General features: G+C 55.2%; 51 protein-coding genes (1 of these 51 only partly in view). 9 read left to right on the top strand and 42 right to left on the bottom strand.

All coding sequences use genetic code 11. The features are described 5' to 3' along the window. From ON16_RS03615 to ON16_RS03600, 4 genes are all read left to right on the top strand, one after another. A protein-coding gene (locus ON16_RS03615) for a coiled-coil domain-containing protein (RefSeq protein WP_040659452.1) crosses the window boundary here: on the top strand, window positions 1-1,125 show its end. 2,445 nt of this gene lie to the left of the window's left edge; 1,125 of the gene's 3,570 nt are visible here — the last part of the coding sequence; its start codon lies off the left edge, out of view; its stop codon occupies window positions 1,123-1,125. Between the two features lie 8 nt (window positions 1,126-1,133). Further along, window positions 1,134-2,972, top strand: coding sequence for an NAD(P)-binding protein (locus tag ON16_RS03610; RefSeq protein ID WP_040659450.1), 1,839 nt, complete (start codon window positions 1,134-1,136; stop codon window positions 2,970-2,972). Beyond that, window positions 2,966-4,711 carry a [FeFe] hydrogenase, group A gene (locus tag ON16_RS03605; RefSeq protein ID WP_040659449.1) on the top strand — a complete coding sequence of 582 codons (1,746 nt, stop codon included), beginning with the start codon at window positions 2,966-2,968 and terminating at the stop codon, window positions 4,709-4,711. Before ON16_RS03610 ends, ON16_RS03605 begins: the two co-directional genes overlap by 7 nt. A 67-nt stretch (window positions 4,712-4,778) precedes the next feature. Continuing rightward, window positions 4,779-5,147, top strand: a complete 369-nt coding sequence (locus tag ON16_RS03600) for a RidA family protein (protein ID WP_040659447.1) — start codon at window positions 4,779-4,781, stop codon at window positions 5,145-5,147. 77 nt (window positions 5,148-5,224) lie between these two features. On the opposite strand, the gene arcC is transcribed toward ON16_RS03600, so the two are convergent. From arcC to ON16_RS03525, 15 genes are all read right to left on the bottom strand, one after another. Then, window positions 5,225-6,175, bottom strand: coding sequence for a carbamate kinase (arcC, locus tag ON16_RS03595; RefSeq protein WP_040659445.1), 951 nt, complete (start codon window positions 6,173-6,175; stop codon window positions 5,225-5,227). 147 nt (window positions 6,176-6,322) lie between these two features. Next, window positions 6,323-10,114 carry a DNA-directed RNA polymerase subunit beta' gene (gene rpoC / locus ON16_RS03590; protein ID WP_040659443.1) on the bottom strand — a complete coding sequence of 1,264 codons (3,792 nt, stop codon included), beginning with the start codon at window positions 10,112-10,114 and terminating at the stop codon, window positions 6,323-6,325. Between the two features lie 66 nt (window positions 10,115-10,180). Beyond that, window positions 10,181-13,876 carry a DNA-directed RNA polymerase subunit beta gene (rpoB, locus tag ON16_RS03585; RefSeq protein ID WP_040659441.1) on the bottom strand — a complete coding sequence of 1,232 codons (3,696 nt, stop codon included), beginning with the start codon at window positions 13,874-13,876 and terminating at the stop codon, window positions 10,181-10,183. Window positions 13,877-14,413: 537 nt separating this feature from the next. Beyond that, the gene (locus ON16_RS03580; RefSeq protein ID WP_040659440.1) at window positions 14,414-14,983 is read right to left on the bottom strand and encodes a rubrerythrin family protein; all 570 of its coding nucleotides are present in this window, start codon (window positions 14,981-14,983) and stop codon (window positions 14,414-14,416) included. A gap of 302 nt (window positions 14,984-15,285) precedes the next feature. Further along, window positions 15,286-15,471: a hypothetical protein gene (locus tag ON16_RS03575; RefSeq protein WP_040659438.1), complete on the bottom strand. Its 186-nt coding sequence runs from the start codon at window positions 15,469-15,471 to the stop codon at window positions 15,286-15,288. Window positions 15,472-15,583: 112 nt separating this feature from the next. Beyond that, window positions 15,584-16,894 carry a D-serine ammonia-lyase gene (gene dsdA, locus ON16_RS03570; protein ID WP_040659436.1) on the bottom strand — a complete coding sequence of 437 codons (1,311 nt, stop codon included), beginning with the start codon at window positions 16,892-16,894 and terminating at the stop codon, window positions 15,584-15,586. A gap of 60 nt (window positions 16,895-16,954) precedes the next feature. Next, complete coding sequence (locus ON16_RS03565; protein WP_040659431.1) at window positions 16,955-17,185, bottom strand: hypothetical protein; 231 nt, start codon at window positions 17,183-17,185, stop codon at window positions 16,955-16,957. 330 nt (window positions 17,186-17,515) lie between these two features. After that, a complete protein-coding gene (locus ON16_RS03560; RefSeq protein ID WP_243441755.1) occupies window positions 17,516-19,639 on the bottom strand; it encodes a methyl-accepting chemotaxis protein in 2,124 nt (707 codons plus the stop codon). Between the two features lie 254 nt (window positions 19,640-19,893). After that, window positions 19,894-21,003, bottom strand: a complete 1,110-nt coding sequence (gene ychF, locus ON16_RS03555; protein WP_040659430.1) for a redox-regulated ATPase YchF — start codon at window positions 21,001-21,003, stop codon at window positions 19,894-19,896. A gap of 93 nt (window positions 21,004-21,096) precedes the next feature. Beyond that, window positions 21,097-22,284, bottom strand: a complete 1,188-nt coding sequence (locus ON16_RS03550) for a tyrosine-type recombinase/integrase (RefSeq protein ID WP_008726779.1) — start codon at window positions 22,282-22,284, stop codon at window positions 21,097-21,099. A 128-nt stretch (window positions 22,285-22,412) separates the two neighbouring features. Continuing rightward, the gene (locus tag ON16_RS03545) at window positions 22,413-22,628 is read right to left on the bottom strand and encodes an excisionase (RefSeq protein ID WP_107434922.1); all 216 of its coding nucleotides are present in this window, start codon (window positions 22,626-22,628) and stop codon (window positions 22,413-22,415) included. A gap of 20 nt (window positions 22,629-22,648) precedes the next feature. Then, window positions 22,649-23,938, bottom strand: a complete 1,290-nt coding sequence (locus tag ON16_RS03540) for a plasmid recombination protein (RefSeq protein ID WP_008726782.1) — start codon at window positions 23,936-23,938, stop codon at window positions 22,649-22,651. Window positions 23,939-24,304: 366 nt separating this feature from the next. Beyond that, window positions 24,305-24,523: a hypothetical protein gene (locus tag ON16_RS03535; RefSeq protein ID WP_008726786.1), complete on the bottom strand. Its 219-nt coding sequence runs from the start codon at window positions 24,521-24,523 to the stop codon at window positions 24,305-24,307. A gap of 438 nt (window positions 24,524-24,961) precedes the next feature. Further along, window positions 24,962-26,281 carry a DNA primase family protein gene (locus ON16_RS03530; protein ID WP_044955957.1) on the bottom strand — a complete coding sequence of 440 codons (1,320 nt, stop codon included), beginning with the start codon at window positions 26,279-26,281 and terminating at the stop codon, window positions 24,962-24,964. Continuing rightward, complete coding sequence (locus ON16_RS03525; protein WP_008726792.1) at window positions 26,247-26,879, bottom strand: CHC2 zinc finger domain-containing protein; 633 nt, start codon at window positions 26,877-26,879, stop codon at window positions 26,247-26,249. Before ON16_RS03525 ends, ON16_RS03530 begins: the two co-directional genes overlap by 35 nt. 207 nt (window positions 26,880-27,086) lie before the next feature. Here ON16_RS03525 and ON16_RS03520 point away from each other — a divergent pair, with 207 nt between their 5' ends. The 3 genes from ON16_RS03520 to ON16_RS03510 all read left to right on the top strand — a co-directional run bounded on the left by ON16_RS03520 (window position 27,087) and on the right by ON16_RS03510 (window position 30,116). Continuing rightward, a complete protein-coding gene (locus ON16_RS03520) occupies window positions 27,087-28,190 on the top strand; it encodes a DUF6076 domain-containing protein (RefSeq protein WP_008726793.1) in 1,104 nt (367 codons plus the stop codon). Window positions 28,191-28,210: 20 nt separating this feature from the next. Beyond that, window positions 28,211-28,858 (top strand): hypothetical protein, encoded by a 648-nt coding sequence (locus ON16_RS03515; RefSeq protein WP_026648249.1) that lies wholly within the window; start codon window positions 28,211-28,213, stop codon window positions 28,856-28,858. A gap of 70 nt (window positions 28,859-28,928) precedes the next feature. After that, window positions 28,929-30,116 carry a sigma-70 family RNA polymerase sigma factor gene (locus ON16_RS03510; RefSeq protein WP_008726794.1) on the top strand — a complete coding sequence of 396 codons (1,188 nt, stop codon included), beginning with the start codon at window positions 28,929-28,931 and terminating at the stop codon, window positions 30,114-30,116. Window positions 30,117-30,224: 108 nt separating this feature from the next. Here ON16_RS03510 and ON16_RS03505 read toward each other — a convergent pair whose 3' ends face one another. The 27 genes from ON16_RS03505 to rarD form a co-directional block, all read right to left on the bottom strand. Next, window positions 30,225-30,587: a nuclear transport factor 2 family protein gene (locus ON16_RS03505; RefSeq protein WP_200895800.1), complete on the bottom strand. Its 363-nt coding sequence runs from the start codon at window positions 30,585-30,587 to the stop codon at window positions 30,225-30,227. A gap of 133 nt (window positions 30,588-30,720) precedes the next feature. After that, complete coding sequence (locus ON16_RS03500; RefSeq protein ID WP_008726796.1) at window positions 30,721-31,506, bottom strand: ABC transporter permease subunit; 786 nt, start codon at window positions 31,504-31,506, stop codon at window positions 30,721-30,723. A 12-nt stretch (window positions 31,507-31,518) separates the two neighbouring features. Further along, the gene (locus ON16_RS03495) at window positions 31,519-32,313 is read right to left on the bottom strand and encodes a DUF2705 family protein (protein WP_026648251.1); all 795 of its coding nucleotides are present in this window, start codon (window positions 32,311-32,313) and stop codon (window positions 31,519-31,521) included. A 13-nt stretch (window positions 32,314-32,326) separates the two neighbouring features. Further along, window positions 32,327-33,214 carry an ABC transporter ATP-binding protein gene (locus ON16_RS03490; RefSeq protein WP_008726798.1) on the bottom strand — a complete coding sequence of 296 codons (888 nt, stop codon included), beginning with the start codon at window positions 33,212-33,214 and terminating at the stop codon, window positions 32,327-32,329. Beyond that, window positions 33,211-33,828, bottom strand: coding sequence for a TetR/AcrR family transcriptional regulator (locus ON16_RS03485; RefSeq protein ID WP_008726799.1), 618 nt, complete (start codon window positions 33,826-33,828; stop codon window positions 33,211-33,213). The genes ON16_RS03490 and ON16_RS03485 overlap by 4 nt, the downstream gene beginning before the upstream one ends. A 166-nt stretch (window positions 33,829-33,994) precedes the next feature. Next, a complete protein-coding gene (locus ON16_RS03480) occupies window positions 33,995-34,240 on the bottom strand; it encodes a DUF6061 family protein (RefSeq protein ID WP_008726801.1) in 246 nt (81 codons plus the stop codon). A 269-nt stretch (window positions 34,241-34,509) separates the two neighbouring features. Beyond that, a complete protein-coding gene (locus ON16_RS15515; protein ID WP_144032039.1) occupies window positions 34,510-34,905 on the bottom strand; it encodes a hypothetical protein in 396 nt (131 codons plus the stop codon). A gap of 15 nt (window positions 34,906-34,920) precedes the next feature. Further along, complete coding sequence (locus ON16_RS03470) at window positions 34,921-36,054, bottom strand: glycosyltransferase (protein ID WP_040659422.1); 1,134 nt, start codon at window positions 36,052-36,054, stop codon at window positions 34,921-34,923. A 205-nt stretch (window positions 36,055-36,259) separates the two neighbouring features. After that, window positions 36,260-36,532, bottom strand: coding sequence for a TIGR03905 family TSCPD domain-containing protein (locus tag ON16_RS03465; protein ID WP_040659420.1), 273 nt, complete (start codon window positions 36,530-36,532; stop codon window positions 36,260-36,262). 81 nt (window positions 36,533-36,613) lie between these two features. Next, a complete protein-coding gene (gene spo0A / locus ON16_RS03460) occupies window positions 36,614-37,372 on the bottom strand; it encodes a sporulation transcription factor Spo0A (protein ID WP_040659418.1) in 759 nt (252 codons plus the stop codon). 182 nt (window positions 37,373-37,554) lie between these two features. Further along, window positions 37,555-38,598, bottom strand: coding sequence for a SpoIVB peptidase (gene spoIVB / locus ON16_RS03455; protein WP_040659416.1), 1,044 nt, complete (start codon window positions 38,596-38,598; stop codon window positions 37,555-37,557). Window positions 38,599-38,985: 387 nt separating this feature from the next. Continuing rightward, window positions 38,986-40,158, bottom strand: coding sequence for a cell division protein FtsZ (gene ftsZ / locus ON16_RS03450; protein WP_040659413.1), 1,173 nt, complete (start codon window positions 40,156-40,158; stop codon window positions 38,986-38,988). 155 nt (window positions 40,159-40,313) lie between these two features. After that, window positions 40,314-41,078, bottom strand: a complete 765-nt coding sequence (locus ON16_RS03445) for a cell division protein FtsQ/DivIB (RefSeq protein WP_040659410.1) — start codon at window positions 41,076-41,078, stop codon at window positions 40,314-40,316. Between the two features lie 21 nt (window positions 41,079-41,099). Then, on the bottom strand, window positions 41,100-42,368 hold the full coding sequence (gene murA, locus ON16_RS03440; protein ID WP_040659408.1) for a UDP-N-acetylglucosamine 1-carboxyvinyltransferase: 1,269 nt from the start codon (window positions 42,366-42,368) through the stop codon (window positions 41,100-41,102). Between the two features lie 65 nt (window positions 42,369-42,433). Then, window positions 42,434-43,564, bottom strand: a complete 1,131-nt coding sequence (gene murG, locus ON16_RS03435) for an undecaprenyldiphospho-muramoylpentapeptide beta-N-acetylglucosaminyltransferase (RefSeq protein WP_040659406.1) — start codon at window positions 43,562-43,564, stop codon at window positions 42,434-42,436. A gap of 50 nt (window positions 43,565-43,614) precedes the next feature. Beyond that, a complete protein-coding gene (gene ftsW, locus ON16_RS03430) occupies window positions 43,615-44,886 on the bottom strand; it encodes a putative lipid II flippase FtsW (protein ID WP_323405477.1) in 1,272 nt (423 codons plus the stop codon). Between the two features lie 47 nt (window positions 44,887-44,933). Beyond that, a complete protein-coding gene (gene mraY, locus ON16_RS03425; protein ID WP_040659404.1) occupies window positions 44,934-45,920 on the bottom strand; it encodes a phospho-N-acetylmuramoyl-pentapeptide-transferase in 987 nt (328 codons plus the stop codon). A gap of 121 nt (window positions 45,921-46,041) precedes the next feature. Continuing rightward, complete coding sequence (locus ON16_RS03420) at window positions 46,042-47,490, bottom strand: UDP-N-acetylmuramoyl-L-alanyl-D-glutamate--2,6-diaminopimelate ligase (protein ID WP_040659860.1); 1,449 nt, start codon at window positions 47,488-47,490, stop codon at window positions 46,042-46,044. Between the two features lie 125 nt (window positions 47,491-47,615). Next, window positions 47,616-50,072, bottom strand: a complete 2,457-nt coding sequence (locus tag ON16_RS03415) for a penicillin-binding transpeptidase domain-containing protein (RefSeq protein WP_243441754.1) — start codon at window positions 50,070-50,072, stop codon at window positions 47,616-47,618. Window positions 50,073-50,126: 54 nt separating this feature from the next. Further along, a complete protein-coding gene (locus ON16_RS03410) occupies window positions 50,127-50,690 on the bottom strand; it encodes a hypothetical protein (protein ID WP_040659402.1) in 564 nt (187 codons plus the stop codon). Between the two features lie 93 nt (window positions 50,691-50,783). Next, on the bottom strand, window positions 50,784-50,951 hold the full coding sequence (locus tag ON16_RS03405) for a DUF6440 family protein (protein ID WP_040659400.1): 168 nt from the start codon (window positions 50,949-50,951) through the stop codon (window positions 50,784-50,786). Between the two features lie 38 nt (window positions 50,952-50,989). Beyond that, on the bottom strand, window positions 50,990-51,928 hold the full coding sequence (gene rsmH, locus ON16_RS03400) for a 16S rRNA (cytosine(1402)-N(4))-methyltransferase RsmH (RefSeq protein ID WP_040659397.1): 939 nt from the start codon (window positions 51,926-51,928) through the stop codon (window positions 50,990-50,992). A gap of 1 nt (window position 51,929) precedes the next feature. Then, window positions 51,930-52,346, bottom strand: a complete 417-nt coding sequence (gene mraZ / locus ON16_RS03395) for a division/cell wall cluster transcriptional repressor MraZ (protein WP_040659858.1) — start codon at window positions 52,344-52,346, stop codon at window positions 51,930-51,932. Between the two features lie 356 nt (window positions 52,347-52,702). Next, window positions 52,703-53,248: a hypothetical protein gene (locus ON16_RS03385; protein WP_040659392.1), complete on the bottom strand. Its 546-nt coding sequence runs from the start codon at window positions 53,246-53,248 to the stop codon at window positions 52,703-52,705. Window positions 53,249-53,253: 5 nt separating this feature from the next. After that, the gene (gene coaD / locus ON16_RS03380; RefSeq protein ID WP_040659390.1) at window positions 53,254-53,754 is read right to left on the bottom strand and encodes a pantetheine-phosphate adenylyltransferase; all 501 of its coding nucleotides are present in this window, start codon (window positions 53,752-53,754) and stop codon (window positions 53,254-53,256) included. Further along, window positions 53,751-54,323, bottom strand: coding sequence for a 16S rRNA (guanine(966)-N(2))-methyltransferase RsmD (gene rsmD / locus ON16_RS03375; protein WP_040659388.1), 573 nt, complete (start codon window positions 54,321-54,323; stop codon window positions 53,751-53,753). The genes coaD and rsmD overlap by 4 nt, the downstream gene beginning before the upstream one ends. After that, a complete protein-coding gene (gene rarD, locus ON16_RS03370) occupies window positions 54,314-55,207 on the bottom strand; it encodes an EamA family transporter RarD (RefSeq protein ID WP_051131502.1) in 894 nt (297 codons plus the stop codon). The genes rsmD and rarD overlap by 10 nt, the downstream gene beginning before the upstream one ends. Window positions 55,208-55,472: 265 nt before the next feature. On the opposite strand from rarD, the gene ON16_RS03365 reads away from it, so the two are divergent. Both ON16_RS03365 and ON16_RS03360 read left to right on the top strand, forming a co-directional pair. Next, window positions 55,473-55,823, top strand: a complete 351-nt coding sequence (locus tag ON16_RS03365; protein ID WP_193372936.1) for an Asp23/Gls24 family envelope stress response protein — start codon at window positions 55,473-55,475, stop codon at window positions 55,821-55,823. Between the two features lie 22 nt (window positions 55,824-55,845). Next, a complete protein-coding gene (locus ON16_RS03360) occupies window positions 55,846-57,540 on the top strand; it encodes a DAK2 domain-containing protein (protein ID WP_040659386.1) in 1,695 nt (564 codons plus the stop codon). The last annotated feature ends 131 nt before the right edge of the window (window positions 57,541-57,671 follow it).

The raw sequence follows: 57,671 nt of genomic DNA, 5'->3' as shown, positions 1-57,671 counted from the left end.
GATCTGGGCCTTGTCACCGCCTGCCAAAACTATGGCGACGCGGAGAGTACCGGCGGCGGCTACGTAGGCGGCGTGGCCGGAACGGCCTCTTCCATCGTCCGGGCCTGCTATGCAAAATGCACTCTTTCCGGCGGGGACTATGTAGGCGGCGTGGCCGGCAGCGGAAAAACGCTGACGGACTGCGTCTCCATCGTAACTCTGACTGCCGGAAAGGAATACTTAGGCGCGGTGGCGGGCTATGCAGAGGATTTGGACCGGCTGTCCAGCAACCTCTTCCTGGACACCGGTGTGGGCGGCGTGGACTCCATCAGCTATTCCGGCCATGCGGAACCCGCCTCCTATGACCGGCTTCGCGCGCTCCCCAGTATTCCCACAGAACTGGTTTCCTTTACATTGACCCTGACCGCAGACGGTGAAACCGTCGCCTCCATCCCATTTTTGTACGGGGCGGATTTGAGCCTTGTGGAATTGCCGGAAGTCCCGGCAAAGGAGGACTGCTTTGGCGTTTGGCCGGAATTTAATTACGACGGCGTTCACTCCGACGTGATGCTGGAGGCCGTCTACACGCCTTGGATCACGGTTCTTGCCACCGACGCTGCCAGCGAGGGACTGTCGCTGGCCTTGGCGGAGGGCCGATTTACCGATCAGGCCGCTTTGGAGAGCGTCCCACAAACCGATATCTCCGCTCCGGTTGAAGGTGCGGCGGTCTTTCGCCTCAGCCTCACCGGCACGGACCTGACCGAGGACAGCGTCACTCCCCTGCGCATTCTCTGCCCCGGCGGCGGAACGCTGTGGCACTATGGGGCCGAAGGCTGGACACAGGTGAGCACCCACCGCAGCGGCAGCTATCTCCTGACGGAGATGCACGGCGTTTCCGGCGTCTTCTGCGCCGTTCCCAGCGACTCTTGGCTCACTGCCATTCTGTCCGCCTGCGGTATTTTGATCGCGCTGGTGGTGTTGGCAGTTATCCTCTTCCGCCGCAAGCGAAAAAAACGTTTGAATTCCGGCGCAAACGCGTCGGTTCTCAAAAATAATCCTAGCGAAAAGGCATCGGCAACTGTCAGCAGGCAAGCATCGGTAAACGAAATCGGCAAATCGGAAACCAGAAACGAAAAAGAGGAGTGAGAGAAACCATGAGCAGACTCGATATCAAAACGCCCAGTCAGGCTCAGGCCGTGGTCGACCAGCTCTACCGCGGCGTGGAACGCCGCATCGCGGCCAGCCCTCCGGGTTTGTGCCCCATTGATATGGCATTGAATTTCCTGAATCTCTGTCATGCGCAGACCTGCGGCAAATGTGCGCCCTGCCGCATCGGGCTGGGGCAGCTTTCCAACATGCTGCAAGCGGTTTTGGACGGCGAGGCGGAGATGCGAACCATTCACCGCATCGAGGTGACGGCGCAGGCCATCGTGGACACCGCTGACTGCGCCATCGGTATTAACGCCGCACAGCTGGTCCTGATGGGTCTGAAAGGCTTCCGGGACGACTATGAAGAGCACATTCTCCGCCACCGGTGTCTGGGTGGGCTGCGCAACCCGGTCCCCTGCGTGGCGCTGTGTCCCGCGGGCGTGGACATCCCCGGTTACATCGCCCTGATCAACGCGGGACGGTACGACGACGCAGTACGTCTCATCCGCAAGGACAATCCCTTCCCCACCGCCTGCGCCTATATCTGCGAACACCCCTGCGAGGCCCGGTGCCGGAGAAACATGGTGGACGATCCGCTGAACATCCGCGGACTGAAGCGGTATGCCGTGGATCATATGGGCGACGTACCCCAGCCCTCCTGCGCCCCCTCTACCGGCAAGACCGTTGCTGTGGTCGGCGGCGGCCCTGGCGGCCTTTCCGCAGCCTATTACCTGTCTTTAATGGGCCACAAGGTCACCGTGTTTGAAAAGCAAAAGCTGCTGGGCGGTATGCTGCGCTATGGTATTCCCAGCTATCGCTTCCCCCGGGAAAAGCTGGATGCGGAAATTGCCTCCATTCTCTCTCTGGGCATCGAGGTCCACACAGAGGTGGACGTGGGTACAGAGCCTTCGCTGGACGATCTGAGACGGCAGTTCGACTGCCTATACCTCTCCGTAGGCGCGCACACCGACAAGAAAACCGGCATCCCCGGCGAGGACAGTCACGGCGTAGTTTCCGCGGTGGAAATGCTCCGCCATATCGGCGACGGCGAACTTCCCAACTTCACCGGCATGAACGTGGTGGTGATCGGCGGCGGCAACGTGGCCATGGACGTAACCCGCAGCGCCATCCGCCTGGGGGCAAAGAAAGTCTCCTGTGTCTATCGCCGCCGCCAGGCGGATATGACCGCTCTGCCGGAAGAGATCGAAGGCGCTATTGCCGAGGGCGCGGAGGTTTTGACGCTGGAAGCTCCGCTGCGGATTGAATCCAGCGAGGAAGGTCACGTTGTAGCTCTTTGGACGCAGCCCCAAATCATTGGCGAAGTAGATTCCATGGGTCGGCCCCGGCCAAACACCGCCGCCGTGGAGCCCAAGCGCATCTCCGCCGACATTGTCATCGTGGCAATCGGTCAGGGCATTGAGACACACGGCTTTGAGCAAAGCGGCGTCAAGGTTCAGCGCGGCGGAACGGTGCTGGCCGATTCCAGCACACAGCTGCCGGAGGTCGAAGGCGTCTTCGCCGGAGGCGACTGTGTCACCGGCCCCGCCACGGTCATCCGCGCCATCGCCGCAGGCAAAGCCGCAGCTGCCAATATTGACGAATATCTGGGCTTTAACCACGAGATCGTGACCGATGTGCAGATCCCCACGCCGGATCTCTCCGACCTGCGTCCCCGAGGCCGCATCAACACCAGTGAGCGGGACGCCAGCGAGCGCAAAGGCGATTTCCAGTGCATCGAGTGCGGCTTTACGGACGAGGAAGCGCAGAAGGAATCCTCCCGGTGCCTGCGCTGCGATCACTTCGGCTATGGAATCTTTAAGGGAGGACGTGTGGAAAAATGGTAAACATCGAAATCAACGGAAAAGCCCTCTCCGTCCCCGAGGGCTCCACGATTCTCAGCGCCGCCAGCGACGCTGGCATCCCCATTCCCCATCTGTGCTTTTTAAAGGACATCAACGAGATCGCGGCCTGCCGCATCTGCGTGGTGGAGCTGGAAGGCACGCAGCGGCTCATTCCCGCCTGCAACACGCAGGTGGAGGAGGGCATGGTCATTAAGACCAACAGCCCCCGCGTCCGCTCCGCCCGCCGGACGAACCTGCGGCTCATTCTCTCCGAACACAACTCCACCTGCACCACCTGCATCCGCAGTGGAAACTGCACACTCCAGACCCTTTCTCACGATTTGAACATCCACTACCAGCCCTATCAGCTCCAGCCGGAAAAGTCCCGGGTGGATCTGGATGCTCCGGTGGTTCGCGAGGCCAGTAAGTGCATCAAGTGTATGCGCTGCGTGCAGGTCTGTGACAAGGTGCAGGGCATGCACATCTGGGACGTGGCGGGCACCGGCTCCCGCACCACGGTGGACGTGAGCTTCAACCGCCTTTTGAAAAACACGGACTGCACCTTCTGCGGGCAGTGCGTCACACACTGTCCTACCGGCGCGCTGACTATTCGGGATGACAGCAACAAGGTTTTGCGTGCGCTGGCGGACCCGGAGATCACCACGGTGGTTCAAGTGGCTCCCGCTGTGCGGGTGGCTTGGGCGGAGGCGTTCAACCTCTCCCCCAAATTCGCCACTGCCGGACGGATGGTGGCGGCCCTGCGCCGCATGGGCTTTGATTACATCTTCGACACCAATTTTACCGCCGACCTCACCATTATGGAGGAAGGCAGCGAGTTTCTGGAGCGGTTCACGCACCGGGGTAAGTACCGCTGGCCCATGTTCACATCCTGCTGCCCCGGCTGGGTCCGGTTTGTCAAGTCCCAGTACCCCGCCTATACGGAGTGCCTTTCCACCGCCAAATCCCCCCAGCAGATGTTTGGCGCGGTGGCAAAGAGTTACTTTGCGGAAAAGAAGGGCGTTGACCCCCACAAGATGTTTGTGGTGTCCATTATGCCCTGCTCCGCCAAAAAGGCCGAGTGTGAGCTGCCTACTATGAACGACGCCTGCGGCGATCCCGACGTGGACGTGGTGCTGACCACCCGCGAAATGGTTCGGCTCCTGCGCAGCGACTGCATCGTTCCCACGGACCTTCCCGAGGAGCCGTTTGACAGTCCCCTCGGCTCCGGCTCCGGTGCAGCGGTGATTTTCGGAGCCACCGGCGGCGTGATGGACGCGGCGCTCCGCTCCGCTTACTATCTTGCCACCAGCAAGAATCCAAAGCCGGACACCTTTTCCGCCGTGCGGGGAGACAACCCGTGGAAGGAAGCCACCTTTACGATTCCCGGCGCCGGAGCAGTTCGGGTAGCCGTGGTGAGCAGTCTTTCCAGCACCCGCGCGCTGATGGAGGCACTGGAGGCCGGAACGGCGGATTACGATTTTGTGGAGGTTATGGCCTGTCCCGGCGGCTGCGCGGGCGGCGGCGGTCAGCCCATCCACGATGGTACGGAAATGGCCACGGAACGGGGCGAGTTCCTCTGGGATCTGGATGCCAAGAGCAAAGTCCGCTTTTCTCATGAAAATTCGGATATCAAGACACTGTACAGCGAGTACCTCCGAGAGCCGCTGGGAAAAAAGTCTCACCACCTGCTCCACACAGACCACACCGCATGGTCCGTGCCCGCCACGAAAGAAAACACATAAGACTTGCAATTCGTTCTTGAATGAAGTACGATAAACCCATCCATCATACTGAAAGGAGTCTTCTTTTATGAAACTGATCCACACCGATCATGCTCCCGCCGCTCTGGGTCCCTACTCTCAGGCTTACATCTCCAATGGATTCCTTTTCGCCTCCGGTCAGACCGGAATTGATCCCACAACCGGCGAAGTGGGCGCCGACGTTGTCTCTCAGGCCGAACAGGTTATGAAAAATCTGGGCGCCGTGCTGGAAGCCGGCGGCATTGATTTCACCCATGTGGTGAAAACCACCTGCTTCTTGGCGGACATGGGCGACTTTGCCGCTTTCAACGAGGTGTATGCCAAGTATTTCACCGGAAAGCCCGCCCGCTCCTGTGTGGCTGTAAAGACGCTTCCCAAGAACCTGCTGGTTGAGGTCGAGCTGATCGCAGAGGTCTAAACGGCTTCATTCTCTCCCAATTGCACAGTTGAACGGGCGCGCTGCACATGCAGCGCGCCCGTTTTCCGTGTATTGACTTAAGCGAACGTAATCTGCGTTCCAGTCTCTCCCGCAAGCGCGGGAATGGCCTTGTCCAAACTGCTGATAATGGCCCGCTTATTCGGGAACGCGCGGACGAATTTCATGGCAGCCAGCACCTTGGGCAGCATACTGCCGGCGGCAAAGTGCCCCTCTTCCACATACCGGGCGGCATCCTTCAGCGTCATGTGTGAGAGGTTTTCCTGATCGGGCTTGCCGAACCGGATCGCCACCTTTTCCACCTCGGTCAGAATCAGGAGCATATCCGCGTGTACCTGCTCCGCCAAAAGTTCTGCGGCAAAATCCTTGTCGATTACCGCCGCCACACCCTCAAGGGACCCGTCGGGATTCTCCGCCACAGGGATTCCGCCGCCGCCGCAGGTGATGACGATTGTCTCGTCCCACAGCTGGCGCACCGCGCCAATCTCTACGATTCGGCGCGGAAGAGGCGACGGAACCACTCGCCGCCAGCCCCGGCCCGCGTCTTCCTTCATGGTATAGCCCTTGGCAGCTTCCAGCTTTCGGGCATCTTCCTCCGTGCAGAACGGACCGATGGGCTTGCTGGGGTTCTGGAAGGCGGGGTCGTCCCGCTCCACCACCATCTGCGTGGTCAGGCTCACCACCGGGATGCTGCGGTTGCGCTGATTCAGCGCGTAACTCAGCGCCTGCTGCAAATGATAGCCGATATATCCCTGACTCATAGCGCCGCAGACGTCGAAGGGCATGGGCGGCACCACGTCCTTTGCTGTTTCGCTGGCAAGTAAAATGCGGCCCACCTGCGGGCCGTTGCCGTGAACCAGAGCCATTTCATAACCCCGGCAGCTGATTTCCGCGATCTGTTCGCAGGTTTGGCGCACTACCTCCAGCTGGGCCTGAGCGGTAGGCTCAGAGTCCTTGGATTGGAGCGCGTTTCCACCCAGAGCAATTACAATGCGCGGCCGATGTTCCATCGTGCATTCCCCCTTTTTGAGGTAGTTTTCCGCTCAAGGAAAAAAATATACCGTTTTTACTCACAATAGCCGCTCAAAAAAAGCACCCGGACGCAATGCGTCCGGGTGCTTTCATCTGTGGTTATTTTTCAAAAAATGCGGCGGGACTCAGTCCTCAAACATGGGAATTTCGTCCTCAGCGCCAGCAGCTACTGTCTCGGGAACCAGCGCCTCAGCAAATTCCTTGTAGGCCGCAAGGCCGGTACCGGCGGGGATCAGCTTGCCGATAATAACGTTTTCCTTCAGGCCCAGCAGATGATCGACCTTGCCCTTGATGGCGGCTTCGGTCAAAACCTTGGTCGTCTCCTGGAAGGAGGCGGCGGACAGGAAGGAATCGGTTGCCAGAGAGGCCTTCGTAATACCCATCAGCAGTTGGGTTCCCTCTGCATGGCGCAGGAGTCCGCCGTCTTCGGCGCGCTCACCTGCGGCATTGCGGCGGTCGATCTCCGCATTGGCGTCGTCCAGATCCAGAACGTCCACCATGGAGCCGTCCAGCAGCTTGGTATTGCCGGCATCCTCCAGACGAACCTTGCGCATCATCTGGCGGACAATGATTTCGATATGCTTATCGTTGATATCCACGCCCTGCTGACGGTACACGCGCAAAACTTCCTGAATGAGGTAGTTGTACACCGCGTCGCTGCCCCGCAGGCGCAGGACTTCGTGGGGATTCAGTGCGCCGTAGGTCAGGGCGGTACCCTGTGCCACACGCTCGCCGTCCTTCACCAGAAGGCCGGTATGAGGCACGGCGTAAATCCGGTTATCGCCGTCGTCGGCGGTGATGATGATGTTCAGCAGGCTGCCCTTGGTGGCTTCCTCAAACTTGACAACACCCGTGATCTCAGCCAGCTGGGCCATTCTCTTGGGCTTGCGGGCCTCAAACAATTCCTCGACTCGAGGAAGGCCCTGCGTGATATCGCCGCCGGCCAGACCGCCGGTATGGAACGTACGCATCGTCAGCTGCGTGCCGGGTTCGCCAATGGACTGGGCGGCAATGATGCCGACCGCCTCGCCGGGGCCAACAGGCTGAGACGTGGCCAAGTTCATGCCGTAGCACTTGGCGCACACGCCGCTGTGGGCGCGGCAGGTCAAAACCGTGCGGATCATGACGATGGGCTTGGTCCCCTCAATCGCGGGGTCAAAGGTGCAGGTGTCACCCTCGCGGTAGTTCTTCTGGACCCAGTGACGGGTTTCCAGCAGCTTTGCATCGCTCTCGTCCATCATCTTCTCATTGGAAATCAACTCCGCGCCGGTGTCCGCGTCATAGACGTTGCCCACCAGGAACCGGCCCCGCAGACGGTCGGAGAACTTCTCGATGACCTGTCCGTTCTCGCTGATTTCGGAAACGCGGATACCGTGGGTAGAGCCGCAGTCCTGCTCGCGGATAATCACGTCCTGAGAGACGTCCACCATTCGGCGGGTCAGGTAACCGGAGTCGGCGGTACGAAGAGCGGTATCGGCCAAGCCCTTTCGCGCGCCTCTGGAAGAAATGAAGTATTCCAGAGCGGTCAGGCCCTCGCGGTAGTTTGCCTTGATGGGGATTTCGATGGTGCGGCCGGCGGTGTTCGCGATCAAACCGCGCATACCGGCCAGCTGACGGATCTGCTTCATGGAACCACGAGCGCCGGAATCCGCCATCATGAAGATGGGGTTGTAGCGGTCCAGATTCTTCTGGAGGGCGTCGGAAACCTCGTTGGTGGTCTTTTCCCACTCGGCCACGACCTGCTTATAGCGCTCCTGATCGGTCATGAAGCCCATCTTATACTGGCTTTCAATTGCCAGAACACGCTGCTCCGTTTCAGCGACCAGCTCGTACTTCTTGGGAGGCACGGTCATGTCCGCGATGGAAACGGTGATGGCAGCCTGCGTCGAATACTTGTAGCCGGTGGCCTTGATGGCGTCCAGCACCTCGGCGGCGATGGTGAACCCGTGCTTGTTGATGGTGCGGTCCACGATCTTGCCCAGTTCCTTCTTGCCGCACTGGAACGTAACCTCGTAGTCCAGCAGCTTACTGGGATCGCTGCGGTCCACAAAGCCCAGATCCTGCGGAATATTGTGGTTGAAGATGATGCGGCCCGCGGTGCCCCGGATTAATCCGGTATGCTCCACACCGTCGATCACTCGGGTGACACGCACCAAAATGGGGCAGTGAGGCCCGATCACATGGTCATTATAGGCCATCAGAGCCTCGTTCTCATTGGCATAGACATGAGTGGGCAGGAAGGTCGCTTCCTGCTTTCCGGCTTCCTTCGCCGCTTTGTTGGCGGCCAAGAATTCGTCGGCATCCATCTCAGCGCCCGCAGTCAGGCCGGTTTCTCCGGCGTCGTCCACGTAAATGGTGTCCGCGCCAGTCTCAGCCTTTCCGATGCGCTCATAGGTCAGGTAATAGGAACCCAGCACCATATCCTGCGTGGGAACGGTGACGGGGCCGCCGTCCTGCGGACGCAGAAGGTTGTTGGCGGAGAGCATCAGGATACGGGCCTCTGCCTGCGCTTCAGAGGACAGAGGAACGTGGATTGCCATCTGGTCGCCGTCGAAGTCGGCGTTGAACGCCGTGCAGTTCAGGGGATGGAGCTTCAGCGCGCGGCCGTCCACCAGCACCGGCTCAAATGCCTGAATGCCCAGACGGTGCAGGGTAGGCGCGCGGTTAAGCATAACGGGGTGATCCTTGATAATCACGTCCAGCGCATCCCAAACCTCGGTGGTACCCTTATCCACCATCTTCTTGGCGGACTTGATATTGTTGGCGGTGCCATCCTCCACCAGTTTCTTCATAATGAAGGGGCGGAACAGCTCCACAGCCATCTCCTTGGGCACACCGCACTGGTAGATCTTCATCTCAGGGCCGACCACGATAACGGAACGGCCGGAATAGTCCACGCGCTTACCCAGAAGGTTCTGGCGGAAACGGCCCTGCTTGCCCTTGAGCAGATCGCTCAGGGACTTCAGCGCCCGGTTGTTCGCGCCTGTGACGGCGCGGCCCCGGCGGCCGTTGTCGATCAGAGCGTCCACAGCCTCTTGCAGCATCCGCTTCTCATTGCGAACGATAATGTCGGGGGCGTTCAGCTGGATCAGCCGCTTGAGGCGGTTGTTCCGGTTGATGACCCGGCGATAGAGGTCGTTCAGGTCGGATGTTGCAAAACGGCCGCCGTCCAGCTGCACCATGGGGCGCAGCTCGGGGGGGATCACGGGCAGAACGTCGATGACCATCCACTCCGGCTTGTTGTGGGAGATGCGGAACGCATCCACCACTTCCAGCCGCTTGACGATCCGGGCCTTCTTCTGGCCCGAAGCGTCTTTCAGCTCGGTGTGCAGCTGCTGGGAGAGCGCTTCCAGATCCACGTCTGTCAGCAGCTTCTTAACGGCTTCCGCGCCCATGCCGGCTTGGAAGTCATCCTCATACTTCTCGCGATAGTCCCGGTACTCCTTCTCGGAGAGAATCTGATTGCGCATCAGAGGTGTCTCGCCGGGATCGGTGACGATATAGTTGGCAAAGTACAGAACCTTTTCCAAAATCCGGGGGCTGATGTCCAGCAGCAGACCCATCCGGGAGGGAATGCCCTTGAAATACCAGATGTGGGAAACGGGGGTAGCCAGCTCGATGTGGCCCATGCGCTCGCGGCGCACCTTGGCCCGGGTGACTTCCACGCCGCAGCGGTCACAGATTTTACCCTTGTAGCGAATTTTCTTATATTTACCGCAGTGGCACTCCCAGTCCTTGGTCGGCCCAAAGATCTTCTCGCAGAACAAGCCGTCCCGCTCAGGCTTCAGCGTGCGGTAGTTGATCGTCTCCGGCTTCTTGACCTCGCCGTAAGACCACTCCATAATCTGCTCAGGAGAGGCCATGCCGATCTTAATGGCGTCAAAAGCAACCTTGTTGCCGGTAGTAGTATCAATCATATGGTTTCCTCCTATCATGATTCAGAATTTTGAGTTTTCGCAGTGTCGCTCTTTCTCAATTCCAAATCACTCGTCGTCAAAACCGGCGTTGTCTCCTTCGTCCAATCCGGCGTCCGCGCCGGCATCCTCGGGAGCATCCTCAATGTCAAATCCGGACTCCTGGAACTCCGTCTCCTCCGCCACGGCGTGGTGGCGGTCGTCCTCGGCATCCATACGGGCCAGATTAAAGGTATCCATGGCGTCTTCGTCTTCCTTCAGTTCGATCTGGTTGCCGTCCTCATCCAAAACACGGATATCCAGACACAGGGACTGCAGCTCCTTCACCAGCACCTTGAATGCCTCCGGCACACCCGGCTCAGGCACGTTGTGGCCCTTCACGATGGCCTCATAGGTCTTGACACGCCCCGTCACATCGTCGGACTTGACGGTCAGCATTTCACGCAGGGTATACGCCGCGCCATAGGCCTCCAATGCCCACATTTCCATTTCGCCGAAGCGCTGGCCGCCAAACTGGGCCTTGCCGCCCAAAGGCTGCTGGGTCACCAGAGAATAGGGGCCGGTGGAACGGGCGTGGATCTTATCATCCACCAGATGGTGGAGCTTGAGGAAGTACACGTAGCCGACGGTGACCTTGTTGTCGAACTTTTCACCGGTACGGCCATCGTACAAAACACTCTTGCCCTCGGGATCGAGGCCGGCCTTTTTCAGCTCGCCCTGAATATCTTCATAAGTGGCTCCGTCGAAAATAGGAGTGGCCACCTTATAACCCAGCTCGTGGGCGGCATAGCCCAGATGGACCTCCAGCACCTGTCCGATGTTCATACGGGAAGGCACGCCCAAGGGGTTCAGCACGATGTCCAGCGGTGTGCCGTCGGGCATAAAGGGCATATCCTCCTGCGGCAGAACGCGGGACACAACGCCCTTGTTGCCGTGGCGGCCTGCCATCTTATCGCCCACCTGAATCTTACGGCGCTGTGCGATATAGACACGGACAACCTGATTCACGCCCGGCCCCAGCTCGTCGCCGGCTTCGCGGGTAAACACCTTTGCGTCCACCACGATGCCCGTCTCGCCGTGAGGCACCTTCAAAGAGGTATCGCGGACTTCGCGAGCCTTCTCACCGAAAATGGCGCGCAGCAGCCGCTCTTCGGCGGTAAGATCCGTCTCGCCCTTGGGGGTGACTTTGCCCACCAGAATGTCGCCTGCGTGAACCTCGGCGCCAATGCGGATAATTCCGTTCTCGTCCAGATCCTTCAGCGCGTCCTCGCCCACGTTGGGGATATCCCGGGTGATCTCCTCGGGACCCAGTTTGGTATCCCGGGAGTCGATCTCAAATTCCTCAATGTGGATGGAGGTATACAGGTCCTCGCGGACCAGCCGCTCATTCAGAAGAACGGCGTCCTCGTAGTTGTAGCCTTCCCAAGTCATGAAGCCGACCAGAATGTTCTGGCCCAGAGCGATCTCGCCCTGCTCGGTAGCGGGGCCGTCCGCCAGCACGGTGGGGTCCGCGCCGCCGTGAACCCGCTCACCCACCTCCACGATGGGCCGCTGATTGATGCAGGTGGTGTGGTTGGACCGAAGGAACTTCACCAGCTTATAGTCCTTCGTCTCGCCGGAATCATATTTCACGGCTACGTGCCGGGCATCCATGGAGGCGACAACGCCGTCGCCCTCTGCCAGCACGGCAACCTCAGAATCAATGCAAATTTTGTGCTCCATGCCGGTGCCGACGATGGGGGCGTGGGGCTTGAGCAGAGGCACGGCCTGCCGCTGCATGTTCGCGCCCATCAGGGCGCGGTTTGCGTCGTCGTTGGGCAGGAAGGGGATCATGGCCGTCGCGATGGAGACCATCATACGGGGGGACACGTCGATATAGTCCACCCGATCCTTGTCAACCTCCACGATCTCGTCGCGGTGGCGGGCTATGATACGGGAGTTGATGAGACAGCCGTTCTCATCCAGCGGCTCCGCCGCCTGGCCGACGATGTAGTTATCCTCTTCATCGGCGGTCATATAGGTGATGTCCTGCGCCACATGGAACGTCTTCTTGTCGATGGCGCGGTAAGGCGCCTCGATAAAGCCGTATTCATTGATACGGGCATAGGTCGCCAAATAGGAGATCAGGCCGATGTTGGGGCCTTCCGGCGTCTCGATGGGGCACATACGGCCATAGTGGCTGTAATGCACGTCTCGAACTTCCATGTTGGCGCGCTCGCGGGAGAGGCCGCCGGGACCCAGAGCGGAAAGACGCCGCTTGTGGGTCAGCTCTGCCAGCGGGTTGGTCTGATCCATGAACTGGCTCAGGGGGCTGGAACCGAAGAACTCCTTGATAGCGGCGGTAACGGGCCGGATGTTGATGAGGCTCTGGGGCGTGACGATGTCCATGTCCTGAATCGTCATACGCTCACGGATAACCCGCTCCATCCGGCTAAAGCCGATGCGGAACTGGTTTTGCAGCAGTTCGCCCACGCACCGCAGACGGCGGTTGCCCAGATGGTCGATATCGTCCCGGTTGGAGACGTTCCGGGCAAGGCCGTTCATATAGTTAATGGAGGTGAGGATATCGTCGATAATGATGTGCTTGGGAACCAGTTGATCCTTGTGGAACTTGATCTGCTCCTTCAGCTCTTCGCCGGAATACTGGCCCAGCAGCTCCTGAAGCACATCGTAGCGCACCCGCTCCTTGATCTTGCACTCAGCCAAGGGATCAAAGTCCACAAAGTGGCTCAGATCGCACATCTTGTTGGAAATGACCCGGATCGGATCGCCGTCCGCCTCAATGGTCACCTCGCTGACGCCGCAGGCATCCAAGCTCTTGGCCTCGTCGGCCGTGAGCAGGTGCCCCTCTTCAAAGAGGATCTCGCCGGTGGAGGGGTCAGCCACGGGATAAACCAGCTTATAGCCGGTGATCCGGGGCCACAGGCACAGCTTTTTATTGAACTTATAGCGGCCCACGATGGACAGATCGTAGCGCCGGGGGTCGAAGAACAGGTTGTTCATCAACGTCTCGCAGGCTTCCACCGTGGGAGGCTCGCCGGGACGGAGCTTCCGGTAGATCTCCAGCATCGCGTCTTCATAGGTCTTGCAGGGGTCCTTCTCAAGGGTCGCCAAAATTCGGGGATCATCTCCGAACCGCTCGGTGATCTCCGCGTCGGTCTTCAGCCCCAGCGCCCGCAGCAGGCAGGTGACGGGGAGTTTCCGGTTTTTATCAATGCGAACCCAGAAGCACTCGTTGGCGTCCGTCTCATACTCCAGCCAAGCGCCGCGATAGGGAATCACCGTGGCCGAGAGGATGGGCAGATCGGTCTTCAGGTCGATCTCCTTGCCGTAATACACGCCGGGGGAACGAACGATCTGAGAAACCACTACGCGCTCCGCGCCATTGATGACGAAAGTGCCGGAATGGGTCATCAGGGGGAAGTCCCCCATGAAGATCTCCTGTTCCTTAATCTCCTCCGTCTCCTTGTTGCGAAGACGCACGGTCACCTTCAGAGGGGCCGCGTAGGTCGCGTCCCGCGCCTTGCACTCCTCCACGTTGTACTTGGGGTCCTCGTCCATCTTATAGTTGATGAACGTCAGCTCCAGATTTCCCTGATAGTCGGCAATCGCACCCACATCGGCGAAGACCTCCCGCAGTCCCTCTTCCCAGAACCACTTATAGGATTTCTTCTGGATCTCCAGCAGGTTCGGCATGGGCATAACTTCCTCGTGCCGGGCAAAGTTCTTACGAAGGCTTTTTCCGTAATACTTGTCTTTGGACATCTCTGATTCACGCAACCTTTCTGTCCGCTCCACCGGCCCTGTCCGACCGGTATCACGAATTGAACTGTGAGCAGACGCCGAAATTTTAGACACACACGGGATAGTTGTTAAAATTTCATTGATACGCTCTTGCTTTTTTATAGGAACTATGCTATCTTTATAACAGTAAATGAGAATGGCAGGCTATCTGCCGATCATCATAAGCGCCTTATTATACCATTTTCGAATCCGCCTGTCAAGGCGGTTTTCTTTTTTATTCCTCTGTGTCGAAAAAAGATGATACAATTTGCTATTTTCTTTTTCCAACATACACTTTTTATGGATTTTATGTCGGTGCGAAGCGCCGTTCCGCTCATGACCGTGACGGCAGTATGATGTGGATATTCCTCCACCAGGCTGCTGGCATCTCTGCGTGCAATCGCACCGCATGGTGCTTTTGCAGATTCATAAAAAAGCCGGTATGAAGGTTCCCAAAGGGACCTCCATACCGGCTTTTCAAAGCGTTTTCACGCCGTGCGCAAGATGTAAGAATAAAAATCAGGCTTCCTTCTGGAAGGTTGCCGCTTCAAAAGAGCCAATTGCATGGCACACGCTGCACACGTCCGGCCGCTTCTCATAGGTCGCGCCGCAGAACATGCAGCGGTAGCCGTTCACCGTAACGGTGTGATCCCGCGCCGCAGGTTCCGCAGGCGCCGCAGACTTGCCGGAAGTGCTGGCGCTCAACTGAGCCAGCGCCGCCAAAAAGGCGTGTTCATGATTGCGCTCAATGTTGGCAACATTCTCAAATAGCTCTGCCACATCGGAAAGGCCCTCTTCCCGAGCCGTCTTGGCAAAGTCGGGATACATGGTGGACCACTCGCTGAACTCGCCCTTCATGGACTCCATCAAATTGGATGCGGTTCCCGCAATCCCGCCGTTAAGATGCTGATAAAACAGCTTTGCGTGGATAGACTCGTTCTTTGCCATCCGGTCATACAGGTCCGCGATCTCGTCCAGTCCCTCCTGCTTTGCCTTCTCCGCGTAAAATGTGTAGCGGTTTCTGGCCATGGACTCCCCGGTAAACGCTGCCCGCAGATTTTTCTCTGTCTTGCTGCCTTTCAATTCCATCTTGATATCCTCCCAATTTTTTCTTTTTCTTAATTCTAATGCTTCAGCACCCATTCGTCAGTGACAAATCACACAGTTCCCTGCATTTTGTAATTTTTTATATGACATCTGCCATTCCGGTAACGAGTAAAAGCCCTATGCGCCGTCCACCAAGCAAGAACGGCTCGGGCGATTGAAAAAAGCGGTTGTTCACTTGATTCAGCGAACAGTACACAGGCGCAGTCCCGCAGTAGCAACCGAACATTCCCATCATAAATTTTTAAAAAACGGGCCGTTCTCCCATAGGGAGACGGCCCGCTCTCTCAGGAATAAAGCTGCTCGTCGTCGTAATCGTCGTATTCGCTGCCGAACCGCTTACTCAACTGCTTTTTCAGTCCACAGCAGCCCACACTGAGATCGTGCCATCCGCCGATCAGCAGACAGACAAACGCAGCCAGCGCCAGACTTGCTCCAACAATCTTCATAACCATACGCGCGGTTTTGCTCATATTGTAATCCTCCTTTTACGGGGTGCTTCTCACCGTTTCACGGGGAAACCGTTCCAGTTATTTAGTATGATACACCAGTCCGGAAAATATTACAAGGGTTTTCCGAAAAGGCTCAAAGACGCTTTGCAAGATATTCCCGCCGAGTCTCTTGCGGCACCAGTCTTCCGCCGGTCGCCCACAGGATATGAGCCGCGTGCTCCATCTTTTCCGCAAGGCCCCGTTCCTCCAGATAGTTCTGTGCCGCCGCAAACTGGACAAGGCCCCGATATCCGGCAAAAGCCGCGCAGGAAGATGGCTCGATAAAAATCTTCTCCGTTGCATGAAGCGCGCGCAGATCGTCAAACAACCGTCCGTCCGCAACCGTAAACTCGCCGGAAAGCGTCCGCTCCATCACGTCGCACACCAACTTGGAGGGCCGTCCCACCGCAAGGCCGTCCGCCTCCGTGATGCCGGTAAGCCCCGCATCCTGCACGCACACACCGTCTTTTTCCCCCGTGGCCAAGCCCAGCAGCATACAGGGACACTGTACCGGCTCCGCAAAAAACACATGAACGTTCTCACCATACAGCAGTTTCAGTCCGTACGCCACACCGCCGGGCGCGCCGCCCACGCCGCAGGGAATCGTTACAAACAGGGGATGATCCTCATCTACCGCCACATTCTGCCCGCGCAGCTGCTCCGCAAGGCGGCGGGCCGCCACCGCATAGCCCAAAAACAGATTCTTGGAGTGCTCGTCATCCACAAAGTAACTCATGGGGTCTGCGTCGGACAGTGCCCGTCCCTGCTCCACCGCTTTTCCATAGTCCCCCGCATATTCCCGCACAACCACGCCTTTTTGGCGCAGCAGATCCTTTTTCCACTGCCGCGCATCGGCGGACATATGAACCACGGCCCGATAGCCCAGCGCGGCGGACATGATGCCGATGGAAAGGCCCAGATTTCCTGTGGAGCCCACCTGAACCGTATATTTTGCGAAAAAGTCCCTGTGATCGGCAAGTGTGGCATAATCTCCGTCTTCCCGCAGCAGGCCCGCTTCCAGCGCCAGATCCTCTGTGTGCTTGAGCACCTCGTAAATTCCGCCCCGGGCTTTAACAGACCCGGCCACCGCCAGATCGCTGTCCATCTTTAAAAACAGCCGCCCGGCAGGGACGTGTTCCCGCCAGTTCATCCTCTCCCGCAGGGCAGGCAGCTCCCGAAGGGGCGACTCAATCCGTCCGCCGTCCGCCGCCGTCTCCGGAAAAAGACGCATCAGCAGCGGTGCAAAGCGGTCCAGTCTGGCCGCGGCATCGTCCACCTCCGCGGGATTCACCGGAAGGCTTTCCCGGACAGCGTCAAAAGGCTCTTGTTTCGGATTGATCCAGCAAGTCTCCTCCGCCGCCATCACATCCCGCAGTGCCGGGATCTTGTTCCACGCAGCTTTCATGGTTCCCCTCCTGTCAAGTTTCAGCCGGTTTATGCCCCGCCGCTTTTCCCCCGGCGTGCCTCATTCATCGTTTTCTTCGTCCTGCAATGTGGACAGAAATTTTGCCAGTAGCGGCACATACGTGGCCGCAAAAACCAACCCCGCCGCCCATGCGACGCATTTTCTCCTTCGAGCCGGGATCACAAGACCCACCAGAACCCCCAAGGCACACAGGCAGAACTTCAGCACCGCAATGTCTCTCCAATTGCAGGATCGCACATAGCGGTCGGCGGCAGAAAACAGATTTTTCATCAGTTGTTCCTCCTATCTCAGTCAATTCTTCAGAGTTTTCCCCAATTTCGCACGAAAACACAGAATTCTCTGACGTGCGGCTTTCGGTTGATGCGGGCGCGGAGCGCCGAACCGTCGCCAGTTCATATGCGCGGCCTCAAGTTTCAGGGCGGCGGCGCGCACAAAAGGCGCGCGTATCATGGTCGTTTCACGATGGCGATCGCTTTCCCCATTTCGTGCAGGAACCGGTCGACACGAAAAAATCCGTGCAGAAAGCACCTCCACCATTTGGTGCTTTTTTGCAAGAATCCCCCGCGCCGAATCGGGCGCGGGGGATTCCCCGATCTCATATCAATACTTTCCAGCAGTGGAAACCACGGCCCTTGCCTCAGTCTGGGCAGGAGCGCTCTTCACAGCGGAAGGCCCGTCTCCCATCAGTTTAAACTGGCCAACCAGATCCTTCAGAGCCTGCGCCTGCGCGGACATCTCCTCGCTGGAGGCGGCGCTCTGCTCCGATGTGGCAGAGTTGGTCTGCACCACACTGGAAATTTGATCCACGCCCTGCGTTACCTGTGCAATGGAGGCAGCTTGCTGTTGGGCAGCTTCTGCAATTTTATCCACCATTTCAGCCGTAATTTTGGCGTTCTCCGCCACGGAATTCATCGTCACGGCGGTAGCGTCTGCAATATTTGCCCCCCTTGCCACGGACTGCACCGCAGCTTCGATCAAGGCGGCGGTATCCTGAGATGCAGCGGCGGACTTTCCGGCCAAATTGCGCACCTCGTCCGCCACGACGGCAAAGCCCTTGCCGGCTTCTCCGGCTCGCGCGGCCTCCACAGCGGCGTTCAGCGCCAGAATATTCGTCTGGAACGCGATGTCCTCAATGGTCTTGATAATGCGTCCGATCTGCTGCGAATTCTCGCTGATCTCGCCCATTGCGGCCACCATATCCTTCATCTGGCCCTCGCACTGATCCATCATCGCACCCGACTCATCGACCTTACGGCTCGCCTCCTCCGCATTTTTGGAGGTCCCGCTGATCTGTTCGGAGATTTCCGTGATGGTGGCGGCCAATTCCTCAACCGAAGATGCCTGTTCCGTGGCGCCCTGACTGAGCGCCTGCGCTCCCGCAGCCACCTGATCGCTGCCGGAAGCCACCTGATCGGCGGCCAGTCCGATCTGCCGCATCGTCTCGCTCTGGCGGGAGATCAACTCTAAAACGGAGTCCATTACAGCCGCGTAGTCTCCTTGATACAGTTCCTCATTCGCGCTGGAAACGGTGAAATCGCCGTGGGCAATGCCATCCAGCCCCTGCCCCAAATCACCGATAATTCCAAAGATAGTTTTGGTAATTGATTCCGTGCTCTCCGCCAGCCGCTGTGTCTCATTTCTGCTGTGGACCTCGGGCACTGGGGACTTCAAGTCGCCCTGCGCCAACAGCTCCAGCCGGGCAGTGCACTTGGCCACAGGATCGCCGATCCGCTTGGCCACCCGCATGGCATTCAGCAGGGCCGACACGATTGCCACGGCGATGAAGAGCACCGTGATCAGGATGCCGTTGTAGGTAGACTGCATAAAGTCGCTCACCGGTGCATTGACGCCGATGCTCCAGCCGTCGCTTCCTTCAATCGGTGCATAGGACAGGAACTTGGTCACGCCGCCATATCTGTACTGCCCGAAACCGGCTTCGCCCGCAGCCATTTTCTTCTCAAGCGCGGCCAAATCGGTCAGAGAGGCATCCGTCTTGGCATCCTCGGCGGTATTCTCCTGATTTCTCACGTTATCCATGTTCTGGTGGGCAATGGTGGTTCCATTTTTATTCAGGATATACGCACCGGCATTCTCGCTGACTTTAATTTCAGTAACAATATCATTGAGAAATGTCTCTGTGGGAACGAAGTACACCACGCCCGCCACGGAACTGTTGGGCACACCGTCCTTCCAGATCGGGGCAGCCACAATAACCGTCACCTCGCCGGTGACCTTGCTGATCAGCGGATCGGAAACCCATGCGTTTCCCGCCTTTGCCTGCTGAAAATACTCCCGATCAGAATAATCGGTACCGTCAAAAATGCTTTTGCCGGTGAGGGAGAGAATATTCCCCCGCTGATAGCCGTGGTTCTCCACGCGTTGGTCGATAATCGTCTGCTTGTCCGTCGGGGAGCTGGAGGTGCTGGAAAGCCGCGCCACGCAGCCAGTCTCAACCGCCACGTTTTTGATGGATTCCAGCCGCTCCTGAACCTTGTCGGCCGCCACGTCGGACAGCTGCTCCATCGTTTGGTTCAGGGTTGCTTGGGTACTTCTGTAAATCAGGAAGGAGGCAACGGAACCCAGCAGAATCATGGGGATGGAAACAAGAATGCAGATTTCCACCATCAGTTCCTTGCGGATAGTAGACTGCTTTCCTTTCTTCCGTTTGGTTGGCTCCATGGATGCGTTTGCCGCGTCATTGCGCCATTTTTTCTCTCGTTTCATAAGCGTGCTTCCTTTCTGCCCGTTTCTTTCTCTAATTGCTCTGTCCCTGACGGTACTCCGCTTCGGCATAGGATTTCTATCCCGGGTCAGACAATCACGTATAGAAACTCTTTAGGACTTTATCGGTAAAAACCGAAAAATAATAAGAGGTCTATGCGCCGATTTTCTTTTTGGCAGTTGTTTTACACGTTTACGTCGTCTATGTGTTGCAATTCCTCCTGCAAAATTTCAAGGCGTGGTAAGTTCTCCGCTCCTCACACGTTAAAGCGGAAATAGATCATGTCGCCGTCCTGCACCTGATAGTCCTTGCCCTCGCTGCGCAGAAGTCCCTTTTCCCGGGCGGCGGCGACTCCGCCGCACTTCATCATGTCGTCATAGGCAATGACTTCCGCCCGGATAAAGCCCCGTTCGATGTCGGTGTGAATCTTACCGGCCGCCTGCGGAGCCTTCGTTCCCTTTTTAATCGTCCATGCCCGGCACTCGTCTTTTCCATAGGTCAGGAAGGAAATGAGGCCCAGCAGCGCGTAGGAACACTTAATCAGCCGGTCAAGGCCGGACTCCTTCACGCCCAGCTCCTCCAGGAACATCTCCTTCTCCTCGCCCTCCAGCTCAGCAATGTCCTGCTCCATTCGCGCGCAGATGGGCAGAACCTGACTGCCCTCCCTCTCCGCAAGAGCCTTCACCTGCTGGTAATAGGAATTGCCCTCTAAGTTGGTGAAACCGTCCTCGTCGGTATTGGCGGCATAAATGATCGGCTTCAGGCTCAACAGATCCGAGGTGGCGATCAGCGCCATATCCTCCGGCTCGCATTCATAGGTACGGGCGGATTTCCCGGCATTCAAGTGCTCTGCCAGCGCTTTGAACACGTCGGCCTCGTGGAGAAACTTTTTGTCGCCCTTGGCCGCCTTGGTGGCTTTTTCTACGCGGCGGTTCACCATTTCAAGGTCCGCCATCACCAGCTCCAGATCAATCGTTTCAATATCACCCAGCGGGTCCACCGGCACGTTGGTTCCCGCGTCGGCCACCACGTGCATGATGTTTTCATCGTCAAAGCAGCGAACCACATGAACGATGGCATCCGTCTCCCGGATGTTGGCCAAAAACTTGTTGCCAAGGCCCGCGCCCTGACTGGCGCCCTTGACAAGACCCGCGATGTCCACAAACTCCACCACCGCCGGGGTCTTTTTATCCGGCTGATACATCTCCGCCAAATGATCCAGCCGTTCGTCCGGCACGGCCACCATGCCCACGTTGGGATCAATGGTGCAGAAGGGATAGTTGGCGCTCTCCGCGCCGGCATTGGTAATTGCGTTGAACAAAGTGCTCTTGCCCACATTGGGCAGGCCCACGATACCTAATTTCATATATTCTAAATCTCCTTTATTTTCAATGGTTTTTCGGGTTTTGGGGACACACTCCGCACCAATTCCGCACCAATTTTTCGCAGCGCACCATTTTTAACTTGCCACATTGGTGTCCTGTTCGAACAGTTTGATGGCGTTGGTCAGGGATGTGTCGGTGACATGGACATAACGATCCATGGTTGTTTTAATGCTCGCATGACCGAGCAGCTTCTGCAAGACTTTCGGCATAACGCCCCGTTCAATCGCACGGGTAGCGTAGGTGTGTCTCAGAGCGTGCATACAGAACCGCTTGATTTTCGCCTCATCGCACAGCTTGTACAGATGGGTGTCATAGGAACTGTTTTTTGCAGGCTCTCCGGTACGGAAATTGATAAACACCAAATCTCGCATACAAAGGTACTCTGTCTGACCTGTCCGGCGATCCACATATTCCAGAATCTGAGATAACAGTTCTGATTCTTTGCGGGTGAAGCGTTCATCGTAGCACGATTTCAATACATCGTATGCCCGCTTCGTCAGCAGGATCGTGCGGTAGCTGGTCTTTGTCTTAGGAGGACCAGCACGCCAAATGCCTTCGCTGTGGCGATATTCCAAGGTCTTGTTGACAGTCAGTGTCCGCTTCTTCCAGTCAATCGCATCCCAAGTCAAGCCGATCATTTCCGAAGTGCGCAGTCCGGTCTCCAACAGCAATACATACTGTCTGTAGTTGTGAGAGCGTTTTGCGGTTTCCAGAAACAGCGTCTGTTCTTCCACAGTTAAGAACTTGATGTCATCCACAGCCCGGACGGGCTTCGTATAACGAACCCCGTCCATAGGATGTTTTGTAAGCATATCGTTCATGACTGCGGCTCGGAACATGGTTCCCATGGCAATATACGCCTGCCGAATGGTGGAGCCAGCATAAGTGGCTTCCATCCGATTCAGGACAATCTTGCAGTGCATGGGTTTGACATCACATAAGCGCATATTTCCGATAACAGGCTGGATGTTCTTTTGATACCGTTCCCGGTAATTTCGCCGGGTGTTGGGAGCCAGATCCGCAATCAGATTGGTGATCCAGAACTCAAACCAGGCATCCACCGTCATTTCGGAGGATGTGTTGCAAACATCGTGCTTATCTTCGTACTGCGCATCAGCCAGCCAGTTGCGAGCTTCCGGAAGTGTGTCAAAGTGCTTTTCCTTGCGGGAGCCGTCCTTTGCGGTATATCTTGCGGCGTACTTTCCGTCTTTTCTCTGGCAGATACCTTTGCCAATTTCTTTGCCTTTTAAGTTTTTGCCCATTTAATGAACTCCTTTCCTGAGTGCCGGAAACGAGAGTTCATCACGACACTCCATTCTATCATGAAAGTGCTTTTTTTTCAATAGATTTCGATGTTTTTGGTGCGCACCAATTTTGCCTGTTCTGTTCATCAAATCGCAACTCTCCCTTCGATAAATTCCTCAAAAGCCTTGCGTTTGACCAGTTTCTTTGTACCTACATACAATACAAAGGGACAGTTGGGTTGTTTCAGCATCTCGTCAATCTTGTTGATTCCGATATTGCTGTATTCAGCCGCTTCCCGAATGGAAAGCAGCATTTTACGGTCGATAGGCAGGATCGTTGCCTGCTGGTTCTGATTCATCATAGGCACAAATAATTCCTTTCTTATATTTCCATATCCCGTCCGTGCTTGCGGGCAGGAGCCTTGTGTTCACGAGTTTCCTTTCCTCTGGCGAGGATGGCAGAAAGAAAAGCCCTGACCCGTTCTGCTGCGATTTCCAACGCATCCAGATAGGGCTGGGCTTTTTCTTTCAGTTCTTTATATTTTTCGTTCAGTTCGTCATGCCGCTGTTTCCAGATGGAAGCGGATTTTACAGCGGAAGCCAATTTTTCTTTCAGGCGTTCATTCTCAGCATTGAAGATAATTCCGTTTGTGGCGTATCGTTTCAGGGTATCGCACTGGTCTGCTGTGAGGGTGACATTTCCGGTGAAGGAATTTTTCTTACCCATCGCTTCAATATCCTGCACGGTCACTGCCACCGTCTTCGCAGTCTTGGTTTCCTTTTGCAGAGCTTTCAGCTTCTTTTCCTGTTTCTCCACAGCAGATTGGGTATCCGCCAATGCCTGTTCCGCTTGGTCTGCCCGTGCCGTCACAGCTTCCAGACGCTGGGTTTCGGCTTGCACCTTAAACTGAGTAACGGTCAGATGTTCCTCGGTGCTGCCACGCTCTCCACGCTCCACATCGGTATATCCGGCAGCTTGCATGAAATTGAAAAAGTCATCCTGCAACACACTGTAGGACGACTTCAAAATCTTTTTTCCTTTTGTGTTCAACATGGGATTGCCGTTCCCGTCAAGAACAGGTTTGGATTCCCATTTCTTACTGCGGCTGACCTGCATGATCGTTTCCTTGACTGTTCCCCGGAGGGCTTCGTCCTTGCACCGCTTCGACCAGAGAATCTGTTTTTCCACCACCGGGATATAGACCACATGAAGGTGGTAGTGGTACACATCCTCGCCAAGAGCTTCCGACATTGCCCGGTTGCGCTCATCGGCGTGCATGACAGCAGAGAGAATATACTGCTCACCGCCTACAACCTCCACGGCGGCTTTATAGGCATCAGCGTAGAACTGTTTGGCAAATACATAGCCGCCGTGATTATAGAAGTAAGCGGAGTTCACATCGAATACCAGCTCACCGTATTTCACGGCATCCGCTTTCAGACCTCTGGTGGAGATCACCTTGTCCTGTTCCATCTGCGTAAACATTTCTTCATATCCGGCTGTCGGTTCTTTGAAATGAATGTTCAGAGAAGAACGCTCCGGCACGATGTCCTGATTGCTGTAACTGTCTTTTTCCCGTTCATTGTGTTCCTGCACCTTTGCCAGATCATCGGCAGTTTCAATGTCCTGATGGCGGGCAACGGTGCGGTCAATTCCATCATTTCTTGCCATGGGTCATGCTCCTTTCCGAGAGGATTTGCGAGGGACGAGGGGCTTTCGAGAGGCACTTTTTCAAAGTGTAATAACCCACTATTACACTTTCATCCATACTGGCTGCAAAGTGCCGTGGGCTCTCCGAGGGCTCCTCCGGAGAGGGGGTGCGGTCACTGCGGTGACCTCTGCTGTCCAGTCCGAAAAATGTCCCCGGCCTTTTTCTCTTGTCCAGCCTGTCTGCCAGCGGAATTGCACCACAATCCCTTGCAGACAGCGGCAGCGAACAATCCGCAGTTTTGCCGATTGTATTCACTGCCAGTCCATAGGAAGCACTGCGGCACTTCCTATGGGGACGGGAGCTGCGAGGGGATAAGATACGCCGCATCATCGCTCCCTCCGTTTCTGCCACACGATGTCATAGCCCAGCACATCGGCAAGCTCGATGACCTCTTTGTAGCGGATGCTCTCTCTTTGGAGCTTTGCAGAAAGGTTGGATACGCTGTCCGACCAGTCGTGTTCCTCCGCCAGTCTGTCCACAACCTCCTGCATGGTAAATCCGGCACGGACGATCTGTGCCTTGATTTCATTTCGTACATTACTCATATTGAAAAACCTCCATAATTTTGTTCATGAAAAAGCGAAGCAGCTGCGCCCATTGGCGTGTCCGCTTCGCTGTACCGTGTAATATCTGATTTTCATAAAATGCGATAGAAATACCGCCTGTGATGTCCTGCACATAAGCACCCCTAACCCATTTCACTGTTTTGTGTGCTTTGGTCTGTAACAGTGAAAACAGCCATGATTTCGCAAAGGCTGTTCACTGTCCAGAGAAGCACTGTTTCGCAAAATGATTTCGCCCTGCGGTCAAAATTTTTGCTGTTTCCATTACCATTGATTTTCTATCCCCTAAAATAAGGGGGCTGCGGATGCTCCCAAGATAGAAAAACGATAGTAAGTGAAAAGTACGTGTACCAAGTGTACGATTGACACTCGGCTCCATCCGGTACGGATGGTACACGTATTTCTGAGTTACTGCTGTTTTTACAGAAACGGTCTTTGCAGAAGTTCAATGCCCACAAACCCTCTGGCAAATCGCCCGCCGCCGATGTTGACCTTGTTGGTGTATTCAAGGTTATAGCGGCTTTCATTCTGCTTTAGGAAGGAACCGAAGCTCTTTTGGGAAAGGCTGTTCAGGGCGTTATCATCACACCACTGCTTGTAAACAGCGTACAGGTTTTTGGAGCTTGCTTCATAATCCGCACGGAAGCGGATATATCCCTCGGAAGCCAGAAAATCAATGATGTTGTTTCCGTCAGAAACGGCATCGTTCAGATTGTCCAAAGCCGACTGGCTCAGGGTAAATCGGAAATCATTTGCAATCAGGCGGTGCAGTCCCTCCAACGCCCAGAGGAAGATGCCCTCTGCTTCGGCAGTCATCTTTTCCGCAATATAGGGATCGTCTTTTCTGTTTGGGTCTTTCTCCTTGGTTGTCAAAATGATCTGTCTGCGGAAGAAGCCCACACTCCGGTCATGGAGGGCTTGCAGGACACCGTTCCCAAGTCCGATGAACCGCACATACAAATCTCCCTGATAGCTTTGTTGTCGCTTTCTCTCCAAATCCATGGGCAGCTCTGCGGTGATAATCGCCTTGATATTGTTGGTCTGGGGCAGCGCTTCCAGCTTCATATCATCGTCCAGCATCAAAAGCTCATGTTCCAAGTCGGCACGGGCAAAGTTGCTTGTCTCCACCTTTGCCACGCTTCCGGTTTTCATGTTGGTTCCCAACAGCGCACGAAGAACAACGCCGATCCGGCTCTTGCCTTCGCCGCCCTTTCCCGTCAGCATGAGCATCTTCTGACCTTTGGTGGAGGGGATGAAGCAATAGCCGATAAATTCCTGTAAGGTCAGAATGTCCTCCGGCTCCAAAAGCTGGGACAAAAAATGCAGCCATGTGACTGGCTGCGGAGCTTCCGGATGATAGGCGACGGGTAAGCGATTGCGGCAGTAATCTTTTTCCGTGCTGAATGTGCCATCCAAATGATAGGTGCCGTTTGCCACATGGATGCGGTCTTGATACAGGAGAAGATCGGCAGCACAGCACTCCATTCGCATTACATCCAGAAGATTTGTGACCCTTTTTGCAATGTTGCTGGTCACATAGGGCTTGATACGGTCATAGATTTCTTTTTTCAGCCTGTTTTCATCGTTCACAATGCCGTTTACCGTGAAAAAGGTTCCGTTTACCGTAATCATGGGATAGTCCCTGAGAAATTCTTCACAGAAAATGACTTCGTTGATTGCTTTACCGTCAAACCATACCGCAATATCAGCGGATGGGTTCTGTGCTGCTTCTTTGCTCATGGGGCAGTACCTCCTTTTTCTTTCGTGCCACATAGTCCTGAAGAAAAGCAATCTTGCCCTCCTTCATCATCCCGTCCACCACGGCACCCCGTTCTTCCAGAGTGCCTACGGTCAGGATGTCAGCCAGATATTCCATGTGGTCGAGCATCTGGCAGGCTTCCACGAAACGGTCATCCAGCTTGTCCTCCGGCGTTCTGGGCGCATACCGCACCTTCCAATCTTCCAGCAGATGCAGATAATCCGTCAGCACCCGGAAGCAGAGCATTTCATCCTCCCGGAACTGGCGGATATGGGGGCGTTTTGTCTTGTGTGGAACTGCCACGGCTTGTCCCGGCTCGGTGCTGATACCGAAGTCCGCAGCCAGCCTTTGCGCCGCTTCGTAATTACTGAGATCAAACAGCCTTGCCACGAAGTCGATCACATCTCCCTTTGCTCCGCAGCCGAAGCAGTAGAAATACTCCTCGTTTAGCTTCAAGCTCGGATTTCGGTCATTGTGGAACGGACAGCAAGCCATACCGTTTCGGTTGACCCGCAGCCCGTAGTGTTCGGCGGCTTGTCTGACCGGGACAGCCGCCTTGATTGTTTCATAGATTGTCATTGAAAATCCTCCATTTCATAGTTTTGAAAAAGAAAAACACCCGCCGAGTGGCAGGTGCTTCGCTCCTTCTACTATGGTTATGCCGGATTTCGCAAAAAACAGGCTAATCGGAGGACAACCCCGTTTCAAAAAACAGGACAGCAGTAGATTTCTTCACATTTGGATGATATAATAAGAGAAAAAGGAAAACAGGACAGGAGGACGAATATGAATCAGGAATTGATGACGCTGGATTTCTGGCAGGATACGGTCATATACGAGGATAAAACGCTGCCCACCGGCACACTTGCCTGTGATGCGCTGAATGTATCCACCGATACCCTTGCCCGGATGAACGAGCAGTGTGACAAAATCAATCTGCTGCTGGGACAGCTGAACGCCGCTCAGGATGCTTCTGCATTGTTTCCAATGGTAAGGGAAGCTGCACTGACGATGCTTGATATTCTCAGCGTCACCCCTCCGTTTCCTTATATGGACATTCCAAAGCACCGGGAACGGATTCAAACGGTCTTTACGGCAGAAAATGCACAAAAATATGTAGAGTTCGCAATAAAAGCAACGACCAATTCATTGCCATTTGAGGAAGTCCCGATGTATGCAGATGCGATGCTGCTCCAACGCTACACGGCGGTTTTCGGGCATCTGGCGTACTCTCTTGGCGAATATCAAAAGGCTATGCTTGATTTTGCCGAAAAAACGGACGGCAATGAAGCAGACCGTACAGCAGAAGGATTTGCCAAGTTATTCGGCACCTGTTTTCCACCGGAGTTCTCCATTACGGAAGGCAATGCCTGGATGGCTGCATCCAATAATTCTATCCAGTATGTTTCTGCGCTTCGTCCCGGCTATGATGTGCCGATGCTGGTCAAGCGGATGCACTTCCTTACTTTTGTGGGGATGTTCCGTACGGACTTGTTTGAGGGTCTGTGCGTGGGTCACGCACCAAAGAAATGTCGTATCTGCGGCAAATGGTTCCTGACCACCAATGCAAGGCATACCAAATACTGCGGCGGATATGCGCCGGGGGACAAGCTGCACCGCACCTGTCGGCAGATCGGCAATCTGAAAGGCAGAACCCAGAGAGAACTTGCGGATGATCATCCGCTGAAACAGATATATGAGAAGCGGCTGAACACCATAAACCGATATATCAAGCGTGGCACACTGGATGCGGAACTTGCCAAGGCGATGAAAAAGCTGGCAAAGGATAAGATGCTCCGGGCAATCAGTGATGTTGCCTATGCCCGTGGGGATTATGAAACGGAAATGGAACAGGACGCTTTGCAAAGTGAAGCTGAAAAGAAAATTTGAAGTTGTGGAGGTGAAATGAAGTGGAAATAACGCCAAATGGTTTACAAAAAGAATTGACGACTTTGCTATCAGAGCTGGTTTTTGATACAGGATTTAAAAAGAAAAAAATCGGATGGTTAACTCGAAAGGTTGGAGAATGTGAACAATTTTTTACTATCACTTTCACAAGGGATCGTGGTTTGCCGGGGAATCTCTATTCTGTAAATTTTACGCTTTCATTTACATATAAAGAGGTAGATAGACTTACAAGTTTATTTTTAGGAATGGAATATGACCCTAAGTGGTCTACGGGTGCATGGATGTTCTATACACAAATTCCAAACTACACAATGAGCACGTTTAAGTATTGTTCCGATGAACCTATGCAGACTTATGCTGAACGCATTGCAAATTACTTTAGAAAATATGCACTTCCGTATTATGAGAAAATTGATACGTTAGAAAAAGTTGCAAAAATCTTTGAACAAACTGCATCCGCAAAAGACAGCGATAAAGCGAGAAACTTTTTTGTTGTCCGCCGTTTGCGGGGGAGTGAAGATGATTGCTGTTATGCGGCGATACTTTGCGTGCAAGGAAAATGGAACAAATTGAGAGACTTTCTTCCTATAGCAAGAGAACTTAGCATAGAAGAAAAAGAGCGCATAGAAAAATATATTTCAGATAAATAATCAAGCGCACAACTTCCAGTTTGTCTAAGAGAAAATATGTCCTCACGGAAGCCGAAGGGGAGGTGCGCTTATGCTGAGAGAATATTCATGGGACATGACCGGGTACAAGCCAAAGTCCTTTCCCGATACGCCCGACAGTGGCATTACAAGATATATGGCAGAGCGCATCTTCCAACTGGAACCGGAGCTGCCAAAGGCAGAGAACATCAATGATTACATTCTGTCTGCTCTCCGGGAAAAGGATTTGAAATACTTTTCGTTTTTCCTGCACCATTACGAGCCACAGCTTAACAATCGCATCAAAAGCTTTCTTGGCGTAGACAGCGGCGATCAGTATGACCCAGAGCGTTTTTTGGATATAAAACTTTCCTGCCGGGAGGCTATGCTCCAGAAGCTGCCGGACTATGCCCCTGAAAAGGGTGCTGAATATGCTACCTACATTTATCCCTTCATACGGGATGCCATGCTCCGTTTTCGCATGGGCGAAGAACAATGGTCGGTATCCTCGCTGACCAGCTATAAGATGCTCCGCACCATGGCATGGCTTTACCACAACACAAAAGATGCCATTGCTGAATTTTCAAAAAAATATAACTGCGATCTTGCGCTGGCAGAGGAATATTTGAAAGTTGTCCGTGGTATCCGCAATCAGCAGCCATTCTTTGTGACCGAGCAGGACGAGGACGGCGAGGAAACAGGCGAGGATGTGACCCGTGACTATAGCTGGAACTATGCCGATATTCTATGGGATGGTATACAGGCTGAAAAGGTGCGGAAAGCATTTGAAAAGCTGAACTACCGGGAACAAACCTTGTTGGAAAAACGGCTTGCCATCTGCATGACCTGTGGGCGTGTCGGTTCATGGAAAAACCGCCCTACCTTTGAAGAATTGGCTGTCATGTTTGAGGGCAGCTCCGCCAGCGGTGCGGAACGAGCCTACCGGAAAGCAGCGGAACATCTGACACTGCTGTTGGTAGAAAACGGCGGTATCCATGCAGTCCGGCTGAAACAGAAGTCCAAAACCAAACGAAAAAAGAAAATTGCCACCGCAGTCTACGAATATCAGGCAGACTGCGATGGCGAATGGGGAGAAATTTTATTCGATTTTGAAAACGGCACAGGGTCGATTGTCCGGCTTGCCGACTGGGATACCATGATTTCCAATGTTTTTGCAAAACGGGTGATCCGGTATCTGCTGAATTGCGAAAATGATAGATTGCCAAAAGAAACCATGTTTGCGTTTGAGATGTATGAATAAAGGCGAGTAAAGTTTACCAGCCATAAGAAGAAAAAACTCGAAAATAAAAAAAGCCGCTGCCGCATGGTTGGTTCCATGTAGCAGCGGTTTTTCACCGGCAGCATTCAATCAATATTCAATAGGCAAATTATGCTGCTTCAAAAAAGACAGTTTATCCCAATATCCTCTCTGGAACAGAATTTTACCATTTACAACATGGAAGAAGCCGCATCCCCGCAGTCCCAGCGGGTCTTTCCACTCCAAAATTGCCCATTGTCCATCTTCAAAAATATTCTCTACAATGGCTGTCATATCGGCAGTGGCAAATTCTGCTGTAAACATTTCTCTGATTGCGTCTATCCCGATCACAGGCTCATTGGTCACCTGATGGTTGGTTGCATTATCATGGTACAGGCTCACGATTGCATCTACATCGTGGCCATTAAAGGCATCTACCCATTTGCATACTACTTCTTTTGGTCGTAACATCATGATTTCCTCCATATATCTTTGTCTACTGTTTTCATTATACAATCTTCATGTAAAAAAGCAATTCCCCCATGAAAACAGGAATTGCTTTTTTATGTAGACTTGAGACAGTTATACTGAAGATTTGAACATAGGCTTACAATTCACGCCGCTTCCACTGATTCAATGCAGCAACGATACAAGCACCCACAACAGCGAATGTCAAAACGATAAAGGAAAGTCGGAATCCGTGCAGTGCCACCTCATACACATCGTAGTAGCGCAGAGGGGTCAGGTAATCCAAAATTTGATTTTCTGTGTATTCGGCTGTAAAGGCCAGAGCATAGGCAGCCAGCATGGAAATCGTACCTGTCCTCACCGCAGCCTTATAGGACATAAACAGGCTGGCAAACAGCAGCCCCAGAGCGAAAAAGAGGAACTGGGTAAAGAACATTCCCATGGTTGTGGTGAGCACTGCTCCCGGCTGTTCCAGACCGCCCAAAGGAAGAACGATTGTAAAATAATTACATAAACCGCTGAACAGGGCAAACACCAGCAGATTTACCGCCGAAACGATCACCTTCGCCAGTACAATGGTTTTCCGTTCCACAGGCTTTGTGAACAGGTATTCCGAGGTTCCGAACTTCTTTTCCTTCGCCACACAGGACAACCCCAGAGACATGGCATAAGGGAACGCCAGCAATCCTTCCCAGAAATAGATGCACACATACCAGCCAAGGGATGTGGTTAAATCGCCTTTGACCCCAAACATAATCATGATCAATCTCGGAAATTGGCTGACCATCGTTGCCATTTCATTCAGACTGTCCTGTAGAGACAGAAGCTCAAAATAGCAGAAACCGCACAGAAGCAGCATGATCCCTAACCAGATCAACAAGAGCCTTCTGGTTTGGCGGAACTCATTTTTAATCAATGTTTTCATGTTTGCACCCCCTTATGAACGAAACTGAATGTCTTTTTTCAGAAAGACACCGTAAGACAGCACCAAAAACAGGGTAACCAGCAGCACGCCCCAGCCAAGATAGGTCATATCATAGAAGCCAGTTTCGGAAATTTTTGCAGCTCCAAAGAAGGAGTATGGGGACAGGAAACTGATAGCCCGGTTACTGATGATGTTGGAGAAGCTGGTTATGCAATACTCCACAAACACGACTAATCCGGCGGTCAGCAGTGGGCTACGGTTGCGGGGAAACAAAATTCCCACCATCAGACCCATTGCAGCAAAGAACAGCGTAACAAGGGTGAGGGACAGAGCAATCAGAAAAAACTCTCCCCATGGAGTTCCGGAACGAAACATTGCCATGGCCAAAAAAGAAGCCAGCAGATACGCAGCACCTACGACCACCACTCCGATCAATACAGTCAATGCCTTTGCCCAATAGATTGTTTTCCGAGGAAAGGGCTTTGTAAACAGGTATTCCGAAGTTCCTTCCGTACATTCTCTGGTGTGAACGGAAATGCCGAAGTGCATTCCGAAAACGCCGGAGGCAATCATGAAAAAGCTGGTCAGAAACCCATAAATGCCCAACGGGGAAGTCAAGTATTCCATCGATACGCCGACACTCCTGTAAAAGTCCGTGGTGCCCATGGTTTCAAAGAGTTCCACGGAGGCAACATCCAGGAAGCTGTAATAAGTCGGTGTCATCAAAAAGATACACACAGCCAAGGCGATGGTCCAGCCCAGGATATAGGTTCGATGCCGTTTCAGTTCATATTTCAAAATGACCATACCTGACACCTCCTTACTCATAGTAGTGCATGAAGATTTCCTCCAAAGAGGGCTCTTCCAAAAGCACATCGTCCAAATGCAGCAGGTGAAGTTTATCAATGATTGCTGTGATATTGCCGTTATACATAAAGGAAACAGAGGTCTTGTCCGGGGTCTCAGAGAAATTCGCAATACCAGGCAGCTCCCAGAAATCACTGGAAATCGGTGTTTTGGTGGTAAGGCTGACCTTTTTATAACCGCTTTCCCGTAGTTCTCTGATAGACTGGATGCTCATGAGCTTACCCTCTTTTAAGATTGCCACCCGGTCACACAGCTTCTGTACCTCGCTGAGTACATGGGAGGAGAAGAAAATTGTGGTGCCCCGGTTGTTCTCCTCCTTCAGAATATCATAGAATGCCTGCTGGATCAGCGGGTCTAAGCCGCTGGTAGGTTCATCCATGATCAGCAGCTTAGGGGAAGTCATAATGGCAGACACGATGCCCACCTTTTTCTTGTTGCCCAGAGACAGGTCTGCAATCTTCCGGGACAAATCCAAATTGAGCCGTTCGGAAAGCTCATACATTTTCGTTTCACAGTTCATGGCGTACAGGTCGGCGGTGTATTGCAGTAGTTCCCGCACCTTCATGTTTTCATAATAGCTGTTCTCGCTGGGGAGGTAGCCCACATCTCTGGCAATGACACTTGCCTGACTCTGGCAGTCTAAACCGAAAATAGAAGCGTTGCCACCGCTGGGACGGATCAGACCCATCAGAGTGCGGATGGTGGTGGACTTACCCGCACCGTTTGGGCCAATGAAGCCAAAGAACTCGCCCTGATTAACTGTGAGATTGAGGTTGCTGATACCTCTGTGTTTCCCATAGTGCTTGGTCAGTTGGTTCAAGACAATAGCGTATTCACTCATTTTAAATATTCCTCCTTATAGAAATTGTTTTTTAGAATTGAAATGGTTTTTTCAAATTCATTCATAACTGTTTCAAAATCAAAAACGGCTGCGTTACGATAACGGGCTGCATACCCCTCCGCCATCACTAAAAGCATATTGTAAACAGGTTGAGCATCTTCGGGATTTTTGAACTTTAAGGAATCATCCTCTCGTAAAACCATTTCATTTCTGAAATTCCCTGCTTCCATCTTTAATGAAGCAAGTAGGTCATTGACTTCAGGAGAAGCCTCTTCCCAAACACTTGCCATAAATTGAGTAATAAACGGGTGTGTTTTCATTGCAGCCATTTTCATCTTGCTGGAAACCAGAATGCGGTTAAACAGATCGGTTTCTGAATCAAGTATCGTTTGGTCAAACGAAGGCATAATGATTTTCATACAATATTCCAACAGGTAGGTATACAGTTGTTTTTTGCTGCCAAAGTACTGAAATACGGATGCCTTTGAAATATGCGCCGTTACAGCAATATCGTTGACAGAAGCCTTATCATATCCAAACTTACCAAAGCACTGGAGTGCCGCATTGATGATGGTAATTTGCTTTTCCTCGCTTAGTGCAAAAAATTTGTCCATTTAATTTCTCCTTTCAAGTGACCGATTCGGTTATTCACAGTATAGCACCGATAACCGATTCGGTCAAGCGATTAGAAATCTAATTCTATGCCAACATCCACTACAAAAAAACGCCTGTACGAGCATTTCTCATGCCCGCACAGGCGGCTTGCTTTATCTTTGGCAATCAATCCAAAGGTTTATATTCTGTTACAGTTTTCAAGTAGGTTTCCGTATCGCCGTTGAGGATCAAATCCGCATAGGCTGCCGGATCGTTGTAAATCAGCCAGTCCAGCTCTGACCTCTGGTACATATTGTCTGCCACCTCGTTCTCCACGGCGGTGCAGTCAATGGAAACCATGCTGCCGTCTGCATATTTCAGCTCGACACAAGCATTGTCGATATTAAACTCACAAGATAATAATCGGTTCACAGTGGTAATCTCCTTACAGATTCTAATTTTCAAAATGAATAATCTGTCGTGATGAACCCGTTTCCCGAATATCGATTCCCATAGACCGCACCAATTCCGCACCAAATGCCCATGAAACTATATGTAAGTACATGGATTTATATAACGGAAAAGTACGAAAATATGGGATTTATTGAGGTTTATGAAGGAATATAGAGATATGAAAAGGCTGTTTATCCAACGATGCCGAGTTTCATAGCAGGAACCTCCATGCGCCGCGTTCGCATCTGTTAAAAAAGCCCCCTTTGGAGGCTTTGACGCGCACTGCGGCTTACCACTTTTGCGGCGAGCGGCACGCCGATCTTCAACCGGGACACAAATCCCGGCCCGTCCATGCGCGCAAGCGCACTGCATTTGTAATATTGTAACAGTTTCCTTGCAAAAGCGCAAGATCGGTCTAAATTTTTCTCAGCCAAATCTGCAAGGCTTTGCAGCCGTACCATAGATTCTCCGCACTGCTCCGCCTTATGCCTGCCTTGGCGCAATCCGGTATTTATCCAGTGCAGGGCATTTTCCGTCCGGCAGATTGAAACGGTCCAATACGCAGAACAAGCGCCTGCTGTGCAGGCGCTTGCGTTCCTTTCTTTCAGGCGCGGCAGACGCGATTTCCGCAGCCCTTCCGGCACTTTTGGATACCTCCGTCAGTGCCGCATTTCCCGGATGGCCGCGCGGAACATCTCCTCCGTCTGGCAGATGGACGCTTCCAGCGAATAGTCCTTCGCGCTCTCCGCGTAGCGTTTTTCCATCTCCTGCCGCTCCTGCGGGTGCTCATACCAATAGTCGATGCGTTTGGCCAGCAGCCTGCTGTCTCCCGCTGGGAACAGGCTTCGTTCATCCAGTGCGAACTGGGGCGTGGCAGATCGGGGTGACTGGGCGATCACCGGCACCAGGCCGCAGGCAAATGCCTCCATACAGCTCATGGCCTCAATCTCCGCGTCGGAGGTATGGACATACAGGTCGCACTGGCTGATGATCTCAATCAGCCGCTGGGGCGAATAAAATTCCAGAATCGCCGGATTCGCCAGCTGCGCCTCACACTGTCTGCGCAGCTTTTTTTCCATGGGACCTTTGCCCGCCAAAATCAACTGGATATGGGCTGCATGGCGGGATTTGGCGCAGGCGTCAATCAGCACATCCTGCCGCTTCTCGCCGGAATAGCGGCCCACCATTAAAATCGTAAATTTTTCTTGAAGAAACGCTTCTTTTTCCCGCTTGTGATAGAAATAAGCGGGGCTGATTCCATTCGAGATCACATGAAGCTGGGCGGTGTATCCGTGCTGACGGAGCTGGTCCGCAATCATGTTGCTGGGGCAGTGGATGTGGGTAAAGCGGTTAAAAAAAGTATCCCGAAAACGGTTGTATACAAAGTCGTTGACCCGCCGGCTGTTGCCCAGATGGACGGAAAACGTGATGTTCTCCGGCTGGCAGTGAAACGCCGCCGTGTGGGGAATGCCCAGTTTTTCCACATGCCGCAGGCCCATAATGCCCAGCGGCGAGGGCATCATAAAATGCACCACATCCGCCCAAGCCGCCGCTTTTTCAAACACATGGCGGTTGGGGATGGCCAGCCGCATTCCCTGACTTGTAATCAGATGCTCCACCACCGGCAGAAATTTCATCTGCCGCACGGCGTATTTATAATCCGCAGGTTTGCCGCAGGCTATGACACGCACCTGATTGCCGTGCTGGATCAGGGCGCGGGCAAACCGCTGCGCGCTGATTGTCGTGCCGTTGTTGGCGTCGTCAAACTGGTCGATGACCAATACGATTTTCATTTCTTGATCCCTCTTCCCGTGTCCGCCCAGCTTTGCAGTGAGCGGCGCGTCCAATCCGGTCAGCAGGCGTACGCCAGCCCAGCCGAAATTTTTTATATAGATACAGATGGTAGCATTTTATCAGCTTTTCGTCCGTTTGTCTATTCATTTCCCTTTTTCCGGCAAAAGGAAATCCGCTGTACAGCGTACAGCGGATTTCAGATGTTCAGTTTTCAGATGTTCCTGCCTGCCGCGCCAGTGCCTTTTCCAGCCCCTGCGCCAGCTGATCGGGACAAGAGGTAGACTTAAACCCGCAGCGGATTCCCTTCAGCCTTGCAATGGCCTCCTTCGCGGGCATTCCCTGTACCAGCGCCGCAATCCCTTGCAAATTACCGCTGCAGCCACCCAGAACCTCCAGCTTCTCGATCACGTTGTCCTCGCTGAGCTGAACGTGCATCTCCTGAGAGCAGGTGCCCTGAGGGCGAAATGTAACTGTCATATGCGAATCCTCTCCGTTTCTATTTTCGGGAAAGGATATCATATTGGGGCCATTCCGTCAAGAGTATCCCGCACAAAGCAGTTAGGCTACGCCGCCGGGGTTCCGCCCCTCCAACACCAGCCGGTCGGCAATCATGGCAATGAACTCGCTGTTGGTGGGCTTTCCCTTGGTATTGGAAACCGTATACCCAAAAAACTTTTGTAAAGTTTCCAGATCTCCCCGGTCCCAAGCAACCTCAATGGCGTGGCGGATCGCGCGTTCCACGCGGGAGGGCGTGGTGGAAAACCGCTGGGCCACCTCCGGATAAAGGACTTTAGTAACCGCATTGATCACGTCCATATCCTCCACCGCGATTAAAATCGCTTCCCGCAGGTATTGATAGCCCTTGATGTGTGCGGGGACGCCAATTTCGTGGATAATATCGGTAACCATATTTTTCAAACTTTTTGTATGTGAAACAGGTTGCACAGGACGGCAGATCGAGCGCATTCGCTCCAACAGCGCGTTGTTTTCAAAAGGTTTTGGCATAAAAAACGCCGCGCCTTTTTCCAATGCCTCCGCAACCACTTGCTCTGTAAAAAAGGACGACACCATCATTGTGCGTACCGGCAGCTCCTCCTTCCTGATTTGCTCCAGCACACCGAAACCATCCAGTTCCGGAAGTACCACATCCAGCACCAACAGGTCCGGGCTCAGGTCCCGGACCTGCTGGAGCGCGCTTTTTCCATCGTTCACATCGGCGACAACCGTAAATTCTCCACTCTGTTCAATTGCCTCCCGCAGCATAGCGCGGTAGCTGTCATTTGCGTCGGCCACGATCACTTTCCTGCAGATTTCCATAATTTACCCTGTCCTCCATATTTCCATTGAAATTTCCTTCGGTTTCCCGAAAGTTCGGAATACGTTTTCTATAATTTAACATAAACGGACAGGGTTTGCAAGATAGAATTGTCAATAAATGGGATTTTTTATTCGACCCATTCTGCAAATACTACAAGGGATTCGTCAGGATCATTCACGAATCAGCTGTTTTTCAACATATTCCGAATCAAAATGCCGTAGCCCCGCGTGGGATCTCCCAGCAAAACATGGGTCACCGCACCCACCAAACGTCCATCCTGAAGGATTGGCGAGCCGCTCATTCCCTGCACAATGCCGCCGGTCTTTTCCAAAAGTTCCGGATCGGTCACTGTGATCAGCAGGTTGCGTCCTGCCACGTCTGTGTTCAGAATTTTGGTAATTTGAATTTCGTATTCCTTGACCTCGTCGCCATCCACATTTGCCAAAATTGTGGCTTTTCCATCGTGGACCTGATCGTTTTCTGCCACGGGAAGCGGATTTTTGCTAAATCGTTCGATCAGCTCCTGATCCGTCAGCGTTCCAAAGACGCCGCCGGAGGTATTCGCGTAAAGATTACCGGTGTCACCGGTCAGGTCAAAATCACCCTTCAGTTCTCCTGCCGCGCCTGTCTCACCCCGTTTCACCATTTTCACGGTGGAGGGTAAAATAGAACCGGCGGAAAAGGGCATCAGCGCGGCGGTGTCCACGTCGGTAACGCCGTGGCCCAACGCGCCAAAGGTATTGCTGTTCGGGTCGTAGAAGGTCATGGTGCCGATACCGGCCATGCTGTCCCGAATCCAAGCACCGATGGCATATTTGCCATCTCCGTCGCTGTCATTGGGGGTAACGCTTAAATCCAATGTTTTGCTGCCCCGGTGAACTTCCAGCTTTGCACTTTCGCCCGCCGCATCCTGAAGCAGGGATTGAAACTGCTCTGTGGAAGTAACTGTGCTTCCGGCACACTGGACAATCACGTCTCCGGCTGCCAATCCGCAGGCCTTCGCGGGTGTTTCACCGTCCGCCAGCTTCACCACCAGAACGCCCCTTGAAAACAGTTTGATGCCAACCGTGTGCCCTACGGGAATCAGAGTTTGGACGGAAGAGATGTCCACTGCTGCCGCCGGGATCGTCAGCGCAGACATCAGCAGCGCCACCGCCAGCGCCAGCGCCGCGCCGCCCCCGCGGACGCTCTTTGGTTTTTTCGATCTTTCAACCGTTTCATCCATTGAATCGCCCCTTTCTGAAAGCCCGGCCCCCGCCGAACCTTCAGAAAAAGCGTCGACTTTTTTGTTTTTTCAACTTGTTTTTTTGAACGCCTGCCGACAACACTACTGTTTGCAGAAGACCGAATTTTTGCCGCTGAAAAAAGCGGCGGCGCTCCCATGGAAGCATTCGCCTGCGTCCGTGCTGACGGCAGTTGAAAGAAAATTCACAAAACTTTTTTCCGTTTCTTTCAAAACTTCCTAGTTGTCTCTGCATTTATTTAACAAAAAAAACGCTGGAAAGATCCATTAACAGAACTTTCCAGCGTTTCAAATGTACTTTTTTCTCTGTACGCAGATGCGTTTGCGATTCCAGACAGAAACGCTTTTTCAGCCGCGTCCTGCGGTAAATCAGTCGTCTCGCCGATTAAAAATCTTGAAGATATCCTCGAACGGGTCGTCTTCCGGCTCCTCCGGCTTCGGGTCGTCCACTGTGCTCAGGGGTTCCGGCACGGTCGCCGTGATCTGCTGTGCCGCCGCAGCGGGTGCCGCAGCAGAAGCCGCCGGAGCCTGAACAGGCGCAGCGGGTGCGGCAGCTGCGGTAGTCTTTCCCTGAAGTTCGCCCGGGTCTTTTTCAAAGCCGGTAGCAATCACAGTCACGCGGATCTCGTCGTCCAAATTCTCGTCGAACTGGGCGCCAAAAATCGTGATGGCGTCGTCGCTGACCGCATCCTGCACCAAGGACGCGGCCTGCTCCACTTCCTCCAGTCCGATGTCCATGGAGCCGGTGACATTGATGAGGACGCCGTGCGCCCCCGCGATGGAAGTCTCCAGCAACGGGCTGGAAATTGCCATTCTGGCGGCCTCTTCGGCCTTGCCCTTACCGGCGGCGCGGCCCACGCCCATATGCGCCAAACCGGCGTCTTTCATAATGGTGGTCACGTCGGCAAAGTCCAAATTGATGAAACCGGTGTCCCGGATCAGATCAGAGATCGACTGCACCGCCTGACGCAGCACGTCGTCCGCGATCTCAAAAGCGTTTGCAAAGGTGATCTTCTGGTCGGTGGCGTGCTTCAGCCGCTCGTTGGGGATAATGACCAGAGAGTCCACTTTCTCCTTCAGCTCCGCGATTCCCAGCTCTGCCTGCTGCATCCGGCGGCGGCCCTCAAAGCCGAAGGGCTTGGTCACCACCGCCACCGTCAGGATTTCCATTTCCCGGGCGATCTCCGCCACAATGGGCGCGCCGCCGGTGCCGGTTCCGCCGCCCATGCCGGCAGTGATGAACACCATGTCGGTGTCCTCCAGTGCCTTTGCGATCTGGCTGCGGCTCTCCTCGGCGGACTTGCGGCCCACCTCGGGGTCGGAACCCGCGCCCTGACCGTGGGTCAGCTTTTCGCCAATCTGAATCTTATAAGTAGCGCTGGACACATTCAGCGCCTGCTTGTCCGTATTGATGGCCACAAAGTCCACGCCCTTAGTGCCAGAGCGGACCATGCGGTTGACCACGTTGTTGCCGCCGCCGCCGACGCCGATTACTTTAATATTAACAACGGCGTCCGGGCCGGTCTCCAATCCAAATGCCATAAGAAGCTGCCTCCTGCTATCGTTCGTATCGGGAAAGTCTCCCCACTGGTCGTATCACATGGCTCGCATGGAATTACGCTCATACTCTTTATAATATATGACACTTTGCCGTCCGGGTCAAGTCTTCCCGCAGTTTTTCCGGCAGTTTTTCACTTCTAACTTTTGATAAACACATTCTGGCCGTCGTTTCCCGTCATGCGAATGGTTCCGACCTCGTTGGATTCGATTTTTCCACTGTCCAAAATCGTCTGAAGTGTCCGCAGCTTATACGGATAATCCGCTCCATAGGGCATTTCCACGCGGAACCGCTGGGCATAATCCATGCTCAAAATCGTCAGGTCGGCCAGATGGATTGCCTGCACCTGATCAATCATTTTTTTCTCATCCAGCGCTTTCAGCAGGGCCAACAGACTCTCCTGCTGAATGCTGCGGTCGGTGGACAGCGCGATCGGCGTGGCCACAGAAGGCGCCAGCAGTTCGCAGCCGTCGATCTTTGCAAGATCTTTGGCGGCGGACGCCACTCGCTGCTCCACAATTTTTCCCTCGGGGCTCACCAACCACGCGGAACCCTCCTGTACCACAGCCAGCACCGCGTCGCTCTCCGTCACGTCGATTGTCAGCGTATCCGGCAAAACGCGATTGATGCGCACCTGTGCAATATAGGGCAGTTTTTTCAAAAGGTCCTCCGCAATGGCATACTTGTTCAGCAAAAAAAGGTTGTCGCCTGTACTCAGTCCGGTGGCTTCAATAATCTCCGCCTCCGAATAGCGATCCTCGCCGGTAATGGTAATGGTATCCACCCGGAAAAACAGCGTCAGCGCCACCACAATGACGGCGCAGATGGCCAAAACGGACAGCAGCTTATAGAGGAAGCCAAATCTTCCCCGTCTGCGTCGATTGTAATTTCTTCGTCTGGCCATCTGCCGTTCTCCAGTCTGTTTCTATTCTCCGTCAGGTCCGTCCTCCCTGCGGATATGGGCACCCAGCGCACCCAGCGCCCGAGTAATGTCCTCATAGCCCCGGTCAATATGCTCCACACCGGAAATGGTCGTCTCCCCTTCAGCCATCAGCGCGGCCACACACAACGCCGCACCGCCGCGCAGATCCGTGGACCGAACGGTGGCTCCGTGGAGCCGCTCCGCACCGGAAACTACCGCCACCCGGCCCGACACACGGATATCCGCCCCCATACGGGTCAATTCATCCACATGGCGGAAACGGTTTGTAAAAATGTTCTCCTCAAATACGGTAACACCCCGGCTGCGGGCCAAGGTCGCCATCAAAATAGCCTGTGCGTCGGTGGGGAAACCCGGATACGGCGCGGTATGAATGGGCCGGATGGCCCGCAGATCTTGTTCCCGGCGGAGCGTGATGTCGTTCTCATCCGCCTGCACGGTGCAGCCCGCTTCCCGCAGCGCCGCCGTCACGGTGGCAAGGTGCCGTTCCTTTGCCCCGGTGAGGCGAGCCACTCCTCCTGCGGCGGCCGCCGCACAGAGATAGGTCGCCGCTACAATGCGGTCCGGCATCACGGTATATGCGCAGCCGTGGAGCGCCGCCCCACCCTCCACGGTCACCGTGGATGTTCCCGCGCCGGAAACCTTTGCACCACAAGCACACAGATAGTTTTGCAGATCCTCGATCTCCGGTTCCCGGGCAGCGTTGCTGATGGAGGTCGTCCCCTCGCCGCCGCAAGCCGCCAGCATCAGGTTCTCTGTGGCTCCCACGCTGGGCAGGCTCAAAATCAGTTCCCGCCCCACAAGGCGCGGCGCGGTGCAGCAAAGCCGCCCGCCGTCTTCCCGGATATCGGCCCCCAAGTCTCGCAGCCCCGTCAAATGTAAATCTATGGGCCGCGGTCCCAACTCACATCCGCCCGGATAGCTCAGGTCCGCCTGACCGCATCGTGCCAGAATGGCCCCTAAAAAAATGGCGGAGGAACGCATTTCCCGCATCAGCGTGTCGGAAATATCACTGCGGCACAATCCGGCGGTGTTCACCACCAGCGCGTCTCCTTCCCAGCGGGCCTCGCAGCCCAGATGCCGGAGAATCCTGACAGACGCATCCACGTCCCGCAGCCGGGGACAGCCCCGCAGCACCGTCTCTCCCCGATTCAGGATCGTGGCCGCCAGAATCGGCAGTGCGCTGTTTTTTGCGCCTTGTACCGCTATGGAGCCGGAGAGGGTGCTTCCCCCCTGTACGATGATCTGACTCATAAACAATTCCCTCCGCATACAGAATGGTTCAACAATCCATCGTATGCAAAGGAACGCCCCAGAGGTTACAGCAGTTCCAGCACCGTTGTGTAGATGCGCTCCGTGGCGTCCGGAATCCCCAGTGCCTCCATGGCGGCAGACATCTCCGCCCGCCGCGTTTTGTCATGCAGGATGTCGCAGCTCTTTTGAAACAGGGTCGGCCCGTTGGCCTCGCTCTCCAGCACCACGCAGGCTCCGCCCGCTTTTTCCAGCACCCGTGCGTTTTTCTCCTGATGGTTGTTGGTCACATAGGGGGACGGCACGATCAGCGCCGGAACGCCCAGCGCCGTCAGCTCGCTGATGGTGGACGCCCCCGCCCGGCACAGCACCAAATCCGCCGCCCGAAGCACCCGGTCCATATCGTAAATGTAAGGCCGCACCTCCAACGCCGGATGCGCCGCCAAATCCACGTTCTTCTCTTTCAGCAGACCCAACAGCGTCTCATAGCCGCCGCCTGCGCCGTGGATATGGTGAAACGGCTCCTTCGCCGCCTCCAGCGCCAGAAAGTCCGCCATTTGGCGGTTCATGCCCGCCGCACCCAAAGACCCCCAGAAAGACACGACCACGGGCCGATCATCCCGAATGCCCAATTCCTTGCGGGCCTGCTCCTTCGTTCGGATGAAAAAGTCGCCCCGCACCGGCGTTCCCGTTACCACCACATGGGCGGGGTCCTTATATTGTTCCCGGCATTCCTCAAAGCCCACCATGATGCGGTTTGCAAAAGGCTCCAGCAGCCGGGTCGTCAGTCCCGGAACCATATTGGACTCGTGAATAGCGGTGGGAATGCCCGCCTTTGCGGCCGCCTTCACCATGGGAAAGCTGGCATACCCCCCGGTTCCGATCACGACCTCCGGCTTGAATTCCTTCAAAATCCGCCGAGCCTCATGAGGCGCCCGAAAATAGTTACCCACAGAAATCAGATTGTGCTTGATTTCCGCCGGTTTCATAGAGCGGTGAAAGCTGGAGATGTGAACCGTCCGAAAGGCATAGCCAGCCTTTGGAATCAAGTCCTTTTCAAGGCCGCGCTCCGCGCCCACGAACAAAATTTCCGTTTTCGGTTCCCGCTCCAGCAGCAACTGCGCCAGCGCGATGGCGGGGTTCACATGTCCCGCGGTCCCCCCGCAGGTGAAAATGACCCGCTGCGGCGCTTTTCCCATACCAACACTTCCTTCATCTTTCTGCCGCCCAGCTTTTTCATGCGTCGGTATTAAATCTTCATCTGCCGCGACACACTCAAAACAATTCCCATTTCAAAAAGCTGGATGGTTAACGCCGTACCCCCGTAACTGAAAAACGGGAGAGACACACCGGTGGTGGGCAGCAAGCCCGTCACCACGCCCATGTTCAAAAAGGTCTGGAACGCCAGCAGCGTGGTAACGCCCACCACCAAAAGGCTTCCGAACCGGTCGCGGGCGTGGAGGGCGATCCAGTATCCCCGCAGGATCAGCGCCGCGAACAGCAGCATGATGACCGCCGCGCCGATCAGGCCCAGCTCCTCGCACACGATGGAAAATACAAAGTCGTTGTGTTCCTCGGGCAAATACATGAACTTCTGGCGGCTTTTTCCCAGACCCACGCCCAACAGCCCGCCCGAGCCGATGGACAAAAGGCTCTGGGCCAGCTGATACCCGTCTCCCCGCGCGTCGATGAACGGGTCGTGCCACATGGCGATGCGGGACGCGCCGTATCCGATAATTCCGACGATGGCGTACATACCCGCCGCCGCCGCACCCAGCGCGCCCAGCACCCAGCCCCAGCTGATGCCGCCCACCAGCATGATGGCCGCGCCCGCGCCCAAAATCAACAGCGTGCCGGAAAGGTGGGGTTCCATCATCATCAGCCCCGCGATCACGCACAAAATGATGCCGTAGGGCAGAATCCCGTACCGAAAGGTCTGCATTCGTTCCTTTTTTCGGGAAATGGTGTCGGAAAAGTAAAGGACTACCGCCAGCTTTGCAATTTCCGAGGGCTGGAACTGCAGCGCCGTATTCGGTACCCCCAGCCAGCGGGTGGCGTTGTTTCGGGTCAATGCAATCGGGTTGCCGGGGATGATGACCAGCACCAGCAGGATAATCGCCAGATACAAAAGCGGCTTTGCCATGCCACGGAACCGCTGGTAGTTGATTTTTCCCACAAACGCCATGGCCGCGATTCCCATGATAGCGAACACACCCTGCCGGGATACGTAATACGTGGGGTTGCTGTCCTCGTAATAGGCCCGGGGAAAACTGGCGGAAAAGAGCATCACCAGCCCGATGATGGTCAGCATCATCACCAGCAGGCAAAAGGGCAGGTCAATGGGACCGCGCGCCAATTCCCGGCTCTCCTGTTCCCGGAGCATCCGCTCTTCTTTCGCCCTTTGGCGGGCCAGCAGTTCCTCCCGGCTGACAGAAGGGCGGCGGACGCTGCTGTACCCCCGGTCTTCGTTGCGGCGCGCGGTCCGGGGGCGGCTGCCAGTTGGTTTGCGTTCCCGTGTCACTGTCGTCTCCCCCTTTCCATCCGCGCAAAGCGCATTGTCAGATCGCCTTAAAGTTTTCCCTGTATGCCAAGCCACGCCAGCGCGCAGCCCACCAAGGTAATCAGAGAGAATACTGCCACCAGCTTCGCTTCGCTCCAGCCGCACAGCTCAAGATGATGATGCAGCGGGGCCATTTTGAAAAAGCGCTTGCCGTGGGTGGCTTTAAAGTACCCCACCTGAATGATATCCGACACCGTCTCGGCAATGTAGATAACTCCAACCGGGATCAGCACCAGCGGCATATCCATTGCAAAGGCCAGCGCCGCCACCGCACCGCCCAGAAAGAGGCTGCCGGTGTCGCCCATGAAGACCTTGGCCGGATGGTGATTATAGGCAAAAAACGCCACAAGGCCCCCCGCCAACGCCGCCGGAAGCAGAGCAAGGCCCGCACCGTAGACCGCAGCGGCCGCCACCGTGAAGAACACCATCACCACAAAGGTGACGCTGGCGGCCAGACCGTCGATTCCGTCCGTCAGGTTCACAGCGTTGACGCAGCCCACAATCACAAAAGCCGCGAAAATAAGATAGACCACCCAGTTAATTGTCAGGGTCACATTCACAAAGGGGATATAAAGGTTGTTGGTCAAAAGTCCCTCATACCGCATCAGGCTCAGAAAAACCACCGCCGCCGCCAGCTGCAGAACGAATTTCTGCTTGGCGGTCAGTCCCTCGTTTTGATGCTGGCGCACCTTGCGGTAGTCATCCACAAAGCCGATCAGTCCAAATACCAGCGCGAACAGGTATACATACAGATGGGCAAAATCTCCCGCCAGCATCCGTCCCCAGCCCAGAACAATCACCGTCACGCCCGTGCCGATGATGAACATGATGCCGCCCATAGTGGGCGTGCCGGCTTTGCCGGCATGCCACTTGGGGCCGTCCTCACGAATTTCCTGTCCTGCTTTCAGCTTTCGCAGCTCCGGAATCAAAAACCTGCCGATCACCAGTGTCAACAGGAAGCCGGCAGCCAGCGCCAGCCAATTTGAAATGTCCATATGGTTCCCTCTTACCCGGCACGGCCGGGCCTTTCCCTGTGCATTCTCTATACCAAGAGTATTTTCAGTCCTCTATTGTACAAACCGAAATCAGTTTTCCGTAATCTTCCCCGAAGGCGTATCACCGCATCAGGCCCAGATGCTCCGCCACGATCTCCCGTTCATCCATGTGGCGCTTCTCGTGGTTCACTTCCTGATAAGTTTCGTGACCCTTTCCGCAAAGAACAATCACGTCGTCCTTCTCCGCGTTGTCCATGGCATAATGGATGGCCTCGACCCGATCCACGACCACGGCGTAAGGCGTGGGGGTTCCCTCCATACCGGCCAGAATCTCATCGACGATGACGGCGGGCTTCTCCGTCCGGGGATTATCAGAGGTCACCACCACAAAGTCCGCAATCTCCACCGCAATTTTGCCCATCTGAGGGCGTTTCGTTTTATCCCGATCCCCGCCGCAGCCGAACACCGCCACGGTGCGGCCCTTTGCAAAGCCCTTTACCGTGGTCAGAACATTTTTCAGACTGTCCGGACTGTGGGCATAGTCGGCCAAGATGGTATAATCCCGGCCCGGCGTGGGAATCACTTCCACCCGGCCCTTGACGTGGGGAACCTTGCGCAGAGCCTCGGCGCTTCTTACAAGAGGAACCCCCAGCTTCAGCGCCGCTGCTAAAACATCCAGCGTATTATATATCATAAATCCGCCCGGAATGCCAACCCAAATTTTTACCCGCTCATTTTTTGTGACCGCGGTGAACGCCACATGGTCCGCGCCAAGCTCGATATCCTCGGCCCACAAATCGGCGCCCGCCTTTTCCCCGTAAGAGAATTTTTCGCACGTTGCGTCCTTCATCAGCCGCGCGGCCCAAGGATCGTCGGCATTGTAGATGCCGACGCTGCAGTTTTGAAACAGGATGGCTTTTGCGTCGCAGTAGTTCTCCATAGTCTTGTGAAAATCCAGATGGTCCTGCGTCAAATTCGTGAAAATCCCCAAATCGTACCGAATGCCGTGGACCCGGCCCTCGTACAGCGCGTGAGACGACGTCTCCATCACCACATGGGTGCAGCCCGCATCCAGCATTTGACGGAACAATCCTTGCAGCTCAAAGCATTCCGGCGTGGTTCGCTCCGTGGGCAAAACCTCCTCGCCGACCATGTTCTGGTTGGTTCCGATCAGGCCCACCTTCGCCCCCAACTCCTGCTCCAAAATGGCTTTCAGCAGATAAGTGGTCGTGGTTTTTCCGTTTGTACCGGTAACGGCAGTCATTACCATGTGCTCCGCCGGGTGGCTGAACCAGTTGACGCCCAGCATGGCCAGCGCCCGCCGTGACTCCTTCACCAGTACATAGGGAATGCCGCTCTCCGGTTTTCGTTCGCACACGGCGCATACCGCTCCGGCCTCTTCCGCCTTGCCGATATAGGCATGGCCGTCCATGGTATAGCCGCTGATGGCAACAAACACGTCGCCTTTTTGCGTTTTCCGAGAATCATAGCTGACACCCGTGATCTCCAGATTTTCATCCGCGTGGAGTTCCAGCACATCTGCGCCGATCAGTAAATCTTTTAATTTCATTTCTAAAACACGCCCCTTTTTCAGTGTGTATGATAAATTTTCGGTCATACACAGTATATCCGGCGCAATTTGCAAAGTATACGTGAGAAAGTGCTGAAAACCCTGCAAAACCTGTCAGAGCTCCCTTAGTCTGCTGTTTTTCCCTGCGCGCCCAGCTGCACGGAAACCACCGTTCCGGCGGGAACCTCCGTTTCGGGGGCGACAGACTGATTCAGCGCGAATACATTTCCGCTGCTGGCGGCCGTTGCGCCGGTGACCTTCATAATCAGGCCCGCATTAGTCAGCGCCGTATTGGCCTGCGCCGCCGTCATGCCCACCACACTCGGAACCTTACTGGGCGTGTTGGGCTTTTCCTCGCCCAGATACAGGATGATGGTGGCGCTGTTGGGAACGATGGCGCCGCCCAGCGGCGTTTGATCGGTAACCGTCTCTCCGGTACCCACCATGCGGCAGGTAAAGCCGAGATTTGTGATCTTCTCCTTCGCGGCCTCCGCCGTCTGCCCCACCACGTTGGGAACGGTTGCGTCCGCACCCACCATCTGCTCGGCGGTATAGTCCGGTTCCACGCCCACATAGGGCAGGATTTCACCCATAACGGAGCTGGCGGTGGGTGCCACCATGTTGCCTCCGGAGACGTAAACTCCGGTATTGCGGCTGGGGGCGTCCATGGTAATCAGCATGATGATCTTGGGATCGTCCGCCGGGGCAAAGCACATGAAGGACACCACCACGTCTTTGTCGGGGTTGCCCGTTTTATCCGCGGTGCCGGTCTTGCCGCCGATGCGGTAGCCCACCACCTGACCGTTTTTACCGGTACCGGAGGCCACCACGTATTCCAAGCACTCCCGCACGGTTTTGGAGGTCTCCTCGCTGACCACCTGACGCACGGGGGTGGAATCGTGCTGATATTTGATATTGCCCTGATCGTCCACCACCTGCTCCACCAGATAGGGCGTACGCAGATAACCGCCGTTGATGGTGGTAGCCTGCGCACGGATCACCTGAAGCGGAGTAACGGTAAAGGTCTGGCCGAAAGCATAGGACGCCAGAGAAACCACGTTGGAGTTAAAGTCCTTTTCCCCGGCAAACATGCCCGTAGTCTCGCTGATTTCGTCAATGCCGGTCTTTTCCATCAGGCCAAAGGACTTGAGATACTGGTAATATTTTTCCGTCCCAATTTTCAGACCCATGCTGATAAAAGCCGGGTTGCAGGAGTGCCCGGTAGCCTCCATCAGATTTTGCAGTCCGTGACCGGAGCGCTTGGAGCAGCCAAAGGGTTTGGACCAGCCCGGAACCATAATGGAGCCGGAGCAGCTAAAGGTGGTGTTCAGGTTCACCAGCCCTTCCTCCAGCGCCGTGGCCAGAGTGATGGGCTTAAAGGTGGAGCCAGGCTCATAGGTGTCGCTGATGCAGCGGTTACGCCACTGCTCCCCCAACGCCGCGCTGACCACCTTGCTGCGGGCGGCGGCGTATTCGTCGGTTCCCTCCGTCAGTCCTGACAGAGCCGCAGAGAGGTTGCTGTTCATATGGGCAGCCAGCTTCGTATCATAAACCGCGAAGGGGTCGTTCAAATCGAAGGTGGGATAGGACGCCATGGCGATAATCCCGCCGGTATTCACATCCATGACGATACCGGTTCCGCCGTTTTTGGCCCCGAACTTATCCACCATGGACTCAATGCCCTTTTCCAGACACGACTGTACGCTCACGTCAATGGTGGTTACCAGGCTGTCGCCATTTTTCGCATCGTAATACTGCTCATACTGATAGAGCATATCCTCGCCGGTATTGGTCTTGGCGGTAACGGTCAGACCGGAGGTGCCCTCCAGCACATCGTCGTATTTCGCCTCCAGCCCGTAAAGCCCCGTGTTGTCGCTGCCCACAAAACCGATCACCTGAGACGCCAGCGTTCCGTAAGGATAGTAGCGCTTGGAATCGGCATTGAGGAAAATGCCATGGAGCTTCGTGGGGCCTTTCGTGGGATCGCTGATCAGAACGGTCTTTCCCGCGGCGTTTAAGGTGGTGAGCGCGTTCCCCTCGTCGTCGATCTCGCCGTTGATAAAGCGGCGAACTTCGTCGGCCATCTTCTGCTCCACCTTTTTTCTCAGCTCCACATACTGGGATTTCGTTTTGTTCATCTTCTCCAGAACCACGCCTTCGTCAAGTTCCAGAATGCGGGCAAGACCCCGGGCAACATATTCCTTGTCCTGCGTCTCCTTGTTGTTTTCAATGTCATAAGGGGAGATGCACACCGTCTCCGCCGAGGCGGAAACCGCCATGATCTCTCCGTTTTTATCATAGATCGCGCCGCGCGAAGCCGTGACCACTGCGCTGCGGGTCTGCTGGGCCACAGCCTTCTCCTGCAGTTCCTCGTGCCGGACAATCTGCAGGTTATACAGCTTCAGCAGCAGCGCCACGAATACCGTCACGCCCAAAAGGACCATCATCAGCACCGTCCGGTTGCGGATGGTCTGATTGGCCCAGCGGGCTGCGTCGCTTTTTCTGCGCTTATTGGGCTTGTTCATCATATCCTCCATCTTCCAAACGGCGTCCGCCGCCATGCGCCTTCTAACAAGATTCAAGGAGTAAGAAGGAGCGCCCCTCCTTCTTACTCCCTCTGTTCACTGTATTGCGTCTCAGCCGAAATATTCCACCACTGCGTAAACGCCGTGGTTCAGCGAGGTCACAACCCGCTCCAGCAGGCCCGTCTCCCGCTTCTGATAGACCACTGCGCAGTCTCCGTCGCTGAGGTCCATGTAATAGGTCTGCCCGCTGCTGGGCTTGGCCATTCCGGCGGACTCCGCCGCCTCTTTCACCGTGTCCAGATCAAACATCTGGGCATACTCCGCGGTGAGACTCACGTTTTCGGTCTGAAGCTGGCGCAGTTCCTTGTTCAAGGAGACTACGTCGCTGGAAAGGCCGGTCAGCTGCACATGGCACAGCAGCGTCATCACCGCCAACCCCGCCACTGCCAAAAATCCCAGCACCGTCAAAAAGGAAACGTGCTGCCGTTCCCGAACCTTTGCATGGGTAACGGAACGCACACGGGGTTCCGCCACAGTCTCTTCCCGCCGCCGGGGCAGTTCGCCCGCGTGGGACAACTGCCGCTCCCGCAGTTCCCGATCCAAATCATAAGCCAGATCTCCATAGGTCGCGCTTCGATGGTTATAGCGCGGAGTTCGCGCAGCCGCAGCCGCCATGCCGTCTCCCCCCTCTCCTTTGTACTTTACACACAAGGCGCTTTTGCAAGGTTTCTCCCATCCTTGCCGGGGAATCGCCCCCGCAGCGCCCGTTTATTTTTCCAGCATCACTGGTTTTCCGTCCTGATCCAGCAGCGGCGTTACGCCTGCGGCGCAGCCGTTTCGGTGGAACAAATAGTGGACGCCGGTTTCCCGGTCCACCCATATTTCCGTCTGTGCCAAAGTTCCCTGCGTATAGATTTGTTCAAATCTAGGCCGCATACTATCCGCTCCTTTCGCAGTCCATTACGTCTGCGGCGTCATAGTTCGCATTTCTCCGCCACTCGGAGTTTTGCGCTGCGTGCGCGGGGGTTCTCTGTCAGCTCCTCGTCACCGGAGACAATGGGCTTTCGGGTCAGTATTTTTAATTTCGGCTTCTTGCCGCACACGCACACCGGAAAATCCGGCGGACAGGTGCAGCCCTGTGCCTGCGCCAGCATGGCCCGCTTAATGATGCGGTCCTCCAGCGAATGAAACGTGATCACAGCCAGCCGCCCGCCGGGCCGCAAAGCCGCGGCAGCGGCCTCCACCATGGGTTCCAGCGCATCCAGCTCGCCGTTGACGGCGATGCGGATGGCCTGAAAGCTCCGCTTGGCGGGGTGCTGCTTTTCCCGCAGCGCCTTGGGCGGCATCGCGGACTTGATGATCTCCACCAACTCCAGCGTCGTTTCGATGGGCCGTCCCTCTCTGTACCGGAGGATTGCCCGGGAAATGGCGGGCGCGTATCGCTCCTCGCCGTAATCGTAAAGAATGCGCCGCAGCTCGCCTTCGCTCCAGCCGTTCACCACCTCGTAGGCGGTGAGGGGCGCGGAGGTATCCATCCGCATGTCCAGCGGCGCGTCGTGCATATAGGAAAATCCTCTGGCGGCGTCGTCCAGCTGGGGAGAGGACACGCCAAGGTCAAAGAGCGATCCGTCCGCGGCGGGAATCTTGCAGTCCTGCAGGATCTCCGCAAGCTCCGAGAAATTTCCCCGAACCAGTGTCACACGGTCCAGCCAAGGCGCCAGACGCTCCTTTGCGGCGTCGATGGCGGCCCCATCTCGGTCAATACAGATGAGCCGGCCGGTGGTCAGCCTCTGGGCAATCTCTCTTGAGTGCCCTGCACGGCCCAGTGTCCCGTCCACATAGATCCCGTCGGGACGGATGTTCAGCGCTTCAATGCTCTCGCGGAGCAATACGGGTTTGTGAATATATTCCATATCAGAAATCCAACTCTTCCATGGCAGAGAGCATGTTTCCGCTCTCCAGCTCCTGCTGCTCCTGCGCCTGCCAGGTGGCCGTGTCCCAGATTTCTGCTCTGGAACTGACGCCGATCACAGATACGTCCTTTTTCAAGCGGGCATACTCCCGCAGCTTCTGGGGGATCAGGATGCGGCCCTGTCCGTCCGGCTCGCACTTGATGGCGTTGGAAAACAGAGGGCGCAGCGCCCGGGCTTTGGAATAGGGCAAGGCGTCGAATTTCTCAGTCAGCCGCGCCCAGCTCTGATCAGAATAAATCGTCAGGCAGGGGTCGGGCCCGATGGTGACGTAAAATACGTCTCCCAGCTCTTCCCGCAGCTTGGCAGGGATTGCCAGACGGCCCTTGGCGTCGATGTTGTGTTGATTTGTTCCTGTCATCAGCGCCATCCCCTTTCCAGCAATTTATGGGACAGGGATGAACCTTTTCACCACCACTCACCTCAAGTCACCACTTTTCCCCACTCACATGTTTGAGTATAATCAAATTTTGCCGGAATTGCAAGATGTTTTTTTAGATTACAACCCTCGAAAAATGACTGTTTTCGACATGATTTCACAAGAATTCTGTATTTTCAAACAGATGTTCTACGAGGTTGCATCCGTTGACATAAAGCCAAAAAAAGTTCCCCAACACAACATGTTGTGTTGGGGAACGATCTGCTAAATTTTATTGCACCATATACAGTGTATGCTAAAAAGTTTTAGGATTTTTATTGTGATTTTTCACAAACTTTTCAGGAATCTTCCCGTTCCAATGGTGCGTCCTGCCCTTGGTCGGGGTTATCTACCCGGCGGCGCTGCTCCTGCATCTTGTTGGCAGAGACACTGCGGAACCGAATACGGGACTGTTTCACCTCGTCCAGCGCCATCTGGATGGCCTCCTCGGTGCGGGACAGAGCGTCTTCGGCATACTCGTTGGCCACCTGATACAGCCGCTTGGACCGCTCCTCGGCGTTGTTCACGATGGACTGGCTCTTTTGCCGGGCGGCGTTGAGCACCTCGCTGTCGGACACCTTGGACTTGGCATCCAGTTCGGCCTGACGCATCATGCGCTCCACGTCCCGCTTCGCGTCCTCCACGAATTTATCCCGTGCAGCCAGCAGCTCCTGCGCCCGCTTGATCTCGATGGGCAGCTGCGCCCGCAGTTCATCCAGCAGATCCAGAAGCTCATCTCGATCCACCATGCTCATATTCGGCTTTAATGCCGGGGATTTCGCGTCTTCGATCTGCTCATAGAGCATGTCGATCAAACGGTTGACATCATTTGCATTGTTGGGCATCGGATTCACGCTTCCTCTCTGTTTAACTCTGTTCTCATTTTCCGTACCAGTTCCACCGCCGCCGCAGGCAGATACTTTTCCAACGGCTGTCCATAGCGGATCATCTCCCGCACCATGGAAGAACTGAAATGCTCATATTCCGCCGCCGCGGGCAGGAGCATGGTATCCAAGCCCGGGTGTAAATCGGCGTTGATGCGGGCAAGCTCCCGCTCCACGTCCCAGTCCGTTGCGTTGCGAACGCCCCGGACGATGGCGCAGGCCCCATGGTCCATGGCGTAATCCGCCAGCAGGCCGGGCCACAGTTCCGCCCGGACATTGGGGTATTCTGCCACTGCGGCCTTGACCAGCAGCAGCTTTTGTTCCGGGGTAAACATTTGATTCTTCTTTTCCGCGTTAGGGCTGACGCAGACCCAAACCTGTTCAAAGCAGGCCGCCGTCCGCCGGATGATATCCAAATGCCCCAGCGTGATCGGATCAAAACTGCCGGAGCAGACTGCTGTTCTCATGTGGCCGACCCCTCGTTTTCCTCGTCTCCCGCCCGGCGGTAAATCGTCAGTCCGATTTTCCCATAGCGGTATGTGCGGCTGACCCGATACGGCGCCGCCAGTGCCGGCAGCGTCTTGTCCGACGGTGCTTCCGCCGCAATTATACCATGCGGGGTTAAAATGTCAAACCGGGCAATCTGCGCCAGAGCCGGTTCCAAAAGCCCCGCCGTGTAGGGCGGGTCCAAAAAAATCAGGTCAAATTTTTCCCGCAGAGTACTCAGATATTCTATGGAGTCTCCGGCCACGACCCGCGCCCGGTCCGAAAGCTCGGTGAGCTTCAGATTCTCGCGAACCAGCTTCACCGCGTCGGCCCGCCGATCCACAAAAACGCAGCTGGACGCGCCCCGACTCAGCGCCTCGATCCCCAGCTGACCGGTCCCGGCGAACAGGTCCAAAACCTTGCGTCCCTCAATTTCAAATTGGATAGCGCTGAAAAGCCCTTCCTTCACCCGGTCGGTGGTGGGGCGAGTCTCCATCCCCTCCAACTCTTTGAGCCGTTTGCCCCGTGCGGAGCCGGTGATTACGCGCATGCCTCGTTCTCCTTCGCTGTTTTTTTCTGCTTTCTCCTGTCAGAGATCAGGAAAAGCGTCAGACTTGTCCACACAAAGCCAAATAAAATGCCGTGAGTAACGGTGAATTCCTCATGATAGAGCAGCACGCCCAGCAGCAGCTGAAGCGTTGGATTGATATACATCAGCACGCCGGACATGGACATGGACGTGGTCTTGATGCCCACGGCGAACAGCATCAGCGGGATGGTGGTCACAAGGCCGCTCAACGGCAGCAGCAGCCACTGCGCCCCGTGCAGAATGCCTCCTGCCCCCGCGCCCTGCATTTCCGCGGTAATGATCCAAATCAGCGCCAGCGGCGTCACCGTGGCAGTCTCAAAGAAAATGGACACGTTGGCGTCCACCGTCACTTTCTTTTTTACCGCACTGTACAGCGCAAAGCTCCCGCCAATCACCAGCGCAATCCAAGGGAACACCTGAAGCCGGACGGCGGCAATGGCAATGCCCGTCACGGTGAGCCCGGTGGCAAACCACTGGAGTTTCGTCAGCTTCTCTCGAAACAGCAGTGTTCCCAAAAGCACCGTCATGGGATTCATTATATAGTAGGCCAAACTTGCGTCAATGATATGAGCGCTGTTGACCGCCCAGATATATACGCCCCAGTTCACGGTGATCAGCACTCCGCCCACGGCAAGACGCGCCCACTCCCACCGGTTTTGGAGCACCGTCCGGACGCTGCCCCACTCACGTCGGGCCGTCAGCATCAGAAGCGTCATGACCAGCGACCACACAATGCGGGACGCCAGCACATACACGGAGTTCACCGACCCCAATGACTTCCAGAAAAGGGGCAAAACGCCCCACGCGGCATAGCACGCCGCCACATAGAATGCGCCCGTGTTCATCACTTTCGGCATCCCTTTCCGGCCCGCGCAGCCGCACAAATCTGTATTTTACAATTGTACGACATAGCGAGGTTTTTTTCAATAAGAAATCCGTTTTTTGCCTCTTTCTTTTTCATCAGACCGCTTTGGAATTGCACTCAATCGGTTTTTTATCTTGTACTTTGGCGTAAAATCGTATATAATAATTTCCTGACTAAGCAAAACAGCACATTTTGGGTCGGGGCTTTCCCTCGCGGGCCGATCTATGAAAGGAAAGGATGCTCTTATGATCCAACTGAATTCCGAGCAGGGCGCCGTCACGATCAGCAGCGCCGTGTTTTCCAACATCACCGGCATCGCCGCCACCAACTGCTTCGGCGTCAAGGGCATGGCCTACCGCTCCATGACGGACGGTTTGGTCCACCTTCTGCGCCGGGAGGCCATGAGCAAGGGCGTCAGCGTTACCAGCAATGACGACGGCACCATCTCCGTCGAGCTTCATATCATCGTCGAAAACGGCGTAAACCTCCCTGCGGTGTGCAGCTCCATTATGAATGAAGTGCGGTATATGGTAACCAGAAACACCGGTGTGGAGGTCAGGGCGGTCGACGTATGCGTTGACTCCATGACCCTGTGATCCAAGGGAGGTCTCAAAACAGATGAACGAACAGATCAGCGGCGCCCTCTTTAAACGGATGGTGCTGCATGGGGCCGCCTCCGTGACGGCCCAAAAGCAATCCATTAATGACTTAAACGTGTTCCCCGTCCCCGACGGAGACACTGGCACCAATATGAGCATGACCATCGCCGCCGCCGTCACGGAACTGCGCAAATGCGAGCCGGAATCCGTGGACCGCGCCGCCTCCGTCACCGCTTCCGCCCTGCTGCGGGGCGCCCGGGGCAACTCCGGAGTTATTTTATCTCTGCTGTTCCGGGGACTTTCCAAGGGGTTGAAGGGCCACGAGACGGCAGATGCCGCCACGCTGGCCGCCGCCATGCAGGAGGGTGTTTCCGCCGCCTATAAAGCGGTGATGAAGCCTGCCGAGGGCACGGTTCTCACCGTCTCCCGTCTCACCGCGAAACGGGCCGTGGACGCGGCGGCGGAAGGAATGGATGCGGCCGCCATGCTGGAAGCCGCCATCCGCACAGGATACGAGACTCTGGCCCAGACCACCGACATGAATCCGGTGCTGAAAAAGGCCGGCGTGGTGGACGCGGGCGGCAAGGGCTATCTCCTGATTCTGGACGGAATGCTGGCCGAGCTTCGCGGCGAGGCCATGCCGGAGATTTCCGGAGACAGTACGGAGGAAAAGGACAAGGCCGACTTTAACACGCTCTCCGCCGAGGAGATCACCTTTGCCTTCGACACGGTGTTCATCGTCCGCAAGGCGTATGAAAACATCTCTCTGGAGCCTCTGCGCGCCTATTTGAACAGCATTGGCGACAGCTTGGTCATTGGCGAGGACGACGAGGCCTTCAAGGTTCACGTCCACACCAATATCCCCGGCAGCGCTCTGACGGAATCCCAGAAATACGGCACGCTGGAGCTGGCCAAAATCGAAAACATGCGCACGCAGGCAGACGAACTGGCGGCCGGAAAACAGGCCCAGAGCACGGACGATCTGGACGCGGTGGAAGCCGAGCTGGAATCCGCGCCTGCGCAGGAATCCGGCCACAAGGTCGCTGCTCCGGAGAAGAAGTACGGCTTTTTGGCCGTCTGCGCCGGAGAGGGGCTTGCCGCCGTGTTCCGGGACTTGGGCGCCGACGGCGTTGTCTCCGGCGGGCAGACCATGAATCCCTCCACCGAGAGTCTTTTGGACGGCGTGGACGCCATCCCCGCCGAAACCGTGTTTGTTCTTCCCAACAACGGCAACATCATCATGGCCGCCCAGCAGTGTGCCGCGCTGACGGAGAAAAATGTGGTGGTCATCCCCACCAAAACCATTCCGCAGGGCGTGACCGCCATGATGAATGTGGATTTTGAGGCTCCCGATGCGCAGACAATTACCGACGCCATGACCGGGGCGCTCTCCGCCGTGGTTACCGCCCAGATCACCTATGCCGCCCGGGACTCGGATTTTGACGGCTTTGACATCAAGTCCGGGGACTATCTGGCGCTGGAAGAGGGAAAGCTGTTCGGCACGGACGCATCTCTTTCCGCGCTGACGGAAAAACTGGCACAGGACGCCCACGAGCGGGACAGTTCCTTCATCTCCATCTACTTCGGCGAAGACGTGTCCGAGGAGCAGGCGCAGGAAACCGCCCGTATGTTTGAAACCGCCTGTCCCGACGCGGAGGTTGCGGTACTTTCCGGCGGACAGCCTGTCTATTACTATATCATTTCCATGGAATAACCTTTTTAAAAAGGTTTTACAGCAAACCGCCCCGGGCGAAACGCTTTGCGTTTTGCCCGGGGCGGTTTCGTATGCAAAGGCTGAAGCGGAGCGGCCTCGCCAGAGCGGAGTGCGCCGTCGAAAGGATAGTC

The sequence above is a fragment of the Oscillibacter ruminantium GH1 genome (assembly GCF_000307265.1).
Lineage (GTDB): Bacteria > Bacillota > Clostridia > Oscillospirales > Oscillospiraceae > Oscillibacter > Oscillibacter ruminantium.
The sequence above is the reverse complement of the archived record's forward strand: the minus strand, read 5'-3'. Positions and strand labels throughout refer to the sequence as shown.

What these genes read in the sequence shown, in the direction of transcription:
- mraY (WP_040659404.1), bottom strand. Translation starts at nt 45,920, where the DNA reads ATGGACATTTCAAATTGGCTGGCGCTGGCTGCCGGCTTCCTGTTGACA.
- dsdA (WP_040659436.1), bottom strand. Translation starts at nt 16,894, where the DNA reads ATGAAAGCTGCGTGGAACAAGATCCCGGCACTGCGGGATGTGATGGCG.
- ON16_RS03405 (WP_040659400.1), bottom strand. Translation starts at nt 50,951, where the DNA reads ATGCGGCCTAGATTTGAACAAATCTATACGCAGGGAACTTTGGCACAG.
- murA (WP_040659408.1), bottom strand. Translation starts at nt 42,368, where the DNA reads ATGAGTCAGATCATCGTACAGGGGGGAAGCACCCTCTCCGGCTCCATA.
- ftsZ (WP_040659413.1), bottom strand. Translation starts at nt 40,158, where the DNA reads ATGGCATTTGGATTGGAGACCGGCCCGGACGCCGTTGTTAATATTAAA.
- rsmH (WP_040659397.1), bottom strand. Translation starts at nt 51,928, where the DNA reads ATGGAATATATTCACAAACCCGTATTGCTCCGCGAGAGCATTGAAGCG.
- ON16_RS03465 (WP_040659420.1), bottom strand. Translation starts at nt 36,532, where the DNA reads ATGACAGTTACATTTCGCCCTCAGGGCACCTGCTCTCAGGAGATGCAC.
- ON16_RS03580 (WP_040659440.1), bottom strand. Translation starts at nt 14,983, where the DNA reads ATGGAATTGAAAGGCAGCAAGACAGAGAAAAATCTGCGGGCAGCGTTT.
- rpoC (WP_040659443.1), bottom strand. Translation starts at nt 10,114, where the DNA reads ATGATTGATACTACTACCGGCAACAAGGTTGCTTTTGACGCCATTAAG.
- rarD (WP_051131502.1), bottom strand. Translation starts at nt 55,207, where the DNA reads ATGAACACGGGCGCATTCTATGTGGCGGCGTGCTATGCCGCGTGGGGC.
- ON16_RS03385 (WP_040659392.1), bottom strand. Translation starts at nt 53,248, where the DNA reads ATGCCCAACAATGCAAATGATGTCAACCGTTTGATCGACATGCTCTAT.
- ON16_RS03410 (WP_040659402.1), bottom strand. Translation starts at nt 50,690, where the DNA reads ATGGCGGCTGCGGCTGCGCGAACTCCGCGCTATAACCATCGAAGCGCG.
- ON16_RS03530 (WP_044955957.1), bottom strand. Translation starts at nt 26,281, where the DNA reads ATGAGCAAAGAAGCAGCACAGAACCCATCCGCTGATATTGCGGTATGG.
- coaD (WP_040659390.1), bottom strand. Translation starts at nt 53,754, where the DNA reads ATGAGAACAGCAGTCTGCTCCGGCAGTTTTGATCCGATCACGCTGGGG.
- ON16_RS03485 (WP_008726799.1), bottom strand. Translation starts at nt 33,828, where the DNA reads ATGGACAAATTTTTTGCACTAAGCGAGGAAAAGCAAATTACCATCATC.
- ON16_RS03445 (WP_040659410.1), bottom strand. Translation starts at nt 41,078, where the DNA reads ATGGCCAGACGAAGAAATTACAATCGACGCAGACGGGGAAGATTTGGC.
- spo0A (WP_040659418.1), bottom strand. Translation starts at nt 37,372, where the DNA reads ATGGAAATCTGCAGGAAAGTGATCGTGGCCGACGCAAATGACAGCTAC.
- arcC (WP_040659445.1), bottom strand. Translation starts at nt 6,175, where the DNA reads ATGGAACATCGGCCGCGCATTGTAATTGCTCTGGGTGGAAACGCGCTC.
- ychF (WP_040659430.1), bottom strand. Translation starts at nt 21,003, where the DNA reads ATGAAATTAGGTATCGTGGGCCTGCCCAATGTGGGCAAGAGCACTTTG.
- rsmD (WP_040659388.1), bottom strand. Translation starts at nt 54,323, where the DNA reads ATGCGCGTAATCACCGGCTCCGCACGGGGCAAACGGCTCAAAGAGTTG.
- rpoB (WP_040659441.1), bottom strand. Translation starts at nt 13,876, where the DNA reads ATGTCCAAAGACAAGTATTACGGAAAAAGCCTTCGTAAGAACTTTGCC.
- ON16_RS03560 (WP_243441755.1), bottom strand. Translation starts at nt 19,639, where the DNA reads ATGAAACGAGAGAAAAAATGGCGCAATGACGCGGCAAACGCATCCATG.
- ON16_RS03535 (WP_008726786.1), bottom strand. Translation starts at nt 24,523, where the DNA reads ATGAGTAATGTACGAAATGAAATCAAGGCACAGATCGTCCGTGCCGGA.
- mraZ (WP_040659858.1), bottom strand. Translation starts at nt 52,346, where the DNA reads ATGACAGGAACAAATCAACACAACATCGACGCCAAGGGCCGTCTGGCA.
- ON16_RS03550 (WP_008726779.1), bottom strand. Translation starts at nt 22,284, where the DNA reads ATGGGCAAAAACTTAAAAGGCAAAGAAATTGGCAAAGGTATCTGCCAG.
- ON16_RS03565 (WP_040659431.1), bottom strand. Translation starts at nt 17,185, where the DNA reads ATGAAAAATCTGTTTTCTGCCGCCGACCGCTATGTGCGATCCTGCAAT.
- ON16_RS03510 (WP_008726794.1), top strand. Translation starts at nt 28,929, where the DNA reads ATGCTGAGAGAATATTCATGGGACATGACCGGGTACAAGCCAAAGTCC.
- ON16_RS03420 (WP_040659860.1), bottom strand. Translation starts at nt 47,490, where the DNA reads ATGAAATTAAAAGATTTACTGATCGGCGCAGATGTGCTGGAACTCCAC.
- ON16_RS03545 (WP_107434922.1), bottom strand. Translation starts at nt 22,628, where the DNA reads ATGATGAATCAGAACCAGCAGGCAACGATCCTGCCTATCGACCGTAAA.
- ON16_RS03540 (WP_008726782.1), bottom strand. Translation starts at nt 23,938, where the DNA reads ATGGCAAGAAATGATGGAATTGACCGCACCGTTGCCCGCCATCAGGAC.
- spoIVB (WP_040659416.1), bottom strand. Translation starts at nt 38,598, where the DNA reads ATGGATGAAACGGTTGAAAGATCGAAAAAACCAAAGAGCGTCCGCGGG.
- ON16_RS03490 (WP_008726798.1), bottom strand. Translation starts at nt 33,214, where the DNA reads ATGAGTGAATACGCTATTGTCTTGAACCAACTGACCAAGCACTATGGG.
- ON16_RS03365 (WP_193372936.1), top strand. Translation starts at nt 55,473, where the DNA reads ATGATCCAACTGAATTCCGAGCAGGGCGCCGTCACGATCAGCAGCGCC.
- ON16_RS03505 (WP_200895800.1), bottom strand. Translation starts at nt 30,587, where the DNA reads ATGATGTTACGACCAAAAGAAGTAGTATGCAAATGGGTAGATGCCTTT.
- murG (WP_040659406.1), bottom strand. Translation starts at nt 43,564, where the DNA reads ATGGGAAAAGCGCCGCAGCGGGTCATTTTCACCTGCGGGGGGACCGCG.
- ON16_RS03525 (WP_008726792.1), bottom strand. Translation starts at nt 26,879, where the DNA reads ATGACAATCTATGAAACAATCAAGGCGGCTGTCCCGGTCAGACAAGCC.
- ON16_RS03500 (WP_008726796.1), bottom strand. Translation starts at nt 31,506, where the DNA reads ATGAAAACATTGATTAAAAATGAGTTCCGCCAAACCAGAAGGCTCTTG.
- ON16_RS03610 (WP_040659450.1), top strand. Translation starts at nt 1,134, where the DNA reads ATGAGCAGACTCGATATCAAAACGCCCAGTCAGGCTCAGGCCGTGGTC.
- ON16_RS03605 (WP_040659449.1), top strand. Translation starts at nt 2,966, where the DNA reads ATGGTAAACATCGAAATCAACGGAAAAGCCCTCTCCGTCCCCGAGGGC.
- ON16_RS03495 (WP_026648251.1), bottom strand. Translation starts at nt 32,313, where the DNA reads ATGGTCATTTTGAAATATGAACTGAAACGGCATCGAACCTATATCCTG.
- ON16_RS03520 (WP_008726793.1), top strand. Translation starts at nt 27,087, where the DNA reads ATGAATCAGGAATTGATGACGCTGGATTTCTGGCAGGATACGGTCATA.
- ON16_RS03470 (WP_040659422.1), bottom strand. Translation starts at nt 36,054, where the DNA reads ATGAAAATCGTATTGGTCATCGACCAGTTTGACGACGCCAACAACGGC.
- ON16_RS03600 (WP_040659447.1), top strand. Translation starts at nt 4,779, where the DNA reads ATGAAACTGATCCACACCGATCATGCTCCCGCCGCTCTGGGTCCCTAC.
- ON16_RS03360 (WP_040659386.1), top strand. Translation starts at nt 55,846, where the DNA reads ATGAACGAACAGATCAGCGGCGCCCTCTTTAAACGGATGGTGCTGCAT.
- ON16_RS03575 (WP_040659438.1), bottom strand. Translation starts at nt 15,471, where the DNA reads ATGAGCAAAACCGCGCGTATGGTTATGAAGATTGTTGGAGCAAGTCTG.